Origin of the sequence: Microbacterium sp. USTB-Y, from assembly GCF_023703415.1 — a bacterium.
Taxonomy (GTDB): Bacteria; Actinomycetota; Actinomycetes; order Actinomycetales; family Microbacteriaceae; genus Microbacterium.
This window is the reverse complement of the sequence record NZ_JAGMTU010000006.1, coordinates 226,002-280,642: the sequence shown is the minus strand read 5'-3', so window position 1 is coordinate 280,642 and position 54,641 is coordinate 226,002. Positions and strand designations below refer to the sequence as shown.

Genomic DNA, 54,641 nt, shown 5'->3' with positions numbered 1-54,641 from the left:
CCCTGATTGGTTCCGTGCGCGGCGGCGCGGCGAGTCTCGGTCACTTCGTTCCCTCGCTCGACGGTCCCGAAGACTTCCCGATGAGCCACACGAGCAGCGCCTTCTGGGCGTGCAGGCGGTTCTCCGCCTCGTCCCAGACCACGCTCTGGGGGCCGTCGATGACGTCGGAGTCGACCTCGTAGCCGCGGTCCGCGGGCAGGCAGTGGATGAAGATCGCCTCGCCGTCGGCGCGCGCCATGGTGCCGGTGGTCACCTTGTATGCGCCGAGGTCGCGCAGCCGCTGCGCCTTCTCCTCCTCCTTGCCCATCGACACCCAGGTGTCGGTGACGATGACATCGGCACCCGCCGCGGCCTCGTCCGGATCCGTGACCAGAGTCAGCGAACCGCCGGTCTCGGCGGCGCGGCGATGGGCGTCGGCCACCACGTCGGCGCGGGGCGCGTAGGCCTCGGGCGACGCGACCCGCACGTGCATGCCCGCGGTGACGCCCGCCAGCACGTAGGAGTGCGCCATGTTGCTTCGTCCGTCGCCGAAGAACGAGAGCGTGAGCCCGGCGAGGTCGCCCTTGTGCTCGCGGATCGTGAGCAGGTCGGCGAGCAGCTGGCACGGGTGGAAGTCGTCGGACAGCGCGTTGATGACCGGGACGCGCGTGCCCTCGGCCATCTCCTCGAGACCCGCCTGCGCGTACGTGCGCCACACGATCGCGGCGACCTGGCGCTCCAGCACCCGAGCCGTGTCGGCCGGGGTCTCCTTGCCTCCGAGCTGGCTGTTCGCCGTCGAGATGATCAGCGGGGATCCCCCGAGGTCGGCGATGCCCACCGCGAACGAGACGCGGGTGCGGGTCGAGGACTTGTCGAAGATCACCGCGACCGTCTGCGGACCGGCGAGGGTCTTGTCGGCCCAGCGGTCCTTCTTGAGCTCGAGCGCGAGGTCGAGGATCTCGGTCTGCTCGGCCGTGGTCAGGTCGTCGTCGCGCAGCAGGTGGCGGGTCATGCGTTCGTCTCCGTGAGAGCGGTGGCCGCGACCTCCGCGAGGGCGGCGGTGAACAGGTCGGTGAACTCGGCGATCTCGGCGTCGCCGATGGTGAGCGCGGGCGCGATCCGGACCGACGAGGGGTTCGCGGCGTTCACGATGAGGCCGAGGCGCTGGGCCGCGGCGACCACCTCGCCCGCCACGGGGGCGGCGAGAGCGACGCCGATGAGCAGCCCGCGTCCGCGGACGCCGGTGACCAGCGGGGATCCGATCCCCTCGACGGCCGCGCGCACCTGGGCGCCCCGGTCGCGCGCGTTCTGCACGAGCCCCGCCTGCTCGATCTCCTCGAGCACGGCGTTGCTGACCGCGGTGGCGAGCGGGTTGCCGCCGAACGTGGAGCCGTGCGAGCCCGGGCCCAGCAGGGCCGCGGCGTCGCCGAACGCGACGAGCGCGCCGATCGGGAAGCCGCCGCCGATGCCCTTCGCCAGGGTGATCGCGTCGGGCACGACGTCCTCGTACTGGAAGGCGAACCAGTCCCCGGTGCGGCCGGCACCGGTCTGGATCTCGTCCACGATGAGCAGCGCCCCGTGCTTCGCCGTCAGCTCGCGCGCAGCGCGGAGATAGCCGTCGGGCAGCTCGAGCACGCCGGCCTCGCCCTGGATGGGCTCGACGAACAGCGCGGCGACCCGGTCGTCCAGCGCCTGCTCGAGCGCCTCGATCGTGGCGGGGATGTGCTCGACGCCGCCGGGCAGCGGCTGGAACGGATCCCGCATCGATGCCTTCGCCGTGAGGGCGAGCGCGCCGATCGTGCGGCCGTGGAACGCGTTGTCGAGCGACAGGATGCGCGGGCGCTCCGCCCCGCCGTGCAGGCGCGCGAGCTTGAACGCGGCCTCGTTGGCCTCGGTCCCGGAGTTCCCGAAGAACACCCGGCCGGCGTCACCTGTGCCGGCGAGGCGCTTGAGCCGGGCCGCGAGCTCGAGCTGCGGCGGGGTGGCGAAGTAGTTCGACACGTGGGCGAGCGTGCCCGCCTGGCGGGACACGGCCTCGACGAAGACGGGGTGCGCATGCCCGAGAGCGGTGACCGCGATGCCCGCGAGGAAGTCGAGGTAGCGTCGCCCCTCGCCGTCCCACAGGTGCGATCCCTCACCGCGGACGAGCAGCTCGTACCGCGTGCCCGCATTCAAGATCAGGTCGCGCTCGGCGCTCTCCTGCCAAGTACCTTCGGCCGGCGACGTCATCCCGCCACCACCTCCGTTCCGATTCCCTTGCTGGTGAACAGTTCGACGAGCACCGAGTGCGGCACCCGCCCGTCGATGATGGCCGCCGCATGCACGCCCGACTCCACGGCCTCCAGGCATGCGGTCATCTTCGGGATCATCCCCGACTCGAGCGACGGGAGCATGGTCTTGAGCTCCGACGTGGTCAGGTGGGAGACGAGCGAGTCGCGGTTAGGCCAGTCCGCGTAGAGTCCGGCGACGTCGGTGAGGATCACGAGCTTGACCGCGCCGAGCGCCGTCGCCAGCGCCGCCGCCGCCGCGTCCGCGTTCACGTTCAGCGACTGGCCCGGATGATCCAGATCCGGGGCGATGCTGGAGACGACGGGGACTCGTCCGGCTGCGAGATGATCGTGGACCGGCGTCGGATCCACCTGGACGACGTCGCCGACGCGACCGAGGTCGACCTCTTCGCCGTCGATGATCACACCGCGGCGACGTCCGCCGAAGAGCCCGGCGTCCTCGCCGCTCAGCCCCGTCGCGATCGGTCCGTGCGAGTTGATCTTCGAGACGAGCTGCGGGTTGACCTGGCCGGTGAGCACCATCCGGACGACGCTGATCGCCTCGGTGTTCGTGACCCGGTAGCCGCCCTTGAACTCGCTGGGGATCTCGAGCCGCTCGAGCATGTCGGAGATCTGCGGCCCCCCGCCGTGCACGACGACCGGCTGCACGCCGACGTAGCGGAGATAGGCGATGTCCTGCGCGAACGCCTCCTGCAGGTCGTCGCTGATCATCGCGTTGCCGCCGTACTTGACCACGACGATCTGATCGCGGTACCTCTTCAGCCAGGGCAGCGACTCGATCAGCGTCTGCGCCTTGATCGCGGCCTCCTCGGGCGCGGTGTCCTGAAGATCGCTCATGAGGAGTACGCGCTGTTCTCGTGCACGTAGTCGTGGGTGAGGTCGTTGGTGCGGATCGTCGCCGCGGCCTCGCCGACCTTGAGGTCGATCACGACGTGCGTCGCGCGCGGCGTCAGGTCGACCTCCTCGCGCGGCCGGTCGGGACCGCCGGCGGTGCACACCCGCACGCCGTTCATCCAGACGTCGACGTCGTAGGGATCGAACGCGGCGCGGGTCGTGCCGATCGCGGCCAGCACACGCCCCCAGTTCGGGTCGTTGCCGAAGATCGCGGCCTTGAACAGGTTGTTGCGCGCGACCGCGCGGCCCACCTCGACCGCATCCTGCTCGCTCGCGGCGTGCAGGACCTCGATCGAGATCGCGTGGCTGGCGCCTTCGGCGTCGTCCTGCAGCTTGCGGGCCAGTTCGTCGGAGACCTCGGTGAGCGCGGCCGCGAAGTCGTCCAGATCGGGCCGGATCCCGCTCGCGCCGTTGGCGAGCAGCGTCACCTGGTCGTTGGTCGACATGCAGCCGTCCGAGTCGAGCCGGTCGAAGGTGGTGCCGGTCGCACGGCGCAGCAGCGCGTGGGCCTCGGCCGCGTCGAGCACGGCGTCGGTCGTGAGCACCACGAGCATCGTCGCCAGCCCCGGCGCGAGCATGCCCGCGCCCTTCGCCATGCCGCCGATGGTCCAGCCGTCGCGGGTCACGGCGACCGTCTTCGCGACGGTGTCGGTGGTCATGATCGCCTCGGCGGCGGCCTGTCCGCCGTCGGCGCTCAGCTGCGCGACCCCGGCCTCGACCCCGGCGAGCACCTTGCCCCGGAAGACCTCGTCCCCGGTGCCGATGAGGCCGGTGGAGCAGACCACCACGTCCCCCGCGCTGACGCCCAGCAGCTCTCCGGCGCGCTCGGCGGTGAGGTGGCTGGTCTGGAACCCGAACGGTCCCGTGAAGCAGTTGGCGCCGCCGGAGTTCAGCACGACGGCCTCGACGATGCCGTCCTTCACGACCTCCTGCGACCAGATGATCGGGTTGGCCTTGGCCCGGTTGCTGGTGAACACCGCCACGCCCACCTTCCGGGGCCCGCGGTTCACCACCAGGGCCACATCGGGCTTGCCGGTGGACTTGAGGCCCGCGACGACGCCGGCCGCCTCGAATCCCTGGGGTGCGGTCACGCTCATGGGGCGACTCCGTTGATGGTGAGCGCCGTGGTCTCGGTGAGACCGAGCGCGATGTTCATGGACTGGATGGCGGCGCCTGCGGTGCCCTTGACGAGGTTGTCGACGGCGGTGACCACCACGACGCGGTTCGCGGCGCGGTCGATCGCGAGGCCGAGGAGCGCCGTATTGGCGCCGAGCACGTCGGCGGTGCGCGGGACGGATCCCTCCGGCAGCAGCTGCACGAAGGTCTCTCCGTCGTAGGCGCTCTCCCACGCCTCGCGGATCTGGGCGTCGGTGGCACCGGGCGCGATCGGCGCGGTCGAGGTGGCGAGGATCCCGCGCGCCATCGGCACGATGACGGGGGTGAAGGAGATCCGGATCCCCTCCGGATCCACGATCCCGGAGACGGTCGACGGGCCCGACGCGGCGGCGAGCGCCTGACGGATCTCGGGGATGTGCCGGTGCGTGCCGCCCACCGCGTAGGGGTTGGCGGATCCGAGGATCTCGCTGCCCAGCAGGTGCGGCTTGAGGCTCTTGCCGGCGCCGGAGGGACCGACGGCGAGCACCGTCACGATGTCGGACGGGTCGATCACGCCGGCCGCGACGCCGGGGGCGAGGCTCAGGCTCACGGTGGAGGCGTTGCAGCCGGGGGCCGCGACCCGGGTCGCGCCGCGGAGGTGCTCGCGCTGCTTCCCTCCATCGACCAGGAGCTCGGGCACGCCGTAGCTCCACGGCTCGTGGAACGCTCCGCCGTAGAAGGCGTCCCACGCGGTCTGCGACGTCAGCCGGTGGTCGGCCCCCGCGTCGATCACGAGCGGGACGTCGCCGAGCGCATCGGTGTACTGCCCCGACTGCCCGTGCGGCAGTGCGAGGAACACGATGTCGTGGCCGGCGAGGATCTCGGGCGTCGTGTCCTGCAGGGTCAGGTGAGCCAGGGAGCGCAGATGCGGCTGGTGCTCGGAGAGCTTCTGGCCGGCGTTCGAGTGCGCCGTGACGGTGCGGATCTCGACGTCGGGATGGCTCGCGAGCAGGCGAAGGATCTCGCCGCCCGCATAGCCGGATGCGCCGGAGACGGCGACGGAATACGTCATGCTTCCACCTTAACGGTCGGGTCTGCCGCGGACGCCCAAGAAGACGGCGCGCGGCAGGAGTGCGATGCGGGGCCGGAGGCGGCGACGCCGGCGCTCGACCGCGTACGACACGGGAGCGCAGGGTCGCCTAGAGTCGGCGGTCGCCCGAGCGGCGTCGACGCACCACGGTGACACCCGCCGGGGTGGTCGTGTGCGGAGCCGGAAGCATGCGGCGACCCTATCGCGGGGCCGGGCCCTCGTCCAAATCGAGGGCCCAGCCCCGCGTCATCGCACCGGAGACCGGGCGGATCCCCTCAATCGCGGAGGTCGGCTGCGGCGAAGAACGCGCGTTCGTGCTCGCTCGAGCGCACGAAGGCGACCCGCATCCGCTCGCGCGTGACCGGGTCGGCCGCGGCGGCGTGCGCGGAGACGATCCGGATCGCCTCCTCGGTGGCTTCGGCGAACCGCGGATCCGCGTACTCGTCGAGCCACTCCGCGAAGGGGTGCACGGCGTAAGGGCGCACCGGGTCCGCCTTCGCCTGCGCATGCAGCCGGGTGCCGACGTCGGCGTAGATCCAGAAGCAGGGCAGCAGAGCCGCGATGAGCACCCGGTAGTCGCCGTCGAACGCCGCACCCCGCAGATGGTCCAGGTAGGCGGTCGTCGCCGGCACGGGCTCCGCGCGGAACGTGGCCGCGCCGATCCCCTCCGGCGACAGCAGGCTGGCGTGCAGCTGCAGCTCCCCGATGACGGACTGCTCGGCGGAGTGCGCCCAGAACGCCTGCTCCGCGGAGTCCGGCGCGAGGCGCGCCGCCTCGGCGAGGGTGCGCGCATAGTCGCGCAGATACAGGGCGTCCTGCGCGAGGTACGCCCGGAACGGGGCCTCCGGCAGGCTTCCGTCGGCGAGGCGGCGCAGGAACGGCAGGTCGTCGATCGCGCGACGGATCGGGGCGATCGACGACCACCACGCTGCGGCGACCTCCTCGCGAGCGGGATGCGCCTCGAGCCCGCCGCGACGCCACAGCCCGGCGAAGTGGCTGACCGGGCCGTGACCGGATCCGACCTGCAGTCCGGCCCCGGCGGCGATCGACTCGCGGAGCCACGACCGCACCTCGGTCACCGCTTCGCGCCAGTCGCGGTCCGCGGCCCGCCGGGTCGCGAGCGCGGCGGAGAGCGAGCAGCCGGTGCCGTGCGTGCTGGCGGTGCGGATCCGGGATCCGGGGTACTCCCGCACCGGCCCGAACGGGCCGACGAGCGCGTCGGGCGCCTCGTCTCCGCCGAGATGCCCGCCCTTCACGAGCACCAGAGCGCCGGTCTCCGCAGAGAGCCGCTGCGCCTGGGCGAGCGCGCCTGCCCAGCTCGCTGCGGCGGATTCGCGCACGAGGACGGCCAGCTCCGGAAGGTTCGGCGTGATCAGGTCGGCCAGCGGCAGCAGCGCGCACAGCGCCTGCTCCGCTGCCGCATCCAGGAGCCGGTCGCCGCTCGTGGAGACCATCACGGGATCCAGCACGACGGTCGGCGGGCGATGCACGCGCAGCCAGGATCCGACCTCGGCGATCACCTCCGCGTCGGCGAGCATCCCGATCTTCACCGCGTCGACGCGCACGTCGTCGCCGAGGGCATCGAGCTGGGCGCGCAGGAACGAGGCGGGAGGCACGTGCACACCGCGGACGCCCCGGGTGTTCTGGGCGGTCAGCGCGGTGATCGCGGCCATGCCGTAGCCGCCGTTCGCGGCGATCGACTTGAGGTCGGCCTGGATCCCGGCACCCCCGGAGGGGTCGCTGCCGGCGATCGAGAGCACGCGCGCGATCCCGCCCGCGCCCCACGCGCGCAGCAGCTTGCGTGCGGCGACCCGCGGATCCGGGGCGGCGCAGAGCGCCGACACCACCGCGACCCCCGCGGCACCGCCGGCGCGGAGCGCAGCGACGTCGGCGCGCTCGATGCCGCCGATCGCGACGCAGGGCAGCGGGCTGTCGGCGGCGAACGCGGCGAACCCCGCCACGCCGAGGGGAGCCGGGTGGTCGGGCTTGGTGCTCGTCGGGTGGATGACGCCGACGCCGAGGTAGTCCACGGTGCCGGAGGGCAGCGCCCGCACGGCGTCGAGGTGCGCTGGCGTGTTCGCGGTGAGCCCGACGATCGCGTCGGGGCCGAGGAGGGAGCGCGCGGTGAGCGGCGAGGCGTCGGACTGCCCGAGGTGGATCCCGTCCACGCGGGCTCCGCGGCGACGCGCCTCCACGACCGCGTCGAGGCGGTCGTCCACGACGAGCAGCGCCCGCCCTGCGATGACCTCGGACAGCGCGCACAGCTGCTCCACGATCGACGCGTCGTCGGCGTCCTTGTCGCGCAGCTGCACGATCCGCGCCCCGCCGGAGACGGCCGCGTCGACGACCGCGGCCACGCCACGCTCCCCGCAGAGCGCCGGATCCGTGACGAGGTAGAGCGCGAGATCGTCGCGGCGGAGACGGGCAGCACGGCGGGCCGGCACCGCCTCGGGTGCGGCCTCCTGCGGCGCGGTGAGGACCTCCGCCCCGATCATGCGGCCACTCCCTGCCCCGCCTCGACGCGAGCGCGGACGGCGAGATGCTCCGGACGGACCGCCGAGAGCGCGTCGAGGAGCCGGACGGCGAAGGATCCGGGTCCGGCTGCACCCTCCGCCGCGTCCTCGGCGGCGACGGTGTAGACGAGGGTCGCCGCCGTCGCGGCGACCAGCGGGTCGTGCCCGGTCCGTCGCGCCGTACCGAGGAACGCGGCCATCACGGCGCCGAGGGCGCAGCCGCCCCCGGTGACCCGGGTGAGCAGGGCGTCGCCGTTCGCGACGCGGATCGTGCGCTCGGCGTCGACGAGGAGGTCGACCGGGCCGGAGACGGCGACCGCTCCCCCGGTCCGTCGCGCGAGGTCGCGAGCCGCGTCCGCCGCCGCCTCCGTCGCGTCGAGCGCGTCCACGCCGCGCCCGCCCTGGCTGAGGCCGGCGAGCGCGAGGATCTCGGACGCGTTGCCGCGGATGAGCGTGGGACGCAGGCCCAGCAGATCCTGCGCCAGCGCGGTCCGCACCGGGAGAGCCCCCACGGCCACCGGGTCGAGCACCCAGGGCGTGCCCGCCGTGCGCGCCCCTCCGACGGCCTCGAGGCTCGCCGACCGCTGCTCGGGCGTGGGGGTGCCGAGGTTCACCAGGAGACCGGAGGAGATCGCGGCGAACATGCCGGCTTCGCCCGTAATGTCCACCATCGCCGGCGCGGCGCCGAGGGCGAGCAGCACATTGGCGGTGAACCCGGTGACCACCGAGTTGGTGATGCAGTGCACGAGCGGGGGCTCCACCCGCAGCTCCCGCAGAAGGTCCGCGGCGGATCCCACCACGGACTCGGACGACGTTTCCAGACGCGCGCTCATCGCGACATCCCTTCGCTAGTACGACCTAGATCAGGTTCGACGGGTGTGATCTCAGCCGCGGATGCGGCACCCCGTGTCACTGCCGGTCAGTCTAGCCAGGAACGCCGCCAGGGCCTTGCGGGTCGAAGGTCCCCGGCGCGACGAGAGCGCCAGCACGACCGATCCGCGGATCCGGTCATTCAGGCGCTCTTCGCCGTGCGATCGTCAGGTCTCAGTCGCGGAGCTGGGCTCCGAACCGCTCGGTCGCCACGGCGACGCCCGCGAGCTTGGCCTCGGTCGCCTCGGCGGCGGTGAGGGTGCGGTCCTCTGCCCGGAACCGCAGCGCGAAGCTGAGGCTCTTGGATCCGGCCGGAACGCCCTCGCCGCGGTAGTCGTCGACGAGGCGGACCGACTCGAGGAGCGCACCGGAACCCTCGGAGAGCGCCGCGCTCACCTCCGCCGCGGGGATCCCCGCGTCCACCACGAGCGACACGTCCTGGGTCGCGGCGGGGTAGGTCGACAGCGAGGCCGCGACCACGCGCTCCCCCGCCCGTGCCAGGACGCCGTCGAGATCGAGCTCGAGCACCACCGCGCGTCCCGGCAGATCCGCATCCGCGGACACCTGCGGGTGCAGCTCACCGACGTAGCCGACCTCGACGCCGCGCACCCGGAGCACGCCCGTGCGTCCCGGATGGAGCGCGGCACGGGTGCCCTGCACGACCTCGATCGGGACGCCCGCCGCCTCGGCGACGACGCGCACGGCGTCGAGCGCCTCGCTGAGTCCGTACTCCTCGGCCGCTCGCCCGGGCTGGCGGGGAGTGACGTGCCCCGTGAACAGCGCCGCGAGATGGCGGGCCTGCGGCGGGATCGAGGCGTTCAGCGCCTCGAGCGTCTCGTCCGAGGGCCTGGCGCCCAGCGGCGGCACCTCCTCGGTGCCGTACACGACGCCGGGCTCGGGCAGGAACACGATGCCGGTCTCGAAGATCGCGAGATCGACGAGGCCGCGCGCGAGGTTGCGGTGCGCGATCTGCAGCAGGCCGGGAAGCAGCGAACGGCGCAGGAACGGCGCCTGCCCGTCGAGCGGGTTGGCCAGGCGCACGCCGGGGATGCTCTCCCCCGAGGCGGAGCCGTGCAGGTCGTTCTGCTCCTGCGTCGTGAACGGGAACGCCGGGGTCTCCACGAGCCCCGCGGCGGCCAGGGCGTTCGCGACGCGACGCCGACCCTGCTGCAGGTCGGTGAGTCCACGACCGGACGGCGGCGTGGGCAACACGGACGGGATCCGGTCCAGTCCGTGGATGCGCGCGACCTCCTCGGCCAGCGTCCACTTGTCGGTGAGGTCGGGCCGCCAGCTCGGCGGGATCACGGTCCAGCCGGCCCCTGAGCCCGTCAAAGCGTCGACCGGGGTCACCTCGGCGCCGATCGTCTCGAGGGCGCCGGTCACCTCGGCGTCCGTGTAGTCGACGCCGATGAGCCCCTGCACGAAGCCGGCCGGCAGCTCGATGCCCGAGACGAAGACCTCGGCGAAGAGCGCACCGCCCTCGTCGGTCAGCGTGCCGCCCGCGAGCTCGACCATGAGGTCGGCCACGCGCCGCGCCGCCGCGAACGGGATGAGCGGATCCACACCGCGCTCGAAGCGCTTGGAGGCCTCGCTCGGGAGCTTGTGGCGACGCGCCGAACGCGCGATCGTGATCGGATCGAACGTGGCAGCCTCGATCAGCACGTTGCGGGTGGTCTCGCTCATCTCCGTGGTGCCGCCGCCCATGACGCCGGCCAGGCCGATCGGCCCCGATCCGTCGGTGATGAGGAGGTCCTCGGCGCTGAGCGTGCGCTCCTGGCCGTCGAGCGTGACCATGGTCTCGCCCTCCGCGGCACGACGGATCACGATGTTCCCGTCGAGCTTGTCCAGGTCGTAGCCGTGCACGGGGTTGCCGAGCTCGAGCATCACGTAGTTCGTGATGTCGACGAGCACGCCGAGCGAGCGCATGCCCGCGAGCGTGAGGCGGGCGATCATCCACGGCGGGGTGGGACGGGACGGATCCACGTCGCGCACCACGCGCGTCACGAACTCGGTCGCCCCGGCGTTGCCGCGGATCGGCGCCGCGTCCTCGACGACGGCGGTGAAGCCCGTGCCGGGCTGGAGCTCGGCGAAGTCGCGCTCCGCGGGGTCGCGGAAGGCCGCGCCGGTCGCGTGCGCGTACTCGCGCGCGACGCCGCGGATCGAGAACGCATAGCCGCGGTCGGGGGTGACGTTGATGTCGACGGCCACGTCGTCCAGCCCCAGCAGGGCGATCGCGTCGGTTCCGACGGGCGCGTCGATGCCGAGCTCGGACAGGATGAGGATCCCGTTGTGCTCGTCGCCGAGGCCCAGCTCGCGCGCGGACGCGATCATGCCGTCCGAGACGTGCCCGTAGGTCTTGCGCGCGGCGATCGGGAACGGCCCCGGCAGCACCGCGCCCGGCAGGGTCACGACCACCTTGTCGCCCACGGCGAAGTTGTGCGCGCCGCAGACGATGCCGCGGACGCCCCCCTGGGCGTCACCGACGTCGACCTGGCACCACCGGATGGTCTTGCCGTTGGACTGGGGCTCCTCCTCGAAGGAGAGCACCTGTCCCACCACGACCGGACCCGAGATGCCGAAGCCGTGCAGCTCCTCCTCCTCGAAGCCCACCGAGACGAGCGCCGCGAAGACGTCGTCCGGCGTCGCCGAGTCGGCCACATCCACGTACTCACGCAGCCACGAAAGCGGGACGCGCATCACACCACCATCCCGAACTGCTCGCTGAAACGGACATCGCCCTCTGCCATGTCGCGCATGTCCTGCACGTCGCTGCGGAACATGAGCGCCCTCTCGACGCCCATGCCGAACGCGAAGCCGCTGTACACGTCGGGGTCGATCCCCGCCGCGCGCAGCACGTTGGGGCTGATCATGCCGCAGCCGCCCCACTCGATCCAGCGCGCGCCGCCCTTGAAGGTCGGGTGCCAGAGGTCCAGTTCGGCGGACGGCTCCGTGAAGGGGAAGAAGTTCGTGCGGAAGCGGGTCTTCGCCTCCGGGCCGAAGAGCTGGCGCGCGACGTGGTCGAGCGTGCCCTTGAGGTGGGCCATCGAGATGCCCTTGTCGACGACGAGGCCCTCGAACTGCGTGAAGACGGGAAGGTGCGTCGCGTCGAACTCGTCGGTGCGGTACACCCGCCCGGGGCAGAGCACGTAGATCGGCACCTCGCGGTCGAGCATCGAGCGCACCTGCACCGGGCTGGTGTGCGTGCGCATGACGAGGTGGCGCGAGGGCGGATCCACGTAGAACGTGTCCTGCTCCTGACGCGCCGGGTGGTCGACGTCGAAGTTCAGCGCGTCGAAGTTGAACCACTCGTGCTCGAGCTCGGGGCCTTCGGCGATCTCCCAGCCCATGCCGACGAACACGTCGCTGATCTGATCCTGCAGCAGGGTCAGCGGATGCCGGGCGCCGACGCGGCTGCGCGAGGCGACCGCGGTCATGTCGACCCGCTCGGCCTCGAGGCGCGCGGCGATCTCGGCCTCGGCCAGCTCCGCCTCCTTCGCCGCGAGGGCCTGCGTGACGCGCCCGCGGCCCTGGCCGATGAGCTTGCCGAACGCCGCCTTGTGCTCGGGCGCGACCTGGCGCATCGACGCGTTGAGGATCGCGAGCGGCGACCCCTCGGCGACGTGCGCGGCGCGTGCCGCCTTCAGCTCGGCGGTGTCTGCCGCGGATCCGATCGCGGCGAGCGCGGCCTCGACGGCGGTCTCCACCGCCTCGGGCGTGATCTCAGGGGAAGTCTGTGCGTTGTCGGACACGAGAATCGAGTCTACCGGCGCGCACCCGCAGGCTCAGACGCTCGGACCGGTGCTGGTGCCGTCGAACTTGCCCGCGCCGCGCTGCATCGCGATGACCTCCGTGACGGTGCTGCCGTCGTGGATCCGAGGATCGCCACCGCCCGCATCCGGGGTGTAGCCCTTCATCTTCGGCGAGCGCCGGGTGCGCACCTCGAGCCACTTCGCGATGCCGGAGAGGATCAGGCACATCGAGATGTAGATCACGGCGACGATGAGCCCGGCCTGCAGGAGCGGGCGGCCCGGCTGCGAGCTGAGGTACTTCGCGTAGTAGATGAGCTCGGGGTAGGTGATGATGAAGCCGAGCGCGGTGTCCTTGAGCGTCACCACGAGCTGGGCGACGATGACCGGCAGCATGGCGCGGATAGCCTGCGGCAGCAGGATGAACGCCATCACGCCGGACTTGCGCAGGCCGATCGCGTACCCGGCCTCCTTCTGGCCCCTCGGGAGCGCCTCGATGCCCGCGCGCAGCGCCTCGGCGAGCACCGAGCCGTTGTAGAGCACCAGGCCGATCACGACCGCGGCGTAGGCCGACATCCGGAACGTGGATCCGGGGATCGAGTTCACGCCGTAGAAGAAGATCATCATCATGACCAGCACCGGCACGGCGCGCAGCAGCTCGATCACCACGGTGACCGGGACCCGCACCCAGGCGTGGTCCGAGAGCCGTCCGATCGCGAGCACGAAGCCGAGCACGATGCTGCCGACGCCGGCGGCGAGGAACGCGCTCACCGTCGCCCACAGCGCCTGGGCCATGCCCTGCCACACGAGCGAGTAGGTGAAGAGGTTCCAGCGGCTCGCGTCGAACTGGCCCGTGGCCGCGAAGCGGTACACGATGAAGCCGACGGCGGCGAGGACGATCAGTACCGTCACGAGACCGAGGATGCGGTTGCGCAGCACCGCACGGGGACCGGGGACGTCGTAGAGAACGGATGCGCCGCTCATCGGACGATCCTCCACTTCTTCTCGAAGTGCCGTTGCACGAGGCTCAGCAGGAACACGAGGACGATGAACACGACGGCGACCCAGAGCAAGATCTCCATGACCGTGCCGGGCCGGTTCGCCGAATCGGCGACCGTGGCGCGGAGGGCGGCGAGCTCAGCGATGGAGAAGCCCGCGGCGACCGTGGTGTTCTTCAGCAGCGCGATGAACACGCTCATCATGGGCGGCACGACCGAGCGGAACGCCTGCGGCATGACGACCAGGGTCATCACCTGTCCGAAGGAGAGGCCGATCGCGCGCGCCGCCTCCGCCTGCCCGACGGGCACCGTGTTGATGCCGGCGCGGAGCACCTCGGCGACATAGGTGGCCGTGTAGATGCCGAGGGCGATGATGCCCAGCGGCATGAACGGGATCTCCGGGAGGTCGAGCTTCGGATATCCGAACACGAAGAAGAAGAACACCAGGGTCAGCGGGGTGTTGCGGACGAGGTTCACGTAGACGGTGCCGACGCCCCTCGCGATCGGGACTGGCGAGACGCGCATGGCGCCCACGACCGTGCCGAGCACGAGGGCCAGCGCGCCGCCGCCGAGGAAGAGCAGGACCGTATTGAGGGTCGCCTGACCCCACAGGTCGAGGTTGCCCAGGAGTGCATCCACGCCATCTCTCCTTCGAGTTCGAGGACTGGGTTCGGAGGCGTCCGCGGACGCCGGGAGGGAAGACGCGGCCGGCGGGGATCAGCCCCGCCGGCCGCCCCGGATCACTTGTCGACTGCGGGCTGAGTGACCTTCAGGCCGCTCGCCCCCAGGTTCTTCTCGAAGATCGCGGTCCAGGTGTCCCCTCCGTCGGTGAACATCGTGTTGATGAACGTCTGCAGCGCGGTGTCGCCCTTGGCGAGGCCGACTCCGTAGCGCTCGGTCGTGAAGGGCTCGCCGACGACCTTGAGCTCCTCGGGATCCTGCGCGGCGTAGCCGATGAGGATCGCCTGGTCCGTCGTGACCGCGTCGACCTGCTTGTTGATCAGCTGCTCCACGCACGCGGAGTACAGGTCGAGGCCGACCGTCTTGGTGTCGGGGAAGTTCGCCTGGATGTTCTGCAGCGGCGTGGATCCGGTCGCCGAGCACACGGTCTTGCCGGCGAGGTCCTTCTCGCTCTTGATCGTGTCCTCGCCCTTGCGGACGAGCAGGCCCTGCCCCGTGACGAAGTAGGGGCCGGCGAAGTCGATCACGGCCTTGCGCTTGTCGGTGATCGAGTAGGTGCCCACGTAGTAGTCGATGTCGCCGTTCACGATCGACTGCTCACGGTTCGCGGAGGGGATCGCCTTGAACTCGATCTTGTCCTCGCTGTAGCCGAGCGACGCGGCGATCCAGCGCGCGATGTCGACGTCGAAGCCGGTGCGCTCGCCCGTGGTCGCGTCCTTGAAGCCGAGACCCGGCTGGTCCTCCTTGACGCCGATCGTGATCTTGCCGTTCTTGGTGATCCGGTCGAACGTGGGGCTGCCCTCGAGCTTGACGTCCTTGGCGACCTCGAACAGCGGCTTGTCGCTGGTGGGGGCGACGCCCTCCCCGGTCGCGCCGGGGCTGGTCGGGCTGCCGCTGTTGCAGCCCGTGAGGGCGATCAGGGCGACGGCGGCGATGCCGATGCCGGTGAGGATCCGTGACTTTCGCATGTGCTTCTCCTTCGGTGCAGGTGCTGTGGTGCGGGGATCAGGTCAGTGGGTGAGCAGCTTGGACAGGAAGTCCTTGGCCCGGTCCGACTGCGGGTTCGTGAAGAACTCCTCGGGCTCGGCCTCCTCGAGGATCCGGCCGTCGGCCATGAACACGACGCGGTTCGCGGCCTTGCGCGCGAAGCCCATCTCGTGCGTGACGACGATCATCGTCATGCCGCTCGCGGCGAGCTCGACCATGACGTCGAGCACCTCCGTGATCATCTCCGGATCCAGGGCGCTGGTCGGCTCGTCGAAGAGCATCACCTTCGGGTGCATGGCGAGCGCCCGTGCGATCGCGACGCGCTGCTGCTGACCGCCGGAGAGCTGCGCGGGGAGCTTGGAGGCCTGCTTGGCGACCCCGACGCGCTCGAGGAGCTGCATGGCCTCCTTCTCGGCGTCCGCCTTCTTCATCCCGCGCACCTTGATGGGACCGAGGGTGACGTTCTCCAGGATCGTCAGATGCGCGAAGAGGTTGAACGACTGGAACACCATGCCGACGTCCGCGCGGAGCTGGGCGAGGCCCTTGCCCTCCGCGGGCAGCTCCTCGCCGTCGATCGTGATGGAACCGCTGGTGATCGTCTCCAGGCGGTTGATCGTGCGGCAGAGCGTGGACTTGCCGGATCCGGACGGACCGATGATCACGACCACCTCGCCCTTGTGCACGGTGAGGTCGATGTCGGTCAGCGCCTGGAATTCGCCGTAGTGCTTCTGCACGTTCTGCACGACCACGAGAGGGGCGCCGAGGGCAGCAGGGGTGACGTCGGTCATGACTGACTCTCCGATGAATCGAATGGCCGGATGGTTCGGGTTCTCGCCAGGACCCTGCGGGCCCCGACGCGATGACGTTATTGGCTCCGCGGCCCGCGGAACGCCTCGCTTGAGGATTCCTTGAGGGTTTCGTCGCTCCGGTTTCCGGGGTGTTTCCCGCCGGCGACGACGATGTTCCGGAGGAGGGGGTCGCGACCTCAGTCGTGGGTCTCGCGGTAGTAGCGCACCGCGCCGTCGTGCAGGGCGATCGGGTCCGTGAAGATCGCCTGACGACGATCGAGCAGGGCGGCGGCCGGGGCGCCCCGGGCGATCTCGCCGCGCTGCTCGAACAGCACCGCGGTCGCGTCGTGGATGAGCCCTTCGGGGGCGTCGGCACGCGTGACCAGGTAGTTGGGCACCGTCATCGTCACGGTCGACGCGTCGATGCCGTAGGCGCCGACGGGGAAGTCCGCCTGCCGGTACGCGCCCGCGTGCGCGGCGTTGACCGCGTCGACGACCGCCGGCGGGATCGACAGCAGCCGGATCGGGGTGTCCGCGGCGAGCGTGGCGATACCGGGCGTGGGCAGCCCGCCCACCCAGAAGAAGCCGTCGATCTCGCCGCGCCGCAAGGCCCCGATCGAGGCCTCCAGCCCGAGCTCCGGGTTGCGGATGCCGGCCGGATCGACGTCCGCCGCCCCGAGGATCCGCCGGGCGACGAGATCCACGCCGGAGCCGCGCGCGCCGAGCGAGACCGCGCGTCCGGCGAGGTCGCGGAGGTCGTGCACGTCCGACCCCGCCCGCACCACGATGTGCACGTACTCGTCGTACAGCCGCGCCACCGCCACGATCGGGAGCGGCTCGGAGAACGCTCCGGTGCCCGCGACGGCGTCGGCCACGGCGTCGCCCTGCGCGAAGCCGAACACGGCGGTGCCCGCGCCGATGCGCTCCAGGTTGTCGACGGATCCGTTGGTCGCCTGCGCGGTGAACGTCGCGCCGAGGTGCGCGCTCAGCGCGGCCGCGAACCGCTGCCCGTACGCGTAGTACACGCCCGTCGCTCCCCCGCCGGCGATCGCCTGCGGCCGGTCCGCCCAGCCGCGATCGGCCGGGGCGCAGGCCGCCAGTCCGAGCACGGTCAGCAGGCACAGCACCAGGGCGAGCGCCCGCGCCGCCCGGGTCCTCCCGCGCACGCGACGGCCGGCCTCCGCACTCATCGCGTCTCCGTCCCGGGCAGCATCAGCACCACGCGGAGGCCGCCGCCGTCGGCCGCCTCGACCCGCACGCCTGCATCGACGGTGGCGAGCAGATCGGTGGCGATGGCGAGGCCGAGACCCGTGCCCGGCGTGGTGCGGGTGCGATCGCTGCGCCAGAACCGGTCGGTCGCGTGCGCGAGCTCCTCCTCGGGCAGTCCAGGACCGTGGTCGCGCACCGTCAGCTCGCATCGGTCCTGGACGCGCGCCGCGGTGACCTCGATCTGCGCGCCCGCGGGCGAGAACTTCACCGCGTTGTCGATCACCGCGTCGAGCGCGCTCTCCGCGATCGTCTCATCGGTGCTGGAGAGCACGCGGCCGCCGGCCCCCGGCCCGGGGGCGAGCAGGACCAGGGCGACGCCCTTCGCCGCCGCCGCGTCCCGCCAGGACTCCACCCGGCGGCGCGCGAGGGCGACGAGGTCGATCGGATCGCGCGACGGAGCCGGATCCGCGCCGCGCGCGAACGCGAGCAGGGTGTCCAGGATCCGGGTCATGCGGCGTCCCTCCTCCCGGGTCGCCTCGACGTCGCGGTCCCAGCTGCGGTCCAGGCCGGTCGCGAGCGACTCCACCCGCAGCAGGAGCGCGCTCAGGGGGTTGCGCAGCTCGTGCGAGGCGTTGAGCGCGAACTCCTGCTGGCGCGACACCACCCGCTCGATCTCCTCCGCCATCCGGTTGAACAGCAGGATCATCCGGTGCAGTTCCGGCGGGCCCGTGTCGTCGGCGATCCGCGCCTCCATGTCGCCGCGTTCGATCGCCTCCATCGCCTCGTCCACCCGGTGCACCGGGCGCAGCACCCAGCCGGCCAGACGCACGACCACGAGCAGGCCGACTCCGATCGCGAGCACGCTCACGACGCCGAGCAGGATCCACTGCCGCACGATCTCGGAGCGCGGCGCGTCCACGCTCGCGGACATCACCACCGCGCCGATCACGTCGCTGCCGTCGAAGATGGGCTCGACGAGCGACTGCTCCGCGAACTGCCACGGCAGCAGCACCGGCTCGGGCAGGTCGCTGCGCCGCCCGGAGAGCGCGAGCTGCACCTTGTCGGCGGTCGGCTGGTCGAGCACCTCCGCGTCGGCCTGCTGCGGCGACCAGGGTCGCCCGGAGCGGTCGACGACGACCACCCGTGTTCCGTACAGCGCGCTGTAGCGGCGCAGCTCCCCGTCCAGGACCTCGGCGCTGCCCGAGAGCAGCGCCTGGCGCGCGCTCGTCACGAACGTGCCGATATCGCCGATCTGCTGGGTGTAGAAGGACTGCTGCACGCTGCGCGAGGCCGCCCATCCGTACGCGCCGCCGAGCAGCAGCAGCACCGCCGCCAGCGGCACCAGGAACACGACGAACAGACGACGACGCACGGTCAGAGGCCCGTCAGGCGGTATCCGATCCCGCGCACGGTCTCGATGAGCGCGGGACGGCCGATCTTGCGGCGGATGGAGGCGACGTGCACCTCGAGCGAACGGGCGAAGCTCTGCCAGTCGGTGTTCCACACCTCGCGGATGAGGCGCTCCCGCGGCACGGCGACGCCCGGATACCGGGCCAGCACCGCGATGACGTCGAACTCCTTGCGGGTCAGCTCCACCGGCTCGCCGTCGACCAGCACCCGGCGCGCGACGAGGTCGATGCGGACGCCGTCGATGTCGATGCCGACCTGGCCCAGCCCGCCGCCGATCGCCTGGCTGCGGCGCGTCACCGCTTCGATACGGGCGAGGAGCTCCTGCACGTCGTACGGCTTGACGAGGAAGTCGTCGGCCCCGGCCCGCAGCCCGCGGATGCGCTCGTGCACCTGGCTGCGCGCCGTGGCGATGAGGATCGGCACGCCGCTGACCGTACGGATGCGACGGCACAGCTCGATCCCGTCGATGTCGGGGAGCCCGAGGTCCAGGATGACCGCCTCGGTGTCGGTGCCGAGCATCTCGAGCGCACCGCGTCCGTCGCCGGCGCGCTCCACCGCGTAGCCGGCGCGGCCCAGGAATCCGGCGAGGGCGTCCGCCACGCGTTCGTCGTCCTCGACGATCAGGATCTTCATGAACGCCGTCCCCTCGCGTGCCCCGGCTCCGTCGACCGGATCCGCACCACGGTATCAGCCGTCCCGGCCGGGGAAGCCGGTCAGGCGCGCTGCGCGAACGCGCTCTCGTAGAGGCACACGCTCGCCGCGGTCGCGAGGTTCAACGATTCCGCGCGGCCGAAGATCGGGAGCCGCAGCGCCCGGTCCGCGAGCTCGAGCGCGTCGTCCTCGAGGCCGCGCGCCTCGTTGCCGAACAGCCACGCCGTCGGCCGGGCCAGCGCCCCCTCCGCCCGCGCCGCGAGCAGATCGTCGCCCTTCACGTCGGCGGCGACCACCTGAAGGCCCGCGGCGTGTGCGCGGGCGACGACGTCGGCGAGATCGCCCCCGACAGAGACGGGGAGATGGAACAGGGATCCCGTGGTCGAGCGCACCACCTTCGGGTTGTACAGGTCGACCGTGCGACCGGTGAGCACGACGGCGTCCGCGCCGGTGGCGTCGGCGGCGCGGATGATCGTGCCGAGGTTTCCGGGATCGCGCACCTCCTCGCAGATCGCGATGAGGCGCGGCGATGCGGCGAAGATGTCGCGGACCGATGTCGGCGTCTGCCGCGCGACGGCCACCACGCCCTGCGGGGTGACGGTGTCGGCCATCGCCGCGAGGACGAACTCGGTCACGTACTCGAGGCGCACGTCGGCCTCGGCGGCGGCATGACGCAGGTCGGTGTGCCGGTCCCATGCGGTCGGCGTCGCGAAGAGCTCCACGATCGCGTCCGGGCGGTAGGACAGCGCCTCGCGGACCGCCTGCGGCCCCTCCAGGAGGAACAGGCCGGTCTCGGTTCGGGCACTGCGCTTGGTCAGCTTGGCGACGGCGCGCACGCGCGGGGATCGGGGATTCTCCAGCACGCTCACAGTCTAGGGACACGGAAGGGGCGCCGTCCTCACGGACGACGCCCCTTCGAGCCCTTCGACGGGCTCAGGAACCGTGCTTACGCAGCCGACTTGGGCGCGTTGACGTCCGCCGGCAGAGCCTTGCGGGCCGTCTCGACGAGAGCGGCGAAGGTCGCCGGCTCGTTCACCGCGAGCTCGGCGAGCATGCGGCGGTCGACCTGGACGCCGGCGAGACCGAGGCCCTGGATGAAGCGGTTGTACGTGATGCCGTTCTGGCGGGCAGCGGCGTTGATGCGCTGGATCCACAGACGACGGAAGTCGCCCTTGCGCTTGCGACGGTCGCGGTACGCGTAGACGAGGGAGTGGGTGACCTGCTCCTTCGCCTTGCGGTACAGGCGCGAGCGCTGGCCACGGTAACCCGAGGCGCGCTCGAGGATGACGCGGCGCTTCTTCTGAGCGTTGACGGCGCGCTTGACTCTAGCCATTTTCGTGTATTCCTATCGTGCGATCGGGCGCGTCAGCGGCCGAGGAGCTTCTTGGCGACCTTGGCGTCTGCCTTCGACAGCACCTGGTCCTGGTTGAGGCGGCGGGTGCGACGGCTCGACTTCAGCTCGAGGTTGTGGCGCATGCCGGCCTGCTGCTTCTTCAGCTTGCCGCTGCCGGTGATCTTGAAGCGCTTCTTGGCACCCGAGTGGGTCTTCTGCTTCGGCATCTTCTCTTCCTTCGTATGGCGCCCAGCTGGGCGACAGGGTTCTGCCCGCATGCAGCGGGAGGTCTGTGTGGGGCTACGGGATCCGGCGGATCACTCAGCCGGTGCGGCCGGGGCGCTCGGCGCCGCGGGCGCCTTGGCGTCGCGGGCGGCCTGCTTGTTGGCCGCGCGCTGCGCGTCGCGCACCGCGTTCTGCTCGGCCTTCGCCTCGGACTTGTTCTTGAGCGGGGCGATCACCATGACCATGTTGCGTCCGTCGATGGTGGGGTTGGACTCCACCGTGCCGAACTCGGCCACGTCCTCGGCGAACTTGCGGAGGAGCCGCACGCCCTGCTCGGGACGGGACTGCTCGCGACCGCGGAACAGGATCATCGCCTTCACCTTGTCGCCGGACTTGAGGAAGCCCTCGGCGCGCTTGAGCTTGGTCGTGTAGTCGTGCGCCTCGATCTTCAGACGGAAGCGCACCTCCTTGAGGATGGTGTTCGCCTGGTTGCGGCGAGCTTCCTTCGCCTTCTGCGCAGCCTCGTACTTGAACTTGCCGTAGTCCATGATCTTGACCACGGGAGGCTTCGAGTTCGGGGCCACCTCGACGAGGTCGAGGTCGGCTTCCTGCGCAAGACGCAGCGCGGCCTCGATGCGGACGACGCCGATCTGCTCACCCGCGGGACCGACGAGGCGGACCTCGGGGACGCGGATGCGCTCATTGGTGCGGGGATCGCTGATGCGGACTCCTTAGACGATGGTTTCGGCCACCGCGATCCGGACGGATCACGGGCGAAAGCGGAATCGTCCCACCCGCCGGCACTCAGACGCCGGCGGCACCCTGACGCCTGCACAACTGTCGCTGCGCGGTGCCTCCCGAGATGACTCGGGCTACCGACGTGAATCGGCGGAGTGCTGGACCCGGTAGCCTTGAGCGGCAAGCGCGGGTGGGAAGTGAATCCTCTTTCGTGCCGGGGCCTAAGCCCCGGAGCCCGCAGAAGTCTATCAGAAGGCAAGACCTTCGGAAAGCCGGCACAGTGAGCACTCCCGCGCCCGACGGCCACGAGCACGTCTCCCCCGTCTCCACGACCGATGACGGCGCCGCGGGAGCGGCCCGCGACATCGCCGACGTCGCCGCCGTCGAGGTCATCACCACGGCCGCCGTGCACCTGCTCAGCGCCGCCGCCGTCAAGGTCGGCCTCGCCGACGACCCTGAGTCGCAGAAGGACCTGGACGAGGCCCGCAAGCTCATCAACGCGCTCGCCGGGCTCATCACCGCCGCAGCGCCGGAGATCAGTGACATGCACGCGCGCTCACTGCGCGACGGCCTGCGTTCGGTGCAGCTCGCCTTCCGCGAGGCGTCCGTCATCCCCGACCCGATCGGTCAGGGCCCGGGCGAGAAGTGGACCGGCCCGGTCACCTGACCGGGCCCGCCCTCCGGGGCGGAGCTCAGGCGCCGGCGCGCAGCCGCACCGTGAGCGAGTCGACCAGCACGGCGATCCGGTCGTCCGCGGCCCAGCGCTGGGCGAGACGCGCCAGCACCGCATCCAGCGTCTCGCGGTCCATGCCCTGCACGAGCTCGAGGGTCACCACGAGCTCGGGGCCGCGCAGCCGCGCGTCCGGGTCGCCCGCCGAGACGGCGACGTCGATCACGGCGAGCTCGCTGCCGACGCTCGCCTGCAGCCCGGCGTAGACCTCGGGCGAGAAGAAGCTCGGCTCCCAGCGCTGGCCCTGCGCGACCGCCCACACGGCGGGGCGGCGCAGCACGAACTCGGTCGCGGATCCGGGATCCAGCACGATCAGCTCGGCGTCGCCGGACGACGCAGACAGCGCGACCCGCGCGGCCTCGACCGGGATGGGGCGCGCCACGGGGTCCCATGCGCGCAGGGTGTCGACGCTCGTGAACGCCGGCTGGACCGTGCGTCCGTCCGGCGACGCGACCGTCACGAGCGACAGCTCCTGCGTCTTGTCCACGGTCAGGCCGGACGGGGCGACACCCTCCTCGCCCTTCTCCGCGACGAGGGGCACCAGCACGCGCGCGGCGCGGAACGCGTCCACGACCTCGACCTGGGAGCCCTCCCCCGCGCGGAAGCGCGTCAGCGCATCCCAGAGCGCCGGATCCGCCGACCCGTCGTCACCGGCGCGGGTGTTCTCCTGGAACGAGCGACCGGCCCAGGGCACGCCGGCGGAGTCTCCGGTCCCGGCGTGCGGGCCGTGGTCGTGGTCGCACGCCGCGGACGCGGTGTCGTCAGGATCCGGCGACATCCAGCGCCTCGGCCAGGGTGAACGCACCGGCGTACAGCGCCTTGCCGACGATCGCGCCCTCGACGCCGAGCGGCACGAGCTCGCGCAGCGCGGCGATGTCGTCGAGGTTGGCGATGCCGCCCGAGGCCACGACGGGCTTCGGGGTGCGCGCGGTGATCTCGCGGAGCAGGTCGAGGTTCGGGCCCTTGAGGGTGCCGTCCTTCGTCACGTCCGTGACCACGTAGCGGCTGCAGCCCGCGTCCTCCAGGCGGTCCAGCACCGTCCAGAGGTCGCCGCCCTCCTTGGTCCAGCCGCGCGCCGCGAGCGTCGTGCCGCGGACGTCGAGGCCGACCGCGACCGCGTCGCCGTACCGGGCGATCACGTCGGCGGCCCACTCGGGGTTCTCCAGCGCGGCCGTGCCGAGGTTGATCCGGGCGGCGCCCGACTCCATCGCGGCCTCGAGGCTCGCGTCGTCGCGGATCCCGCCGGAGAGCTCGACGTTGACACCGCGGAACTGCTTGATGACGCGACGCAGGATGGGCGCGTTGCTGCCGCGGCCGAACGCCGCGTCGAGGTCGACGAGGTGGATCCACTCGGCGCCCTGGTCGACCCACTCGGCGGCCGCGTCGAGCGGATCGCCGTAGCTGGTCTCGCTTCCGGCCTCGCCCTGGGTCAGGCGCACGGCCTGACCGCCGGCCACGTCGACGGCCGGGAGGAGGGTCAGGGAGGGGGACTGCGCGAACTCGTTCATGTCGTCCTTCGGGTCACGGTGCGCCGGCCCGCTGCAGGCTCGGCACGAGAGAAGAGAGTAGTCCGGGCGACGGTGGGGCACCAATCCCCTCCGCCGCACGGCCGCGGAGGTCAGAGCGTGGAGATCCAGTTGCCCAGAAGCCGGATCCCCGCATCGCCGGACTTCTCCGGGTGGAACTGCGTGGCCGAGAGCGGTCCGTTCTCGACAGCCGCGAGGAATCGGGATCCGTGCTCCGCCCAGGTGAGCCGCGGCTGCGGGAACGGGGGCATGACCTCCAGCTCCCAGGACTGCGCGGCGAACGAGTGCACGAAGTAGAACCGCTCGTGCTCGATGCCGCGGAACAGCACGCTGCCCTCGTCCGGCTCGACGGTGTTCCAGCCCATGTGCGGGAGCACCGGAGCATCGAGCTCCGTCACCACTCCCGGCCATTCGCCGAGCCCGTCGACCTCGGCCCCGCGCTCGACCCCGCCGGCGAACAGCACCTGCATGCCGACGCAGATCCCCAGCACCGGGCGACCGCCGGCGAGGCGACGCTCGATGATCTCATCGCCGCGGTGAGCGGCCAGGGCCTCGCGGACGGCGGCGAACGCGCCCACACCAGGGACCACGAGTCCGTCCGCCTCGAGGGCCTCCGTGCGATCGCCGGTCAGCCGGGCGTCCGCGCCGGCGCGGATGAGCGCCTTCACGGCCGAGTGCACGTTGCCGGAGCCGTAGTCGAACACCGCGACGGTGGGGCGACGCCCCTCGGCGGACGCGCTCACAGGGCGCCCTTGGTCGACGGCACACCGACCACCAGCGGGTCGAGGGCCTTCGCCTGCCGGAACGCACGCGCGAACGCCTTGAACTCGGCCTCCGCGATGTGGTGCGGGTCGCGGCCGCTGATCACGCGCACGTGCACGGTGAGGGCGGCGTTGTAGGCGATGGCCTCGAAGACGTGCCGCACGAGGGAACCCGTGAAGTGACCGCCGATGAGGTGGTGCTCGTAGCCCGCCGGCTCGCCCTCGTGCACGAGGTACGGCCGCCCGGAGATGTCGACCACGGCCTGCACGAGCGCCTCGTCCAGGGGCACGAGCGCATCGCCGTAGCGGGAGATCCCGCTCTTGTCGCCGAGGGCCTCCCGGATCGCCTGGCCGAGCACGATCGCGACGTCCTCCACCGTGTGGTGCGCGTCGATGTGGATGTCGCCCGAGGCGCGCACCGTGAGGTCGGTCAGCGAGTGCTTCGCGAACGCGGTGAGCAGGTGATCGAAGAAGGGCACCGAGGTGTCGATGTGGCTCTGACCGGTGCCGTCCAGGTTCAGCTCGAGCTCGATCGTCGACTCGGAGGTGGAGCGGGTGCGGCGGGCGGAACGAGCGGTCATGAGGCCGATCCTATCGAGGCGAGCGCGTCCAGGAACGCGGTGGTCTCGGCCTCGGTGCCGGCCGTGACGCGCAGGTGATTCGGGATCCCGACATCACGGATCAGGACCCCCTTGTCGTAGAGCGCGCGCCAGGTCGCGGCGGGGTCGGTCACGCCGCCGAACAGCACGAAGTTCGACCAGGAGCGATGCGGTGGGTATCCCAGCGCCTCGAGGGTCGCGGTGATGCGATCCCGCTGGGAGACGATCTCATCGACCATCCCCAGCATGATCGGCGCGTTGCGCAGCGCCGCGATCGCCGCCGCCTGGGTCAGCGCGCTGAGGTGGTAGGGCAGCCGCACCAGACGGAGCGCGTCGATGAACGCAGGGTCCGCGGCGAGGTAGCCGACCCGCGCCCCGGCGAAGGCGAAGGCCTTGCTCATCGTGCGCGAGACGGCCAGCCGCGGCCGCCCGTCGAGCAGGGACAGCGCGGAGGGCGAGTCCTTGGGAGCGAACTCCTGGTACGCCTCGTCCACGATGACGATGCCGCGGGCGGCGTCGTAGACGGCCTCGACCACCTCGAGCGGAAGGGGCGTCCCGGTGGGGTTGTTCGGCGCGCAGAGCAGGATCACGTCGGGGTCGTGCTCGCGCACCTGCGCGACCGCCTCGTCGACGGTGATCTCGTAGTCGGGGTGCCTCGTGCCGGCGACCCAGGTCGCACCCGTCCCCTGGGCCAGCAGGGGGTACATCGAGTATGTCGGGGCGAAGCCGAAAACCGTGCGCCCGGGACCGGCGAACGCCTGGAGGATGTGCTGGAGCACCTCGTTGGATCCGTTGCCCGCCCAGATGTTCGAGGCTTCGAGGCCGTGGCCGAGGTAGCCCGCGAACGCCTCCCGGAGCTCGGTGAACTCCCGGTCCGGGTAGCGGTTCACGTCGCGCAGCGCCACCGCGATGTCGTCGAGGATGTCGCTCGCGACGCTCTCGGGCACCGGATGGGTGTTCTCGTTCACGTTCAGCGCCACGGGCAGCGGCGCCTGCGGGGCTCCATACGGGCGGAGCCCGCGGAGGTCGTCACGAAGGGGTAAGTCGTCGAGCGAGGCAGTCACCCTGCCATGCTAGGCGGCTCGGATGTGCACCGGCGCACAGATGTCGGCGGTTGCAGAGCTCCGGCGGAGCACGGGTGCCGAGTCCGGCGCGGTGCGAGTCAGCGCTGCGTCGCGCTGTACTGCGCGGGGATCGCCAGGTGCTGACCGACCTCGATCACGCCGCCGCCGATCATGTTGAGCTGGGAGATGTCGGCCACGACGTCACGCGGATCCGCGTCGGGTGCGATCTCGCCCGCGATCGACCACAGCGTGTCCCCGGGCTGCACCGTGACCGTCGCGAACGCGCCTCCCGCGGTGTGCTCGCCCGAGGCGAGAGCCGATCCCCCGCTCAGTGCGGCGAAGGCGATCCCGGCGGCCACCGGCAGCGCGACCAGCGCCGCCAGCACGCGCCGACCGCGGGCGGTGATCCGCAGACGCGTGGCGGGGACCGGTGCGGCGAAGGTGATGCTGCTCATGGTGCTTCTCCTCTGTTGTGTGCGGGTCCGCCTCTCCCCGGATCCCGATAGCTCCTCTGTGTGAGCTTCCGGGGGTCCGGGCCTCTGGAGAGGCGAACCTACGTTCCGAAACTACTTTCGAGTTCGAACATCTGTCAAGCGTTCTTCGAAAATCGGGGATCCGAATTCATCGACACGCTCGAACAGATCTACCGATTCCGCTCCGGTCTCGGATACGGTTTCGATAACAAGACCCCATCACGGACCACCGACGTTCGAACCGCCGCCCCCGGACAGGCGGGATCGAACGGCTCCGCGAAGGCCGGACGCACACGAAGGAGATGGCATGAGCGACGGCGCGACCCCCGGCTCCGAGGCCCCGCGGACGCGGCGCCGCAAGAGCCTCAGTGCGAAGCAGATGGCGATCCTCGAGGTCATCCAGACCTCGATCGCCCGGTACGGCTACCCGCCGAGCATGCGCGAGATCGGCGACGCCGTCGGCCTCAAGTCGCTGAGCAGCGTGACGCATCAGCTCGGCCAGCTCGAGCTGAGCGGCTACCTGCGCCGCGACGCCGGCAAGACCCGCGCCATGGAGGTGCTGATCGACCTTCCGGGGACCTCCACGGAGAACCCCGCCGACACGGCGCCGTCGGTCGGCGACGCGGCCCTGGTGCCGCTCGTCGGCCGGATCGCGGCGGGTGTGCCGATCACGGCGGAGCAGCAGGTCGAGGAGATCTTCCCGCTCCCCCGCCAGCTCGTCGGGAAGGGCGACCTGTTCATGCTGAAGGTCTCCGGCGAGTCGATGATCGACGCCGCGATCTGCGACGGGGACTGGGTGGTCGTGCGCTCCCAGGGCACGGCCGAGAACGGCGAGATCGTCGCCGCGATGCTCGACGGCGAGGCCACCGTCAAGACGTTCCGCCGCCGCGACGGTCACGTGTGGCTGCTGCCGCGCAACAGCGCGTTCGAGCCCATCCTGGGCGATGACGCGACCGTTCTGGGCAAGGTCGTGGCCGTGCTGCGCGCCGTCTGATCCTCACGCGCCATCGCGCCATCGAGCCATCCGCGTCGATACCCCCTCTGCGCACCGAGGCCCCCTCTCAGATCCGGATCTGAGAGGGGGCCTCGGTGCTGCGAGGGGGCCTCGACGAGCAGAACGACCTACACGGTCAGACCGCGACCGAGACGTCCTCGCGGACGCGACGGGTGGCCTCGACGATGTTGCGCAGCGAGGCGTTGGTCTCCTCGTAGCCACGCGTCTTCAGGCCGCAGTCCGGGTTGACCCAGAGCTGACGCGTGGGGATCTCCTCGACGGCGCGACGCAGCAGCGTCTCGATCTCGGCGGTCTCCGGCACGCGCGGGGAATGGATGTCATAGACGCCCGGGCCGATGCCGTGGTCGAAGCCCGAGGCGGCGATGTCGGTGACGACCTCCATGCGGCTGCGGGCGGCCTCGATCGACGTCACGTCGGCGTCCAGAGCGCGGATCGCGTCGATGACCACGCCGAACTCCGAGTAGCAGAGGTGGGTGTGCACCTGCGTGGCGGTCTCCGCACCGGCGGTGGAGAGACGGAACGAGGCGACGGACCAGTCGAGATAGGCCGGCTGGTCGGCCTTCTTGAGCGGCAGCAGCTCGCGCAGCGCCGGCTCGTCGACCTGGATCACGCCGATGCCGGCGGCCTCGAGATCGGCGATCTCGTCGCGCAGCGCCAGCGCCACCTGGTTCGCGGTCTCCGCGAGCGGCTGGTCGTCGCGCACGAACGACCACGCCAGGATCGTGACGGGACCCGTCAGCATGCCCTTCATCGGCTTCGCGGTGAGGGACTGGGCGTACTGCGACCAGGCGACCGTGATCGGCGCGGGGCGGGAGACGTCCCCCCACAGGATCGACGGACGCGTGGCGCGGGATCCGTAGGACTGCACCCAGCCGTTCTCGGTGACGTCGAAGCCGTCGAGGTTCTCGGCGAAGTACTGCACCATGTCGTTGCGCTCGGGCTCGCCGTGCACGAGCACGTCCAGGCCCAGCTCCTCCTGGAGCTCGACGACGCGGCCGATCTCGTCGCGGAGGAAGCCGTCGTACTCGTCGGCGGTGATCTCGCCCCTGGTGAACTGCGCACGGGCGCGACGGATCTCGCCGGTCTGCGGGAAGGATCCGATCGTGGTGAGCGGCAGCGCGGGCAGGTTCAGCGCGTTCTCCTGCGCCACGACGCGGGCGTCGTAGTCCCCGCGGCTGAAGTCGCCCTCGGTGAGGCCCGCGGTCCGCGCACGCACGGCCTCGACGCGCACGCCGGGGGCGCTCAGGCGATCGGCGAGAGCGGCGGACGCGGCGTCGAGCTCGGCGGCGATCGCGTCGCGGCCCTCGGCGAGACCCGTGGCGAGGGTCGTGACCTGGGCGACCTTCTGGTCGGCGAAGGCGAGCCAGCTCACCAGCCGGGCATCGAGCTTCGTCTCGTCCTCGACGTCGTGCGGCACGTGCTGCAGCGACGTGGAGGTCGCGGCGGAGACGCCGGCCGCGCCGAGACCGCGCAGCGCCTCGAGGGTGTCGAAGGCCGCAGCGAGGTCGCCGCGCCAGATGTTGTGACCGTCGATCACGCCGCCGACGAGCACCTTGTCCGCGAGCCCGGGGACGGCAGCGGGCACGGTGCCGCGCACCAGGTCGAGGCCGATCGCCTCGATCGGGGCCGCGGCGAGGACCTCGAGGTTCGCGTCGAGCGCCGCGTACGGCGCGGCGACGAAGATCGCCGGGCGCTCGGCGAGCCCGCCGAGGACGCCGTAGGCGCGTGCGGCGGCGGCGCCGAGCTCGGCGACCGAGGCGGGCAGGGACTCGCTCACGAGGGCCGGCTCGTCGAGCTGCACCCACTCCGCACCCGCGGCCTTGAGCGCGCCGAGCAGCTCGGCGTACACCGGCAGCAGGTCGTCCAGGCGCGACAGCGGGTCGAAGCCCGCGGGCGCCTCGTCGGCCGCCTTGGCGAGGGCGAGGAAGGTGACGGGACCGACGACCACCGGACGCGTGCGGAAGCCGGCTTCCGCCGCCTCCTGCACCTGGCGCACGATGCGGTCGCTGGACAGCGAGAACACGGTGTCGGGGCCGATCTCCGGCACGAGGTAGTGGTAGTTCGTGTCGAACCACTTCGTCATCTCGAGCGGCGCGCGCTCGCCCTCGCCGCGGGCGACGGTGAAGTAGGCGGGCAGGCCAATCGTGCCGTCCTCGGAGCGGAGATCCTCGAAGCGCGCCGGGATCGCGCCGACCGTGACGGCGGCGTCGAGCACCTGGTCGTAGTACGAGAACGACTCGGGGATCGCCGAGTCGTCACGGCCCAGCCCCTGCGCGGCGAGGCGCTCCCGGGTGGTCGCGCGCAGCTCGGCGGCGGTGCGCTCGAGCTCGGCCTCGTCGATCCGCCCGGCCCAGAACGCCTCGACGGCCTTCTTGAGCTCGCGGCGACGGCCGATGCGGGGGTAGCCCAGGACGGTGCCCTCGGGGAATGCGGTCATGACGGTCCTCTCTGACGGAAGGGGGAAGGTGCGGCTCAGCGCGCGCCGACGGTCTGGAGCACGCCGGCGTTCTCGAGCACGTCGAGCACGGTGCGGTGCTGGTTGAAGGCGTACAGGTGCACGCCGGGTGCGCCGCCGTCGACGAGCTCGCGAACGAGGGCGGCCGCCTGGGCGATGCCGATCTCGGTGCGCCCCTCGGCGGTGGGCTCGACCTCGAGCGCGATGGACAGTTCGGCGGGCAGCTCCTCGCCGCTGAGCTCCAGCACGCGGCGGAGCCGGGCGGGCGAGGTGATCGGCATGATCCCGGGCAGGATCGGGATCGTCACCCCGGCGCGGCGGGCCCGCTCGACGAAGGCGAAGTAGTCGTCGGGATGGAAGAAGAGCTGCGTGATCGCGAGCGTCGCCCCCGCCGCCTGCTTGGCCAGCAGCGCGTCGATGTCCTGGTTCCGATAGGTCGAGCGCGGGTGCCCGTTCGGATAGGCGGCGACCGCGATGTTCACCTTGCGGCGCGGGGTCACCTGCACGGCGCCCGGGACGCCGGGGATGGGGCGCTCCTGGTAGGGCGCACGCTCGGCCTGCGCCCGGTCGATGAGCTGCACGAGCTGAGCCGAGCTCTCCAGGTCGCCGAGGAACGGCGCGCTCTCGTCGATCGGCGGATCCCCGCGCAGGGCGAGGAAGCTGAGGATCCCCGCGTCGAGGAACTCCCGGATCAGCCGGGAGGCCCCGGCGTACGTGCTGCCGACGCAGGTGAGGTGCGCCAGCGGCTCGACCGAGGTGTGCTCGCGGATGTAGCGCAGCACGTCGAGCGAGCGGCCCCCCACGGAGCCGCCGGCGCCGTAGGTGACGGAGATGAAGCGCGGCGTCACCGAGGCGAGCTGCTGGATGGTCTCGTGCAGCGCCTCGACCGGCGCCGGGGTACGCGGCGGATACAGCTCGAAGGAGATCGGCACGCGCGGCGCGACGACCCCGATCGGGGCGAACGGCGGCGCATCGAAGGACATCTCTCTCCTGCATCGGGGTGGTCCCCCCACGGTAGGCGGCGCCGAGGGGCGACGCATTCTGTGTTTCATCATGTGTCGCGCTCTCCGCGAACCGCGGCCGGCGGGATCCGCGCCCGCATCCGCCGCGCGCTCTTCTAGGCTCGAAGCATGAGCGCTGCACACGGTTCCTGGCCCTCCCCGCTGACCTCGGCCGACCTCGCCGCCGCGGGCGTGCGGATCGACGGCGCACGGTTCGCCGCGGACGGGATCTGGTGGAGCGAGTCGGTGCCGCAGGAGCGCGGACGCATGCGCGTGCTCCGCACCGCGCCCGACGGCACGGTGCACGAGGTGCTGCCGGCGCCGTGGGGCGCGCGCTCCCGCGTGCACGAGTACGGCGGCGGCGCGTGGACCGTGGCGGATGACGGCACGCTGTTCTTCGTCGACGGCGACGATCAGCGCGTGCGCCGGTGGGATCCGGAAGCCGTCGCACCCGTGCCGCTGACGCCCTCGGGAGCGCAGTACGGAGGACTCCGGCTGCAGCAAGGGCGTCTCTTCGCCGTGCGGGAGGACCTGCGACCCGACCCGCATGTGCGTGCCATCGTGGAGATCCCCGTCGACGGATCCGCGGCGGAGGACGACGGGGCCGTCCGCGTGATCGTCTCCCACGGCGGCTTCTACGCCCACCCCGCGCTCTCACCCGACGGATCCCGCCTCGCCTATGTGCTCTGGCCGGACACGCGCATGCCCTGGGACGCCGCCCTCGCCTGCGTCGTGGATCTCGCCTCGGGCGCCGACGGCGCGATCCCGAGCCGGGCGGCGCTGCAGCCCGAATGGGTCTCGGATGACGAGCTGCTGTTCGCCGATGATGCGACGGGCCGGTGGAATCTGCACCGGGCACGCATCGGCGCGCAGCCGGCGCCTCCGATCCCGACACCCCTCGCAACCCGCGAGGACTTCTCGCGCGCCGACGCCGACACCGGCGGCGGGCTCTGGGTGCTCGGCCAGCGCTGGTTCCGGATCCTGGACGACGGACGGATCCTCGCGGTCCGGACGAACGGCTCGGACTCGCTGGTCCTGCTGGACCGGGACGGCGCGCTCCTCCGCGAGCTGGACGTGCCGTTCGACGCCGACCTCAGCCTCGAGGATGCCCGTGGCTCCCGAGTGCTCGTCACGGGTCAGGGGCGGCGGGTCACCCCCGGTCTCTGGGAGCTCGACGTCGACGCCGGCACCGTCCGGGCGATCCGCGCCGGCGACGCGGTGGATCCGGCCTGGGTGCCGGGGGCGCGCCCGGTGACCTTCGCAGGACCGCACGGCCCCGTGCACGCGTTCGACCACGCGCCCGCGAATCCCGGCGTCCGCGCCGAGGCGGGCGCTCTGCCTCCGTACATCGTGCAGGTGCACGGCGGCCCCACCGCGCACGCGACCGGAGCGCAGGCGAGCTGGATCACCGCGTTCACCAGCCGCGGGATCGGCGTGCTCGAGGTGAACTACGGCGGGTCGACCGGGTACGGCCGGGCCTACCGCGAGCGGCTCGACGGTCAGTGGGGCGTCGTCGACGTGGACGACGTCCTCGCCGCGGCGCAGGGTCTCGCCGACGCCGGGATCGCGGACCCGGCGCGCATCGCCATCCGCGGCGGCTCCGCCGGCGGATGGACCGTGCTGTCCGCACTCGTGCGCGGCGGGGTGTTCGCCGCGGGGATCGACCGCTACGGGGTCGTCGACCTCCGCCTTCTCGCGGAGGAGACGCACGACTTCGAGCGCTACTACCTGGACGGACTGGTCGGGCCGCTGCCCGAAGCCGAGCAGACGTACATCGACCGCTCGCCGCTCACCCACGCGGACCGGATCGACGTGCCCGTGCTGATCCTGCAGGGGGCGGATGACGCCGTGGTCCCGCCGTCGCAGTCCGAGGCGATCCGCGATGCGCTCGCCGCGCGCGGCGTGCGGCACGAGTACCTGCTGTTCCCCGGAGAGGGGCACGGATTCCGGCGGGCGGAGACGATCATCGCCGCGGCGGAGGCCGAACTGCGCTTCCTCGGCGAGGTGTTCGGATTCGATCCTGCCCCGTAGCTCGGGCTCAGACGCCCGCGCGCGAAGAGGTCACTCCCCCAGGCGGTTGCGGGAGCGCATCGCGCGCTCCGCCTCGCGGGTGTCCTGACGCTCACGCAGGGTCTGCCGCTTGTCGTACTCGCGCTTGCCCTTCGCGAGGGCGATCTCGACCTTGGCGCGCCCATCCGAGAAGTACAGGCGCAGCGGGATGAGCGTGTAGCCACCGGCGGAGACCGCGTGCGAGAGCTTCGCGATCTCCTCCTTGTGCAGCAGGAGCTTGCGGATCCGCTTGGCCGAATGGTTCGTCCAGTGCCCCTGCGAGTACTCCGGGATGTGCACCGCATCGAGGAACGCCTCGTTGCCCTTGATGAACGCGTATCCGTCCGTCAGGTTGGCGCGCCCCTGGCGCAGCGACTTCACCTCGGTGCCCGTGAGCACGAGTCCCGCCTCGTACGACTTCTCGAGGTTGTAGTCGTGACGTGCGCGACGATTGGTCGCGATGACCTTCTCCCCGCGTTCCCTGGGCATGGCGATCTCCTGATTCTGCGCCGCGCGGGCGCACGGCAGCCTGTCAGCCTATCAGGCGCGGAGCCACCGGCGGATCGCGAACCCGGCGCTGAGCGCCGCAAGGATCACGCCGATGCCGATCAGCACCGGGACGACGAGGAGCGCCTCGTTGAGGCCGACCCACGTGGTGATGAACGCGACCCGCTTCGTCAGGTACTCCTGCACGCCGAAGTGGACACCCAGCAGCACCGCGGCGCTCGCGAGCACCGAACCGATCACGGCGGCGAACACGCCCTCCAGGACGAACGGCGTCTGGATGAAGCGGTTCGACGCTCCGACCAGGCGCATGATCCCGATCTCCCGCCGTCGCGCGTACGCCGACAATCGGATCGTGGTGCCGATCAGCAGCACCGCGGCGATGAGCATCAGCACGGCGATCCCGACGGCGATGTACGTCGCGACGGTGAGCGCGTTGAAGAGGGGATCCAGGTACTCGAGCTGGTCCTTCACCTCGTCCACGCCCTTGAGGCCGCTGAAGGCCTCCGCGATCACGGCCGACTGGGTCTGGTCCTTGAGGTTCACCTTGAAGACGGCGTTGACCTGATCGGGGGTGAGCACACCGGCGTAGTCCTTGCCGACGAGCTTCAGCGTCTCCTGGTAGGCCTCGTCCGCCGTCTGGAACGAGCTCTTGGCGATCAGCGGCTTCAGCGTGTCGCCGTCGAGCTCGGCCTGGACGGCCTTGATCTGATCCTCCGTCGCGACGCCGCCGACGCACCCGGGCGACGTGGAGACCGAGGAGCACATGTAGATCGCGACCTGCGCGCGGTCCTGCCAGTAGGCCCGCATCGTGCCGATCTGGGCCTGCATGAGGATCGCCGCGCCGACGAACGTGAGGGACACGAACGTCACCAGCACGACGGAGATGACCATGGAGGCGTTGCGGCGCAGGCCGGTCAGCGCCTCGCCGAGGATGAGTCCGAACCTCATGACACGGGACCCACTTCCTCGTCGTCGCCGGTATCGAGCCCGAGCCGGTCGGCGACCCCGAGTTCGGCGAGGTCCACAGGCGGGACGACGATCGGCGGCGAAGCCGGCGGCGCGTCGTCGGCCGTCGAGGCCGTCGGTCGCGGATTCCTCGGCGCATCGGCGGGCGCGGGGGCGGCCACCGGTTCGGCGATCGCGGCCTCGGTCTCCCGGTGCACCTCCCGCACGGTCTGCAGGGCGGCGGTCGCCGCCGCACCACGGATCGCCTCGGGCTCCAGACGCGGCACGTTGGAGGTGTCGCCGTAGCCGCCGCCGACCTCGTCGCGCACCATCTCGCCGTCGCGCAGCTCGATCACGCGGCGCTGCATCTGATCGACGAACGCCGCCTCGTGCGTGGCCATGACCACCGTGGTGCCGCCGGCATTGATGCGCGCGAGCAGCTGCATGATGTCGACGGACGTGCCGGGGTCGAGGTTGCCGGTCGGCTCGTCGGCGAGCACGATCTGCGGGCGGTTGACGATGGCCCGCGCGATCGCCACGCGCTGCTGCTCACCACCGGAGAGCTCGTGCGGCAGGCGCTTCTCCTTGCCGCTCAAGCCCACGAGCGCGAGGGCCTCGGGCACCGCCTGCTGGATGAAGCCCCGCGAGGCGCCGGTCACCTGCAGGGTGAACGCGACGTTCTGGTACACGGTCTTCGACGGCAGCAGACGGAAGTCCTGGAAGACCGACCCGATGCTGCGACGGAAGTAGGGGACCTTGCGGTTCGCGATGGATTTGAGGTCGCGCCCGAGCACGGCGACGCGGCCGGAGGTCGGTGACTCCTCGCGGAGGATCAGCTGCAGACAGGAGCTCTTCCCGGATCCCGACGCGCCGACGAGGAAGACGAACTCGCCTCGCTGCACCTCGAAATCGACCCCGGAGAGCGCGGGACGCTTGGTGCCGCGATAGCGCTTGGTGACGTTCTCGAATCGGATCATGGCGTGTCGAGCCTAAGCGGGCGTGGCCCGCAGCCCGCGAGCGACACCCCCGCGCGGCGGGTTGGCGGCGCCGAGTCGGCGGGATGCCGGTCCGGCGAGTTTGCTGTCCCGGATGATTCTGGGAAGACTCTGTGCGAGTGTTATTGGAACGCTGAGGATATCGCCGATGGGGCGCGATCCTCGCCAACGGGAGGGGCTCCATGGAAACGCCGGCAGGCTGGTACGACGACGGATCCGGAAGGCAGCGCTGGTGGGACGGCCGGCAGTGGACCGACCAGTACGCCGGCCCGCAGCAGCCATCGACCCCTCCGGTCGTTCCGGGCTCCCCCGCCCCCTCAATGGACGCGCCGCAGATGGCCGCACCCCAGATGGCCGTGCCCGGGACGGCCGTCCCCGCGATGGCCGTACCCGCGCCCGGGACCAAGCGCGTCGGGGTGCTCGGCTGGATCGCGCTGGGAGTCACCGCCGTCGGCGCGATCGTCTCCTGGATTCCGCCGATCATGCTCTTCGGCTGGATCCTGCTGGGTATCGGATTCGTGCTCTCGATCGTCTCGCTGTTCCTCCGGGGCGCGAAGTGGCCGGGAATCGTGGGGATCGCGCTCTCGATCGTCGCGGGCATCGTCTCCGGCATCGTGCTGTTCACGGTCTTCCTCGGCTACGCGAGCACGCATCCGGACGAGTTCGACGGATCCGCTCCGGCGGCATCCGATGCGGCGACGGATCCGGGCACCACGACCACCGATGCCGCGGACAGGCCCTCTGCTCAGGAGGTCGCCGACGGGTTCCTCGTCATCATGGACGCGGCGGGCGCCGGCGGCCAGTACACCGACGATGAGGCGCTGTGTATCGGACAGCATCTCGTCGACTCGGAGGTCTCGACCGAGAGTCTCATCAACGTGGCGGACGGACGCGACATCCAGTCCGACGAGACCGAGCGGCAGCTGGTCGTTCAGACGACCATGGAGGCGGTCACGGCCTGCAAGACGGCGCCGTGATCCGCGGCGCCGCGCCGGGCGCTCAGAGCCGGATGTAGATCGGCGGGCCCGAACTCGCCCACGGCGCGTGGTGCTCGACGTAGCGCCCCCAGTCGGGCGAGTCGATGATGCCCCCGGCGCCGTCCCAGATGCCGATGTGTCGCCCCGGCCACCAGACCAGATCCCCCGCCCGCGCCTCGTCGGCGGAGATCACGGTGCCGAGCGCGGCCTGGTTGTCGGCGCCGCGGGGAAGACTGATCCCGAAGTGGCCGAACACGTACTGGACCAGTCCGTCGCAGCCGAAGGAGTCGCTCGGGTCGGCGCCCCAGCCGTAGGGGACCACGCCGACGAAGGTCTCGGCGTAGGCGACGACGGCCTCACCGGAGAACGACTGCGGCGCGGCGGATGCCGATGCGGCCGTCGCCGAGGACGCGGGCGCCTCGGAGGCAGCGGGTGCGGCGGGCGGCGCCGGCGGCGTGTAGACCTCGAACGCGGCGCGGGAGAGGGTCTGCTCCTGAGCGGCGGACGCGACCGTGTAACTCTGCGGATCCACGACGAGCGACACCGCGCTGCGCCCGGCGGACGGGTCCGCGGGAGGGAAGGCGAACGCCGCCGTCGCCGCGGCAGGAAGGATCAGCGCTGCGATGGCGCAGCCGGCCGCCGTCTTCCGGGTCAGAGTCATCGGGATTCTCCGTGTCACCGTCATCGGGAGACCACCCTACGGGGATTCCCGTGCTCCGTCACCTGGGAAGGCGCTGAGCAACCGGGAGTCCGACGGCAATCAGTCGTCTTCGTCCTTGCGCTTGCGCCAGCGGATCCCGGCCGAGATGAAGCCGTCCAGGTCGCCGTCGAAGACCGTCGCAGGGTTGCCGGACTCGTGTCCGGTGCGCAGATCCTTGACGAGCTGCTGGCCGTAGAGGAAGTAGGAGCGCATCTGGTCGCCCCAGCTCGCCGTGATGTTGCCCGCGAGCTCCTTCTTCTTGGCGGCCTCCTCCTCCTTCTGCAGCAGCAGCAGGCGGGTCTGCAGCACGCGCATGGCGGCGGCGCGGTTCTGGATCTGCGACTTCTCGTTCTGCATCGACACGACGATGCCGGTCGGCAGGTGCGTGATGCGCACCGCGGAGTCGGTCGTGTTGACCGACTGGCCGCCGGGACCCGAGGAGCGGAACACGTCGACGCGGATGTCGCCCTCGGGGATGTCGACCTCGGTCGCCTCCTCCATGAGCGGGATGACCTCGACGGCGGCGAACGACGTCTGGCGCTTGTCGGCGGATCCGAACGGGCTGATCCGGGCGAGGCGGTGGGTGCCCGCCTCCACAGAGAGGGTGCCGAAGGCGTAGGGCGCATCGACCTCGAAGGTCGTGGACTTGATGCCCGCGCCCTCGGCGTAGGAGGTGTCCATGACCTTGACCGGGAATTTGTGGCGCTCGGCGTAGCGCAGGTACATGCGCAGCAGCATCTCGGCGAAGTCGGTGGCGTCGTCGCCGCCCGCACCCGAGCGGATCGTGATGATCGCGGCGCGCTCGTCGTACTCGCCGTCCAGCAGGGTCTGCACCTCGAGCTGGTTCACCGTGTCGGTGAGGGAGGCGAGCTCGGCGCGCGCCTCGGCGGCGGAGTCCTCGTCCTCCATCTCGTTGGCGAGCTCGACCAGCACCTCGAGGTCGTCGAGACGCTGCTCCACCTCGGTGACGCGCTTGAGGTCCGCCTGGCGGTGGCTGAGGGCGCTCGTCACCTTCTGCGCCTTCTCGGGGTCGTCCCAGAGGTCGGGCGCGCCCGCTTCCTCGCTGAGGCGTTCGATGTCGGCGCGGAGTCCCTCGACGTCGGCGACCTCGCGGATGTCGCCGAAGGTCTGACGGAGGGCCGCGATTTCGGCGGAGAGATCAAGTTCGAGCATGGCACCTCAGAGTATCGCGCGCAGCGATGCCCTGACGAACCCTCGGGCCAGATCGTCGTCGCCCGCGGGTGCGCGACCCGGCATCCGCGCACGGGTCTACCGTGGAGTCGTGGCGGAACGGGCGATCTCTGTGCTGTGGAAGTTCGGCCCGATGGTGTACCTGCCCACGCTCCTCTTCTCGCTCGGCGAGGGCGCGGTCGTGCCGCTCATCCCCGTGATCGCGGCGAGCCGGGGGGCGACCCTCGCGTCGGCCGGCCTCATCGCCTCGGCGCTCGTGGTGGGACAGCTGTGCGGCAACATCCCCGCGGGCTGGCTGGTGTCGCGGGTCGGCGAGCGGTACACGATGGTGATCGCCGGTGCCCTCTCCCTCATCGGCGTGGTCGCGGGAGCGCTCGCGCCGAGCCTCGTCGTGTTCACGGTCGCCGTGTTCGTGGTCGGCATGTCGGCGGCGGCGTTCGGACTGGCCCGGCACGCGTTCATGACGACCCGTGTTCCGGTCGAGTTCCGCGCCCGCGCGCTGTCGCTGCTGGGCGGCTCCTTCCGTGCCGGCATGTTCGTGGGGCCCTTCATCGCCGCGGCGCTGCTGGCTCTGTTCCACACCGAGAACGCCGCCCTGTGGTTCTTCGTCGTGCTGCTGGTCGCGCTGATCCTGCTCGTGCTGTTCGGGCCGGATCCGGAGGCGCAGGCCGCGGCCGCCGATCGCGATCCCGGCGATGTCGAGGACACCGGTGAGGCGGTGAGCGGATCGATCCCCACGATCGAGCGCGCAGGCGTCTTCCGCACGATGTGGCGCAACCGCGGGGTGCTGGGGCGCCTGGGCCTCGCCGCGGCGAGCCTCTCGGCCGTGCGCTCCGCCCGCCAGGTGGTGCTGCCGCTGTGGGGCGTCTCGATCGGGCTGGACGCCTCGTCGATCGCGCTCGTGGTCGGCGTCTCCGGCGCGATCGACTTCGCCCTGTTCTACGCGAGCGGTCAGGTCATGGACCGCTTCGGCCGCCTCTGGGCCGCGCTGCCGGCGATGGTGCTGATGGGCGCCGGCTTCCTCGTGCTCTCCCTCACGCACGACGCGAGCACGAACGTGCTCTGGTTCGGCATGATCGCCGCGGTGCTCGGCGTCGGCAACGGGCTCTCCAGCGGAATACTGCTCACGCTCGGAGCCGACGTCGCCCCGCAGTCCGAGCCCGCCGCGTTCCTCGGCTCCTGGCGCACGCTCACCGACGCCGGCGGCGCGATCGCTCCCCTGCTGTTCTCGGGGATCGCGGCGATCAGCTCGCTCGCGATCGGAGCAGCCGCCATGGGCGCGATCGGGATCATCGGCGCCGTCGGGTTCCTGCGGTTCATCCCCCGCTTCGTCCCGCGGCGGACCCTGCCCTAGCGCCCCGCAGCGGGCGCTCCGACACCGGCTCTTCGCTACCGTGGATCGAGGAGGTGTCCGATGACACGCAGGAGAAGCCCCCGCCCGATCCGCGACGCGGCTGCCGAGGCACGAGAGCAGGTGCGCGCCCTGGACGCGGCTGTCTTCTCCGCGGTCGCGACGACGCCCAGCCCGGTCCTGGACCGCTGGATGCCTCGGCTCACGAACGCCGCCGACCACTCCCTGCTGTGGCTCGGGATCGCGGGGGGCCTCTACCTGACCGGACGCAGCCGCGCGCGGCGCGCCGGCCTGCGCGGGGTCGTGACCCTCGGGGCGACGAGCCTCATCGCGAACCAGCTCGCCAAGCGCCTGCATCATCGCGAGCGTCCGATCCAGACGCTCGTCCCGCTCGGCCGGCTGTCCCGCAGGACGCCGCTTTCCTCCTCGTTCCCCAGCGGACATGCGGCGAGCGCGGCGGCCTTCGCGGCCGGGGTCAGCGCCGAGCTTCCGGCGGCGGGCGTGCCGCTCCAGGTGCTCGCGGGACTCGTGGGCTTCTCCCGGGTCGCCACCGGAGCGCACTACCCTTCGGATGTCGCCGCGGGTCTCGTCCTGGGCAGCACGGTCGCGGCCATCGGTCGCCGGCTCGTGCCGCCCGTGCCGACGCCGGCCGTGTCCGCCCCTCGCGAGCTCGACCAGCTGCAGCCCCGCCCCCGTGGCAAGGGCGTCACGCTGGTCGTCAACCCGGCGTCCCACAGCGGGCGCGGCGCGGATCTCACGCGCGTCCTGCGGCGGGCGCTGCCCGACATGGGGATCGTCGAGCTGCACGAGTCCGACGACGTCGCGGCGGTGATGCGCCGAGCGGCCGCCGGAGCGGACGTGCTCGCGGTCGCCGGCGGCGACGGCACCGTGGCCGCCGCCGCGCAGGCCGCGATCGAGAGGGATCTCCCGCTCGCGGTGTTCCCCGGCGGAACCTTCAATCACTTCGCCCGCACGATCGGCGCCGACCGGGTGAAGGACACGGTGCGCGCGATCCGGCGCGGCACGGCGACGAAGGTCGATGTCGGCTACCTCAACGACCAGATCTTCCTCAACACGGCCAGCGTCGGCGCCTACACCGATTTCGTGCGCATCCGCGAGGGGAGGGAGAAGAGGATCGGCAAGCCGCTCGCGGCGCTCGTCGCCGGGTGGCGAACGATGCGCAAGGACCGCGCGGTCTCCGTGACGGTCGACGGAAGGACCCGGGAATCGAGTCTCCTGTTCATCGGGAACGGCCAGTACCAGCCGCACGGCTTCGCCCCCACCGTGCGCGAAGACCTTCAGGACGGCCTGATCGATCTGCGGATCCTCGACGTGTCCGGCCGCTGGTCGCGCTTCGTCGTCCTGCTCGCGACACTCACCGGACAGCTGGCCCGGGTGAAGCAATACCACGAGGTGTCCGCTCCGGAGTTCGAGATCGGCCTCCCCGGCGGACCCGAGCGCATCGCGCGCGACGGCGAGGTGGGCGAGGCGAGCGATCACCTGCGTGTGCGCGCGGCGCGTCGTGCGCTGACGGTCTATCGGGCGCATCGCAGCTGAGCGCGACGACGAAGCGGTCGCGCCTCTTGCGAGCCGCCATCGGGCTCACTCGAGCGAGGTGCGGCTCGTCCCCGTGGAGCGGATCGAGACCACCGCCGGCACGAGGTCGCTGAGCAGCGGCGGCGACCACGTGGCCTTCACCGTCACGCGGGCGGAGAGCCCGTCCGGACTGCTCGCGGAGACGAGTTCCGTGCCGTCGTCGAGCACCGCGATCACCGCGGCCGCCTGCTCCGCGACGTCCGCATCATCGAGCCGTGCACGGATCCCCGCCCCGTCCACCTGCAGCCGGAAGCCGTCCGCTCCGGCGAGCGCCGCCGCATCCGCCACGGAGTCGAGGCGCTTCTGCGCGATGTAGAGATCCGTGGCGCACACGCATACCCAGATCAGGGCGATCGCGAGCACCAGGTATCCGAGGATGAGGGGCACCGTGCTCCCCCGCTCATCGGCGAGCAGGTTCCGTCGGCGAGCGCCCTGCGCCCGTCCCTGGAACGTCTCCGATCCGCGCACCACGCTCATCCGCCTGTCCACGTGCGCGAGACCTTGTACGCCGATGAAGCCTGCACCGGCACGGCGCCGATCCGGTCCCTGCCGGACATCGGCGGCAGGAACGGCAGTGCGACCTTCGCGGTGACCGTGACCACGACGGTCGCACCGGCGGACGGGCATTCCGCGCCGCGCGGCGCGCATCGGATGTCGACCTCGACGGTGTCCGGATCCATCTCGTACTCCGCGATCGCAGACCGCACGGCGGCGTCGGCGCGAGCGGTCGCATCCGCCCCGTCCGTCGCCGCGCTCATGGTCCGGGCCATATGCCTCGCGGCGGACTCGACTCCGAGCATCTCCTCCTGGATCGCACCGAGGGCGATCACGAGGTACAGGAGCGGAACCAGCAGGATCACGCCCAGTCCGATGAACTCCACGGCTGCGGATCCTGTCTCGCTGGAGTGCCGCAGCCGACGTCTCTCCGACAGCGGGGACGACATCTCACCCGGCTGCGGCGAACGACTCCACGGGAGCACGGCCGGTCACCTCCAGTGCCGACGGCACCCCGAGCAGGCCGATGACCGGCAGCGTGGTGCGCACCGTCACCTCCATCGTGGGCACACCCAGCGCCGTCGTCTCACGCACGCTGACGTCCCGGGCGTCGTCGGCGCCGAGGGCACGGGCGATGACCGCCTCGGTGCGCTGAGCTCCTTCACCGGGTTCCGTGTCGGCGAGGGCCGCGATATGCGCGCCCTCGACGGCCGCATCGTGCACGACGTTGCGCACGTAGACCGCGAGCGCGAGCTGCAGCACGGCGAGGGTGAGCAGCGTCAGCAACGCACCCACCAGCACGAACTCGACCGGCCCGGAACCGCGATCGTCACCGGGAGCACCGCTCCCTCGCATCACACCGTTCATGTCGGATCAGAGCCCGCTCACGCGCGCGATCGCCTGCTCGAACAGGTTGGTGAGCGCGGGCCCCGCCACGGCCCAGATCAAGACGACGAGCCCCGCGGTCATCAAGGTGATCAGCACCCAGCCGGGGACGTCACCCCGTTCCGGGTCCTCGGACGGATCGAGAGACGACGGGTCCGGACGGGCGGGCGACGCGGGCGCACGTTCAGCGAGCATGTGAGGTTCCTTTCAGGGAGGCGCTCGGACCGGATCAGCCGATGCCGAGCCGCAGGATGAAGACGCCGGGGAACACGGCGAAGAGGACGCTGAGGGGAAGGATCAGGAAGACCAGCGGCAGGAGCATCAGGATCTCCTTGCGGCCGGCCTGCTCGATCAGGCCGCGTTTGGTCTCCTCCCGCGCGTCCGAGGCCTGTGCCTGGAGCACGGCAGCCAGCGGGGCGCCGCGTTCCAGGGCGGCGACGATCTGATCGACGGCACGGGTCAGTGGCCGGATCTGGAGCCGATGCGCGCCGTCACCGAGGGCGTCCGCGAGCGAGGATCCCGTATTCGCGGCGAGTGTGACGCCGCGCAGCTCGGCGCTGAGCTCACCCGACCCGGCCGCGCCCACGCGGCGCAGCGCGTCGGGCAGGCCCTCTCCGGCGGACAGGCAGAGCGCGAGGAACTCGAGCACGGTCGGCAGCTCCTCGACGAGACGGGACACTCGCGCTCTCGCCCGGGCGCCGAGCAGCGCGTCGCAGGTCACACCGCCGGTCACCGCCGACAGCAGCGGAAGCAGCGCGACCGGTGCCGACAGCCGTCCGATCAGAGCGAGGAGGACGGTCGCGGCGGCCCCCGCGGCCAGCCCGGTCAGCACCCACATCAGCTGTCGGCTGCGGAAGGCGCCCGACCCGCCGCTCAGCCCGGCCTGCGCCATCCGCAGGGTCACCCCGGCGTCTCCCCCGCCGAACAGTCCCAGGGCGCCCTTGAGCCGGGTCGACCACGACCCGCCCGCGGGCATCCGCCACGGCAGCCGGGGGGTCGGCTCGGCGAGGTCGACGATGTCCCGCAGGTGCGGCGCGATCCGCGCACCCAGATCCGCCCAGCGCCACCGCGGGAAGGCCGCGAGGACGAGGAGGACGCCGGCGGCGAACGCGCCACCGAACAGCACGGCGATGGCCAGCCCCGAGATCGCGCTCACCGGAACCACCTCCGCTGCTCGGGCAGCCGACCGATCCGCAGCATGATCCGGAACGCGACGAACGACACCACGGCACCGCCCAGGATCAGGGCGATCCCCTCGGGGGTGGCATAGGCCCGCGAGCCTTCGGGCCGCAGCAGGAGCAGCACCAGGATCACCCAGGGAGCGATCGCCCCCAGTACCGCGGCCCCGCGGATCCACGACTGCCGCGCCTCCACCTCGGCGCGCAGTGCCGCCTCCGCCCGCACAGAACCCGACAGCGCGCGCAGCACGGTGCTGAGCTCGGTTCCGCCGACCTCGCGGGCCATCCGCAGCGTCTCGATGATCCTGTCCCCGACCGGATCCGCGAGCGCGTCCTTGAGTTTCGCGGCGGCATCATCGAAACGCCCCGTGCCGTGCAGATCGCGCGCGAACGCCGCGAAGGCCGGACGCAGCGGCCCCGGCGCCGCCCGCTCCAGCGCCGCCACGGCATCCGGCAGCGGCATGCCCACACGGATCGAGGCGATGAGCAGGTCGCACACGTCGGGCCAGAGACCGCGTCGCATCCGGAGCAGGCGCTGACGGCGCGAACGCAGGAACACCACCGGTGCCGCAGCGCCCGCCACGCTCAGTACGAGCACGAAGGCGACGGCGCCGGTCATCAGCCACGCGACCGCACCCGAGACGAGGCCGCCGGAGAGCACCACGAGCGCGAACACCCGCACGTCGGCGCGGAATCCCGCCTCGCGCAGCAGCCGCGTCGGCACCCCGGCGCGCGGCAGCCGCACCCGCCCCGCGCCGGCCGGCCACAGCCACGGGCTGGCTGCGAGAACGACACCGGCTGCGAGCAGCGCACCCAGCAGCAGAGTCATGCGACGGCCTCGTCGACGCGGGTACCCGCGGTGACGGCTCGGTAGCCGATGCGACCGTCGGGTTCGACGGCGGTCGGGGCGATGACCTCGACCACCCGGCGCCTCCCGTCGGACTCCCGCCGGCAGTGCACGACGAGGTCGACGGACGCGGCGAGCGCGGGCGCGATGAAGGCCCGATCGATGTTGCGTCCGGCGAGCAGCGGCAGCATGCTCAGCTTCTCCAGCGCGTCCGCGGCCGAGTTCGCGTGCACGGTCGCCGCGCCGGGAACGCCCGTGTTCAGGGCGAGCACGAGGTCGAGCGCCTCCGCGTCGCGCACCTCGCCGACGACGAGCCGATCCGGCCGCATCCGCAGCGCCTCCTTCACCAGGCGCCGCAGGGTGATCTCACCGGCGCCCTCCAGGCTCGCCTGCCGCCCCTGGAGGGCGACGAGGTCGGGTGCTCGCACGCCGAGCTCGAACGTCTCCTCGACCGTGATCACGCGCTGGTGCCCGCACTCCGCGACGAGCGCGGCCAGCAGTGTCGTCTTCCCGGCATGGGTCGGACCCGAGACGATCACGCTGCGACCGCCCCGCATCGCCTCGGCGAGCAGTGCGGCCGTCGCCGGGGGCAGCATCCCCTGCGCGACGAGGGACTCCAGGCTCCGATAGCGCGGCACGAACTTCCGGATGTTCACCGCCCAGCCGTCGCGGACCACAAACCCTCGCATGTTGCAGTGAATGCAACTGTTCACACTTGCAAACGACGTCTATTCCCCTGAGGAGGTGCGGAACCGCCCTGACCATAACAGCGAGATCTAGCGAATACTGTGATCTGAGTTGACAAGGTGATGCACTGTCCCATACTTTGTTGCATCTAATGCAAGATTTTGGGGCCTCTCCAGCGGCGCTTCGACTGATCACTTCATCCTCGAACGTCGCACTGGCGAACCCGGAAGCGCAGGTCTTCAGCGCGATGATTGATGGTTGGCGGAACCAGCAGCTGTCGCGCGGGCTCCGTGAGCAGACGATCCGGAATCGGACGGCGACGGTGACGCGGTTCCGTGATTTCGTGGACAAACCGCCGTGGAGGTGGACGGTCGCGGATGTGGATGAGTTCACTGCTGAGTCTGGCGGTCGCACCCGGACGCTGTCGACGATGCGCGCCAACCATGGGTCTATCCGTGGGTTCTGTGACTACCTCACGAACCCGTTGTACGACTGGATGGAGATCTGCGATCGCGAGTTTGGGGAGGTCCCCTCGCAGGTGTGCTTGCCGTGGAACACGGTGGCGCACCGGTTCGAGTTCGAAGGCGATGGGAAGCGTCGCCCGTTCACGTACGACGAGATCGAGAGCCTGTTTGACACGGCCGACGCCCGCGTCGAGCTGCTCGTGAACTCCGGGCGAAAGGGTGCTCTCGGCGCGTTGCGGGATGCCCAGTTGCTGAAGACGGTCTACGCGTTTGGTCTACGCCGCACCGAGGCGGTGATGCTCGATACCGTCGACTTGCACCACAACGCCAAGATGCGCCAGTGGGGGCCCTACGGCGCGGTCCACGTGCGATGGGCGAAGGCCGCGGGCGGTGGCGCGCCACGACGTCGCACGGTGCTGCTGGTGCCGGAATTCGACTGGTGGGTCCCCGGCATGCAGCAATGGCTCGAGCAGGCAAGGGAGCGCTTCGCGCCCGGAGACGACCTCAACGCGCTCTGGGTGACCGAGCGGCGTACGCGGCTGTCCGCTGGGTATCTCGACCGGAGGTTCGCGGAGGTGCGGGACGAGGCCGGCCTGTCGAAGGATCTGACGCTGCACAGCCTCCGACATTCCTATGTCACTCACCTTCTGGAATTCGGGTATACCGATCGATTCGTCCAAGAGCAGGTCGGGCACATGCATGCCTCGACGACCTCGATCTACGCCTCCGTCAGCTCGGACTACAAGAACCGTGTGCTCGCCGAAGCGCTGAAGGCCCTCATCGAAGGAGAAGCTGATGAACGTTGAACTCGACACAGGCTGGAATCTGCGCAGCGTGATGGCCTCGCGCGGGATCTTCCAGACCTCCAAGCTGAAGCCCCTGCTCGAAGAGCGCGGCATCGACCTGTCCCGGGAGCAGGTCTATCGGCTGGTGACTCAGCCGCCACAGCGGGTGCGTCTCGACGTGTTGGCGGCGTTGTGCGATGCGCTGGAGTGCTCGCTCGACGATCTCGTGACGATCACTCGCCGGGAGGTCACGGCCCCGGTGGCGGTGGGCGAGGAGGCGACACGGGGGTCGATCGGTGATCTCCGTCCTGTTCGCGCGGCGATTCGTCGGCCGCGTACGAAGTAGCCGCGGTGGCCAAGCCTCCGCAGCTGCCGCGAGTCGCGGAAGTCGTCGCTCTCGTCCGCCCTCTCATTCCCGAAATCTCTCCCGAGCGACTCGCTGAGATCGTGCATTCGGTCGCGCCAGCACCCCTCACGCAGCGGCTTCTTGAGCTCGCGCTGATCAAGCAGCCCGGAGTCCTGGAGGGGCAGCATGCGAACGTCCCGGTGACCGTTCAGGATCTGGCCCGTGTGTTGGTCGAAGAAGGGGCAAGCCGGGTGGTGCTGCCGACGTGCGAGTCCTGCGGACGTGCGGTGAGAATGCCCCACAAGACGCCGAGCGGTGGTCGGCACTGTTCCCGATGCGAGCGGAACGCCCGGTCCGTCTCGTGCGCGTCCTGTGGCCGGGTCCGGCCCGTGCAGCGCACGATCGACGGACAGCGCTTCTGCCGTGACTGTTGGCGAGCCGACCCTCGATCGTTCGGCGACTGCTCGCGATGCGGTCAGCATGCGACCATCATCGTCCGCCGCCCGCAACTCGTCTGTCTGGCCTGTTACACCGCGCCGGTCAAGACCTGTGGTCTCTGCGGAGAACCTGGTCGCGTTGCTTCGCACCTTGACGGACGACGAGTATGCGCGCGCTGCTACTACGCGATGCGCAGACCACAACCTTGTCCCGAGTGCACGCGCAGGGTGTTCCTGACGGGCTTCATGAACGGTCAGAAGGTCTGCGCTGATTGCGCGGGCGCTCCGATCACGATGGCCTGTCCCGGATGCGGCTCGATTGAGGAGATTCGCAAACATCACCTCTGCGTCGAGTGCCGCCGGCCAGTCGCGATCCAACAGCTTCTCGCCGACGATGCGGGAGAGATCCGCGCGGACCTCCACCCCCTTGCTGACTATCTGCTCACGCACCATGGCAAAGCGGCGTCGCTTGAACGCTGGCTACACAAGAGCAAGTGCGCGATGGTGCTCCGCGAGCTCGCGGACGGGACCCTGCCACTCACCGCCGAGGCGATCATCACCCGAGCCCGCTCGGGACAGTCGGTCGCGTTCCTCCTCTCACTGCTGGTCCGTTCCGGCGTGCTGCCGGAGCTTGACGTCGAGAGCACGCGTTTCGACCACTGGCTCAACGGCTGGCTCGATGACATCGAGGATCCTGAAGACCGGCTGATACTGCGCCGCTACTGCACCTGGGAGCTCCTCCGTTCCGCTCGGACCCTGCGCAGCGCGTCCAGCCCTGCTTCCGGCTTCCTGAGGCAACGGGCTGCGCTGAAGTACTGCGCCGCGTTCCTTCGAGAGATCCGGTCGCAGCAGGAGACGTTGGCGACCTTCCCGCAGCGCCGACTTGACGCGTATCTGACCGATTCGCCGAGCCAACGCGACGCGCTGGCACCATTCACTCGCTGGCTGCGAAAGCACCGGCTGAGCACCGTTCGGGTCGAGTTCCGATCCCATCGTCTCGAAGGCCGAGACTACGCCTCCGACCACCGATGGCAAATGGCCCGCAGGTTCCTCTCCGCTGCCGACATGGACCCGAAGACCCGAGCCGCGGGCCTCCTCGTGCTGCTCTACGGGATCCAGCTGACCCGCATCGTCACGATCACACGGGCACAGGTCGATACGAACTCGCGGCCCGTAACGCTCACCGTCGGGGCCGAGCCGATCGAACTCCCTGAAATCCTCGGGAATGCGATGGTCAACCTCGTCGCCGCATCCGCGAGGCATCCCGAGGGATGGCTCTTCCCCGGTCGGAACCCTGGCAAACACCTCACCCCAGGCCCGCTGAGCCGCCGTCTTCGCGCCGAAGGCCTGCTCACCGGAAGCGCCCGCACAACAGCGCTCATCGAGCTCACCCGGCAAATGCATCCCCGGATCGTCTCGGATCTCCTCGGCATCACGACCGCGTCCGCTGCCGCATGGTCGCGTCTCGCCGGCGGTGAGTGGTCCGACTATCCGGCACTCCGTTCCACCCATGCCTGACCGAGCATCACACCTCGGAGCCTTGGCCCGATATCGCTACACGCAGCTGGTCGACGGTTGGCGACCCGGCGAGCCCCGCTGGGGTGCGGAACACCCTGCAGGCGAGCCCGACAGTGGCGTGCTCGTCAGCGAAGGGGTCCACACCGTCGACGAGCACGGTCGGGGACCCGTGGAACCCAAGTCGCACCGCGTCCTCAGCGGTCTCGACTCGCTGATGCGTGATCCGGACATCTGATCGGCCATCGACGACCTGAGCGAGCCGCTGGTCGAGCGCCTCCCAGTTGGGGCAGCCGTCGAAGTATTGCAGGGTGATCTCCATGGTTGGTCCTCTCAGTTCTCGGCGCTGCGGAGCATCAGGAGCGCTCCGGCGATCGCGGCGATGACGATGACGATGTCGGCGACGTTCCCGATGAACCAGTTGCCGTAGGCGAGGAAGTCCACGACGTGCCCCTGCGCGAATCCTGGTTGGCGGAAAAGCCGGTCGCCGGCGTGCGAGGCTGCGGCCCCGCCGAGCGCACCGATCACGATCGCCCATCCGGGGCGTCGGACTCGGAAGGCGAACACGATCGCGGTGACCGTGGCCGCGACGGCGATGAGAGCGAACACCCAGGTGGAGCCCTCGCCGAAGGAGAATGCCGCGCCGGGGTTGTAGGCGAGTTGCAGGCCGAGCAGGTCGCCGATCAGCGGGATGCGCTCGTGCTCCGACAGAGTGGCCTCGGCCCATGCCTTCGTCCCCTGATCGATGAAGACGACGACCACGGCGATCAGGAGTGCCCAGGCAGTGAGCCGCCAGCGCCCCCTCTGCGGCCGCTGTTCCGATGCCGACTCAACGTCTGCGTTCGTGTCCGGAGTCATGCGAGGACCTCGAAGAGACGGACGATGACGCCGGACTCGATCAGGATGAACAGGCCCAGGCCGATGAACACGACCGGGACGAGCCAGTGCTCGACGCGCTCGAGCGTCTCGGTGACCGCCTTGTGCGTGCCGATCAGGCGTCCGGCGGCACACCAGACGGCGACGAGGATCAGGAACACGACGATCATGATCACGACGTCGCCGGGAGTGCTGGTGCGGAAGATCGGCGTGTAGAGGGAGATGTTGTCCGCCCCGTTGGCGATCGTGATCCCCGCGACGCCCCACAGGCCTACTGCGCTGATCTTGTCGTCGTCGTCATCATCATCGTCGCCGTTGCGGCGCAGGCCGCGCACTAGGGTCCAGATGCCGATGCCGAGCGGGATGAGACCGAGGAAGCCCACCCATTCGTCCGGGACGATCGTGAGACCGAGCGCGGCGATCACGCTGATCACGACGAGGGTGATGAACCCGAGATACTGGCCAGCAATGATCTGCCACGGCCGTGGCTTCCCCCGGCTGGAGGCAAGGAACAGCACCGTGAGCACGACGATGTCGTCGATGTTGGTCGCAGCGAACAGGCCGATCGCTGAGCCGATGGTCGCGAGCATCAGCTCGCCAACCGTGGTGTGCGGGTGCGTGCGGCGCGCAGGCCGTTGAGGATCACGATGACCTCCGCGACCTCGTGGACCAGGACGACAGCCGCAAGTCCCAGCACACCGAACAGCGCCAGCGGGAGCAGTGCGGTGATGATCAGCAGCGACAGGATGATGTTCTGGTTGATGATCCGCCGGCCCCGCCGGGCGTGGTCGAACGCCCGCGGGATGAGACGCAGGTCATGGCCGGTGAAGGCCACGTCCGCGGACTCGATCGCTGCATCGGAGCCGGTCGCCCCCATCGCGATGCCGATGTCCGCGGACGCCAGGGCCGGGGCGTCGTTGATGCCGTCGCCGATCATCGCGACCGATCCCGCCTTCGACAACTCGCCGATCGCGGCCGCCTTGTCCTCGGGACGCAGCTCCGCGCGCACGTCACCGATCCCCGCCTGCGCAGCCAGCGCACGAGCAGTGCGGGCGTTGTCCCCGGTGAGCATCGTCACGCCGATACCCTGATCCGCGAGCGTGCGGACGACTTCGGGGACTTCGGGGCGCAGCTCGTCGCGGACACCGATCGCGGCGACCGCCACTCCACCGCGGTGGACGATCACGACGGTCATGCCCTGTTCCTCAAGAAGCGCGACCCGGTCGCCGAGCTCGCCGGCGTCGAGCCAGCGGGGGCTGCCGACGGTGATCGTCACGCCGTCGACGGTGCCTTCGATGCCGTGTCCGGCCTGCTCGGTCACGTCCGCGGCCGCGGGAACGCCCGGGGCGGCGGCGGTGATCGCGGAGGCGAGGGGGTGCGTGCTGTGCTGCTCCAGCGCCGCCGCCCAGGCCAGTGCCTGCGTCTCGGTCACGCCGTCCGCGGTGAGGACGGCGGTGACCGCGGGCTCGTTGCGGGTGAGGGTGCCGGTCTTGTCGACCGCGACGTGCCGGACCGTTCCGAAGCGCTCGAACACCGCGCCGGATTTGATGATCACGCCGAACTTGCTCGCCGCGCCGATCGCGGCGACGACCGTCAGCGGCACAGAGATCGCCAGCGCGCACGGAGAGGCGGCGACCAGCACGACGAGCGCGCGGGTGATCCATACCTCCGGGTCGCCCAGCAGCGACCCGATGATCGCGACGAGGGCGGCGAGGATCAGCACACCCGGGACCAGCGGCCGCGCGATCCGGTCGGCGAGACGCGCCCGCTCGCCCTTCTCGGTCTGCGCCTGCTCCACCAGCTCGACGATCGTGGTGAGCGAGTTGTCGGTGCCCGCCGCGGTCGTCTCGACCTCCAGCGCGCCGGCGCTGTTGATCGCGCCGGCCGACACCGCAGCGCCGGGCTCGACCTCAACCGGGATCGACTCTCCGGTGATCGCCGAGGTGTCCAGGCTGGAACGCCCCGCCCGGACGATCCCGTCGGTCGCGATCCGCTCACCCGGACGGACCACCATGACCTGGCCGACCGTCAGCTCTTTCGCCTGAACCTGCACGGACACCCCGTCGCGCAGCACTGTCGCCGTCTCCGGCACGAGCTTCAGCAGCGCCCGCAGTCCGCCACGGGCGCGGTCCATCGCCTTGTCCTCGAGGGCCTCTGCGATTGAGTACAGGAACGCCAGCGCCGCGGCCTCTTCGACGTAGCCGAGGATGACCGCGCCGATCGCGCTGATCGTCATCAGCAGCCCGATGCCGAGTTTGCCCTTGAACAGCTTGCGAATCGCGCCGGGCGTGAACGTCGACGCGCCCAGCAACAGGCCGGCCCAGAACAGCATGAGCGCCGGGATCTCGAGAACGGACCACTCGAAGACCAGACCTGTCAGGAACGCGACACCGGAGAAGACCGGCACCATGATCCCGCGGTCCTTCCACCAGGGCCGCTCCACCTCTTCGGGCTCATCCGCCGCAACGGCAGGCTCGTGCTCGCAGCCACACGCCGCACTCACGCGTCCGCCCCTGTACCGCAGCAGCCCGGCACCGTGCACGCTGAGTCCACGCAAGGTGCGTGCTCATCTACAGCCAGCGTCACATCCACGAGCACGACGAGCGCAGCAGCAAGATGCGGGTCAGCGATCTCGTAGCGAGTCTGGCGGCCCTCAGGCTCAGCGACCACGATCCCGCAGTCTCGCAGACAAGTGAGGTGGTTCGACACGTTCGAGCGAGTTAGGTCGAGCTCACGTGAGAGCACCGCCGGGTAGCTCGGTCCCCCGAGCAACGTCATCAGGATCCGAGAGCGCGTCGGGTCTGCCATGGCCCGGCCAAGCCGGTTCATGACGTCGAGACGCGAAGAAATAGTCAGCATGCACTGAACTATACAGCACCGGCTGATCAATCAGCGCTCCACCAACAAGCGGCACAGCTACCGATTGCTCGTGAATACGCGACTCAGCAACAATCGGTGCTACCAGTATCCGCGATCGCGACGTGCAGACGGGATCCGTCGGGGAGGGATGCGTCGACGAACGGCTGCCCGATGTCCACACGGCGCCCCGCGGTGTGCAGCATCCGTTCGACCACGTCGCGCAGCTGCGCCTCGCTCACGTCGATCGGCACGCGTTCGCTGCGCCCCGCGCGCGCGACGAACACCTGCGACGGGCCGTTCAGCCAGATCTCCTCGACCGTGTCGTCGTCGAGCAGCGGCTGCAGGGGCCCGTACCCCGCGACTCCCGCCAGGACATCGCGCACGCAGGCGTCCTCGTCATCGATCGTCGCCGTGCCGCGGGCGAGGGCCTGATCGTTGTGCCGGCGCACTTCGAACTGGGCGATCCGGCGCGCCTCGCCGGGGTGGAGGGACGGGTCCGTGCGCTCGGCGCGCAGGCGTGCACGCACCCTCTCGGTGACGGCGGCGGTGGTGAGGCTCACCCCCGCATCGTGGCAGGATCCGCGGATCCGCCTCGGAAGTTATCCACAGGCCTCCGCGGACGGAGGCTCAGCCGGCGCGGGCGACGTCGTGCAGCGCGTCGACCATCGGCAGCAGCTCCGGCTGCTCGGCGGCATCCGCGAGGACGCGCTCCAGGGTCTCGTCGTGCACGGGACGGGCGCGCTCGTACAGCTCCTGCCCGCTCGGAGTGAGCTCGGTGTAGATCCCCCGACGATCGTCGAGGCACAGGATCCGGGTCAGCAGCCCGCGATCCTCGAGACGGTTCACCAGGCGCGTGGTCGCGCTCGGGCTGAGGGCGGCGGCGCGGGCGAGCTGCTGCATGCGCATATGCCAGCCGTCCTGGCGGCTCAGCGCCTCCAGCACCGTGTACTCGACCACGGAGAGCCCCGCCTCCGCGGACAGGGCGCGCTCCAGCTCCGCCTCGATCATGGCGTGCAGAGCGGCCATCGTGCGCCACCCGCGAGCACGGATCTCGACGGCGTCATCGGCGATGCCCATGGATCCTCCAAAGTAGTTGCTTGCGCATTTTATTTGCGCGTGCAAGTATTGTCATCACCGACGCAAAAGACCGCGTCTGCAACTATCTCAACTGTACCAGGAGTCCTCCCATGCCTCTCGGCCTGATCGCCCTCGCCCTCGGCGCCTTCGGAATCGGCCTCACCGAGTTCGTCATCATGGGCCTGCTGCCCGAGGTGGCCGCCGACTTCGGCGTCACCGAGGCCGCCGCCGGCTGGCTCATCTCCGGCTACGCGCTGAGCGTCGTCGTCGGTGCGCTGTTCCTCACCGCCGCCACCACGCGCCTCCCCCGCAAGCCCGTGCTGCTCGGCCTCATCGTGCTCTTCATCATCGGCAACGCGCTCACCGCCCTCGCGCCCGGCTACGGCCTCGCCATGGTGGGCCGCATCATCGCCGCCCTCACGCACGGCGCGTTCTTCGGCATCGGATCCGTGCTCGCCGCCTCGCTCGTCCCGGCCGCGAAGAAGGCCGGTGCGATCGCGATCATGTTCACGGGCCTCACCGCGGCCAACGTGCTCGGCGTGCCCTTCGGGACGTTCCTCGGCCAGCAGCTGGGCTGGCGCGCCACGTTCTGGGCGATCGCCGTCATCGGGGTCGTGGCCTTCGCCGGGATCGCACTGCTCGTCCCCGCCACCCACGACATCCCGCCGACCCGCCTGCGCGATGAGCTCGGCGCCTTCCGGTCAGGGCAGGTGTGGCTGTCGCTCATCGTCACCGTGCTCGCATACGGAGGCATGTTCGG

At 70.9% G+C, this 54,641-nt stretch carries 58 protein-coding genes and 1 riboswitch (2 of these 59 cut by a window edge); of the genes, 10 read left to right on the top strand and 48 right to left on the bottom strand.

Annotated elements, in window-relative coordinates:
- The 21 genes from argH to infC form a co-directional block, all read right to left on the bottom strand.
- A protein-coding gene (gene argH, locus J8G10_RS16265) for an argininosuccinate lyase (protein ID WP_251447248.1) crosses the window boundary here: on the bottom strand, positions 1 to 44 show its beginning. Its footprint begins 1,396 nt before the window's first position; 44 of the gene's 1,440 nt are visible here — the first part of the coding sequence; it begins with the start codon at positions 42 to 44; its stop codon lies beyond the left edge, outside the window.
- Positions 41 to 991, bottom strand: a complete 951-nt coding sequence (gene argF / locus J8G10_RS16260) for an ornithine carbamoyltransferase (protein WP_251447245.1) — start codon at positions 989 to 991, stop codon at positions 41 to 43. Before argF ends, argH begins: the two co-directional genes overlap by 4 nt.
- Positions 988 to 2,208: an acetylornithine transaminase gene (locus J8G10_RS16255; protein WP_251447241.1), complete on the bottom strand. Its 1,221-nt coding sequence runs from the start codon at positions 2,206 to 2,208 to the stop codon at positions 988 to 990. Before J8G10_RS16255 ends, argF begins: the two co-directional genes overlap by 4 nt.
- Complete coding sequence (gene argB, locus J8G10_RS16250) at positions 2,205 to 3,104, bottom strand: acetylglutamate kinase (protein ID WP_251447238.1); 900 nt, start codon at positions 3,102 to 3,104, stop codon at positions 2,205 to 2,207. The genes J8G10_RS16255 and argB overlap by 4 nt, the downstream gene beginning before the upstream one ends.
- Positions 3,101 to 4,258: a bifunctional glutamate N-acetyltransferase/amino-acid acetyltransferase ArgJ gene (argJ, locus tag J8G10_RS16245; RefSeq protein WP_251447235.1), complete on the bottom strand. Its 1,158-nt coding sequence runs from the start codon at positions 4,256 to 4,258 to the stop codon at positions 3,101 to 3,103. The genes argB and argJ overlap by 4 nt, the downstream gene beginning before the upstream one ends.
- Positions 4,255 to 5,328 carry an N-acetyl-gamma-glutamyl-phosphate reductase gene (gene argC, locus J8G10_RS16240; protein WP_251447233.1) on the bottom strand — a complete coding sequence of 358 codons (1,074 nt, stop codon included), beginning with the start codon at positions 5,326 to 5,328 and terminating at the stop codon, positions 4,255 to 4,257. The genes argJ and argC overlap by 4 nt, the downstream gene beginning before the upstream one ends.
- 293 nt (positions 5,329 to 5,621) lie before the next feature.
- The gene (locus tag J8G10_RS16235; protein ID WP_251447231.1) at positions 5,622 to 7,841 is read right to left on the bottom strand and encodes a bifunctional hydroxymethylpyrimidine kinase/phosphomethylpyrimidine kinase; all 2,220 of its coding nucleotides are present in this window, start codon (positions 7,839 to 7,841) and stop codon (positions 5,622 to 5,624) included.
- On the bottom strand, positions 7,838 to 8,692 hold the full coding sequence (gene thiM, locus J8G10_RS16230; RefSeq protein ID WP_251447229.1) for a hydroxyethylthiazole kinase: 855 nt from the start codon (positions 8,690 to 8,692) through the stop codon (positions 7,838 to 7,840). The genes J8G10_RS16235 and thiM overlap by 4 nt, the downstream gene beginning before the upstream one ends.
- Positions 8,683 to 8,776: riboswitch (TPP riboswitch) on the bottom strand. It overlaps the preceding gene by 10 nt.
- Positions 8,777 to 8,903: 127 nt before the next feature.
- The gene (pheT, locus tag J8G10_RS16225) at positions 8,904 to 11,426 is read right to left on the bottom strand and encodes a phenylalanine--tRNA ligase subunit beta (RefSeq protein WP_251447227.1); all 2,523 of its coding nucleotides are present in this window, start codon (positions 11,424 to 11,426) and stop codon (positions 8,904 to 8,906) included.
- The gene (gene pheS / locus J8G10_RS16220; RefSeq protein ID WP_374208789.1) at positions 11,426 to 12,484 is read right to left on the bottom strand and encodes a phenylalanine--tRNA ligase subunit alpha; all 1,059 of its coding nucleotides are present in this window, start codon (positions 12,482 to 12,484) and stop codon (positions 11,426 to 11,428) included. The genes pheT and pheS overlap by 1 nt, the downstream gene beginning before the upstream one ends.
- Positions 12,485 to 12,511: 27 nt before the next feature.
- Positions 12,512 to 13,459, bottom strand: coding sequence for an amino acid ABC transporter permease (locus tag J8G10_RS16215; RefSeq protein ID WP_251447223.1), 948 nt, complete (start codon positions 13,457 to 13,459; stop codon positions 12,512 to 12,514).
- Positions 13,456 to 14,112, bottom strand: coding sequence for an amino acid ABC transporter permease (locus tag J8G10_RS16210; RefSeq protein WP_251447221.1), 657 nt, complete (start codon positions 14,110 to 14,112; stop codon positions 13,456 to 13,458). Before J8G10_RS16210 ends, J8G10_RS16215 begins: the two co-directional genes overlap by 4 nt.
- A gap of 101 nt (positions 14,113 to 14,213) precedes the next feature.
- Positions 14,214 to 15,122 (bottom strand): glutamate ABC transporter substrate-binding protein, encoded by a 909-nt coding sequence (locus tag J8G10_RS16205; RefSeq protein WP_251447219.1) that lies wholly within the window; start codon positions 15,120 to 15,122, stop codon positions 14,214 to 14,216.
- A gap of 42 nt (positions 15,123 to 15,164) precedes the next feature.
- A complete protein-coding gene (locus J8G10_RS16200; RefSeq protein ID WP_251447217.1) occupies positions 15,165 to 15,929 on the bottom strand; it encodes an amino acid ABC transporter ATP-binding protein in 765 nt (254 codons plus the stop codon).
- Between the two features lie 197 nt (positions 15,930 to 16,126).
- Positions 16,127 to 17,119, bottom strand: coding sequence for a TAXI family TRAP transporter solute-binding subunit (locus tag J8G10_RS16195; protein WP_251447215.1), 993 nt, complete (start codon positions 17,117 to 17,119; stop codon positions 16,127 to 16,129).
- A complete protein-coding gene (locus J8G10_RS16190; RefSeq protein WP_251447213.1) occupies positions 17,116 to 18,510 on the bottom strand; it encodes a HAMP domain-containing sensor histidine kinase in 1,395 nt (464 codons plus the stop codon). The genes J8G10_RS16195 and J8G10_RS16190 overlap by 4 nt, the downstream gene beginning before the upstream one ends.
- 2 nt (positions 18,511 to 18,512) lie before the next feature.
- A complete protein-coding gene (locus tag J8G10_RS16185; RefSeq protein WP_251447211.1) occupies positions 18,513 to 19,181 on the bottom strand; it encodes a response regulator transcription factor in 669 nt (222 codons plus the stop codon).
- Between the two features lie 80 nt (positions 19,182 to 19,261).
- Positions 19,262 to 20,062: an RNA methyltransferase gene (locus tag J8G10_RS16180; RefSeq protein ID WP_251447209.1), complete on the bottom strand. Its 801-nt coding sequence runs from the start codon at positions 20,060 to 20,062 to the stop codon at positions 19,262 to 19,264.
- A gap of 83 nt (positions 20,063 to 20,145) precedes the next feature.
- Positions 20,146 to 20,532 carry a 50S ribosomal protein L20 gene (gene rplT / locus J8G10_RS16175; RefSeq protein WP_045249837.1) on the bottom strand — a complete coding sequence of 129 codons (387 nt, stop codon included), beginning with the start codon at positions 20,530 to 20,532 and terminating at the stop codon, positions 20,146 to 20,148.
- Between the two features lie 32 nt (positions 20,533 to 20,564).
- The gene (gene rpmI / locus J8G10_RS16170) at positions 20,565 to 20,759 is read right to left on the bottom strand and encodes a 50S ribosomal protein L35 (RefSeq protein ID WP_182253581.1); all 195 of its coding nucleotides are present in this window, start codon (positions 20,757 to 20,759) and stop codon (positions 20,565 to 20,567) included.
- Between the two features lie 90 nt (positions 20,760 to 20,849).
- Positions 20,850 to 21,452 (bottom strand): translation initiation factor IF-3, encoded by a 603-nt coding sequence (gene infC / locus J8G10_RS16165; protein WP_374208788.1) that lies wholly within the window; start codon positions 21,450 to 21,452, stop codon positions 20,850 to 20,852.
- 323 nt (positions 21,453 to 21,775) lie between these two features.
- On the opposite strand from infC, the gene J8G10_RS16160 reads away from it, so the two are divergent.
- Complete coding sequence (locus tag J8G10_RS16160) at positions 21,776 to 22,162, top strand: DUF1844 domain-containing protein (RefSeq protein WP_251447207.1); 387 nt, start codon at positions 21,776 to 21,778, stop codon at positions 22,160 to 22,162.
- Positions 22,163 to 22,187: 25 nt separating this feature from the next.
- On the opposite strand, the gene J8G10_RS16155 is transcribed toward J8G10_RS16160, so the two are convergent.
- The 6 genes from J8G10_RS16155 to J8G10_RS16130 all read right to left on the bottom strand — a co-directional run bounded on the left by J8G10_RS16155 (position 22,188) and on the right by J8G10_RS16130 (position 26,630).
- Positions 22,188 to 23,003, bottom strand: coding sequence for an SseB family protein (locus J8G10_RS16155; protein ID WP_251447205.1), 816 nt, complete (start codon positions 23,001 to 23,003; stop codon positions 22,188 to 22,190).
- Positions 22,987 to 23,733, bottom strand: coding sequence for a bifunctional 1-(5-phosphoribosyl)-5-((5-phosphoribosylamino)methylideneamino)imidazole-4-carboxamide isomerase/phosphoribosylanthranilate isomerase PriA (gene priA, locus J8G10_RS16150; RefSeq protein ID WP_251447203.1), 747 nt, complete (start codon positions 23,731 to 23,733; stop codon positions 22,987 to 22,989). The genes J8G10_RS16155 and priA overlap by 17 nt, the downstream gene beginning before the upstream one ends.
- Before the next feature lie 110 nt (positions 23,734 to 23,843).
- Entirely contained in the window at positions 23,844 to 24,494 is a 651-nt protein-coding gene (gene hisH / locus J8G10_RS16145) for an imidazole glycerol phosphate synthase subunit HisH (RefSeq protein WP_251447201.1), read from the bottom strand.
- Complete coding sequence (gene hisB, locus J8G10_RS16140) at positions 24,491 to 25,093, bottom strand: imidazoleglycerol-phosphate dehydratase HisB (RefSeq protein WP_251447199.1); 603 nt, start codon at positions 25,091 to 25,093, stop codon at positions 24,491 to 24,493. The genes hisH and hisB overlap by 4 nt, the downstream gene beginning before the upstream one ends.
- Complete coding sequence (locus tag J8G10_RS16135; RefSeq protein ID WP_251447197.1) at positions 25,090 to 26,175, bottom strand: histidinol-phosphate transaminase; 1,086 nt, start codon at positions 26,173 to 26,175, stop codon at positions 25,090 to 25,092. Before J8G10_RS16135 ends, hisB begins: the two co-directional genes overlap by 4 nt.
- Before the next feature lie 98 nt (positions 26,176 to 26,273).
- Entirely contained in the window at positions 26,274 to 26,630 is a 357-nt protein-coding gene (locus tag J8G10_RS16130; RefSeq protein ID WP_251447195.1) for a LysM peptidoglycan-binding domain-containing protein, read from the bottom strand.
- Positions 26,631 to 26,955: 325 nt separating this feature from the next.
- Here J8G10_RS16130 and lexA point away from each other — a divergent pair, with 325 nt between their 5' ends.
- The gene (gene lexA, locus J8G10_RS16125) at positions 26,956 to 27,642 is read left to right on the top strand and encodes a transcriptional repressor LexA (RefSeq protein WP_251447192.1); all 687 of its coding nucleotides are present in this window, start codon (positions 26,956 to 26,958) and stop codon (positions 27,640 to 27,642) included.
- Between the two features lie 136 nt (positions 27,643 to 27,778).
- Here lexA and metE read toward each other — a convergent pair whose 3' ends face one another.
- Together metE and J8G10_RS16115 are read right to left on the bottom strand one after the other, a co-directional pair.
- Entirely contained in the window at positions 27,779 to 30,100 is a 2,322-nt protein-coding gene (gene metE / locus J8G10_RS16120) for a 5-methyltetrahydropteroyltriglutamate--homocysteine S-methyltransferase (protein ID WP_251447190.1), read from the bottom strand.
- A 35-nt stretch (positions 30,101 to 30,135) separates the two neighbouring features.
- Positions 30,136 to 31,101 carry a methylenetetrahydrofolate reductase gene (locus J8G10_RS16115; protein WP_251447188.1) on the bottom strand — a complete coding sequence of 322 codons (966 nt, stop codon included), beginning with the start codon at positions 31,099 to 31,101 and terminating at the stop codon, positions 30,136 to 30,138.
- Positions 31,102 to 31,248: 147 nt separating this feature from the next.
- Here J8G10_RS16115 and J8G10_RS16110 point away from each other — a divergent pair, with 147 nt between their 5' ends.
- Positions 31,249 to 33,150: a prolyl oligopeptidase family serine peptidase gene (locus J8G10_RS16110; RefSeq protein WP_251447186.1), complete on the top strand. Its 1,902-nt coding sequence runs from the start codon at positions 31,249 to 31,251 to the stop codon at positions 33,148 to 33,150.
- A gap of 30 nt (positions 33,151 to 33,180) precedes the next feature.
- Here the strand turns inward: J8G10_RS16110 and smpB are convergent, their stop codons facing one another.
- Genes smpB through ftsE form a run of 3 tightly spaced genes read right to left on the bottom strand, consistent with a single transcriptional unit; the run spans position 33,181 to position 35,597 of the window.
- A complete protein-coding gene (smpB, locus tag J8G10_RS16105) occupies positions 33,181 to 33,657 on the bottom strand; it encodes an SsrA-binding protein SmpB (RefSeq protein WP_251447183.1) in 477 nt (158 codons plus the stop codon).
- A 51-nt stretch (positions 33,658 to 33,708) separates the two neighbouring features.
- Complete coding sequence (gene ftsX, locus J8G10_RS16100; protein WP_251447181.1) at positions 33,709 to 34,623, bottom strand: permease-like cell division protein FtsX; 915 nt, start codon at positions 34,621 to 34,623, stop codon at positions 33,709 to 33,711.
- Complete coding sequence (gene ftsE, locus J8G10_RS16095) at positions 34,620 to 35,597, bottom strand: cell division ATP-binding protein FtsE (RefSeq protein WP_251447178.1); 978 nt, start codon at positions 35,595 to 35,597, stop codon at positions 34,620 to 34,622. Before ftsE ends, ftsX begins: the two co-directional genes overlap by 4 nt.
- 200 nt (positions 35,598 to 35,797) lie before the next feature.
- Between ftsE and J8G10_RS16090 the strand changes: the two genes are divergently transcribed.
- On the top strand, positions 35,798 to 36,592 hold the full coding sequence (locus J8G10_RS16090; protein ID WP_251447175.1) for a DUF2510 domain-containing protein: 795 nt from the start codon (positions 35,798 to 35,800) through the stop codon (positions 36,590 to 36,592).
- A 22-nt stretch (positions 36,593 to 36,614) separates the two neighbouring features.
- Here the strand turns inward: J8G10_RS16090 and J8G10_RS16085 are convergent, their stop codons facing one another.
- The gene (locus J8G10_RS16085) at positions 36,615 to 37,253 is read right to left on the bottom strand and encodes a C40 family peptidase (RefSeq protein WP_251447172.1); all 639 of its coding nucleotides are present in this window, start codon (positions 37,251 to 37,253) and stop codon (positions 36,615 to 36,617) included.
- Between the two features lie 99 nt (positions 37,254 to 37,352).
- Positions 37,353 to 38,465 (bottom strand): peptide chain release factor 2, encoded by a 1,113-nt coding sequence (gene prfB, locus J8G10_RS16080; protein ID WP_251447169.1) that lies wholly within the window; start codon positions 38,463 to 38,465, stop codon positions 37,353 to 37,355.
- Positions 38,466 to 38,616: 151 nt separating this feature from the next.
- On the opposite strand from prfB, the gene J8G10_RS16075 reads away from it, so the two are divergent.
- Together J8G10_RS16075 and J8G10_RS16070 are read left to right on the top strand one after the other, a co-directional pair.
- A complete protein-coding gene (locus tag J8G10_RS16075) occupies positions 38,617 to 39,837 on the top strand; it encodes an MFS transporter (protein WP_251447285.1) in 1,221 nt (406 codons plus the stop codon).
- A 60-nt stretch (positions 39,838 to 39,897) separates the two neighbouring features.
- A complete protein-coding gene (locus J8G10_RS16070) occupies positions 39,898 to 41,391 on the top strand; it encodes a bifunctional phosphatase PAP2/diacylglycerol kinase family protein (RefSeq protein WP_251447165.1) in 1,494 nt (497 codons plus the stop codon).
- 45 nt (positions 41,392 to 41,436) lie between these two features.
- Here J8G10_RS16070 and J8G10_RS16065 read toward each other — a convergent pair whose 3' ends face one another.
- From J8G10_RS16065 to J8G10_RS16035, 7 genes are all read right to left on the bottom strand, one after another.
- Entirely contained in the window at positions 41,437 to 41,907 is a 471-nt protein-coding gene (locus J8G10_RS16065) for a pilus assembly protein TadG-related protein (RefSeq protein ID WP_251447163.1), read from the bottom strand.
- Positions 41,904 to 42,311, bottom strand: coding sequence for a TadE family protein (locus tag J8G10_RS16060; RefSeq protein WP_251447161.1), 408 nt, complete (start codon positions 42,309 to 42,311; stop codon positions 41,904 to 41,906). The genes J8G10_RS16065 and J8G10_RS16060 overlap by 4 nt, the downstream gene beginning before the upstream one ends.
- 64 nt (positions 42,312 to 42,375) lie before the next feature.
- Entirely contained in the window at positions 42,376 to 42,792 is a 417-nt protein-coding gene (locus J8G10_RS16055) for a TadE/TadG family type IV pilus assembly protein (protein WP_251447159.1), read from the bottom strand.
- 6 nt (positions 42,793 to 42,798) lie between these two features.
- A complete protein-coding gene (locus J8G10_RS16050; RefSeq protein WP_251447157.1) occupies positions 42,799 to 43,005 on the bottom strand; it encodes a hypothetical protein in 207 nt (68 codons plus the stop codon).
- Between the two features lie 34 nt (positions 43,006 to 43,039).
- Positions 43,040 to 43,966, bottom strand: a complete 927-nt coding sequence (locus tag J8G10_RS16045; RefSeq protein ID WP_251447155.1) for a type II secretion system F family protein — start codon at positions 43,964 to 43,966, stop codon at positions 43,040 to 43,042.
- Entirely contained in the window at positions 43,963 to 44,817 is an 855-nt protein-coding gene (locus J8G10_RS16040; RefSeq protein ID WP_251447153.1) for a type II secretion system F family protein, read from the bottom strand. Before J8G10_RS16040 ends, J8G10_RS16045 begins: the two co-directional genes overlap by 4 nt.
- Positions 44,814 to 45,524 carry a CpaF/VirB11 family protein gene (locus J8G10_RS16035; RefSeq protein ID WP_308220720.1) on the bottom strand — a complete coding sequence of 237 codons (711 nt, stop codon included), beginning with the start codon at positions 45,522 to 45,524 and terminating at the stop codon, positions 44,814 to 44,816. Before J8G10_RS16035 ends, J8G10_RS16040 begins: the two co-directional genes overlap by 4 nt.
- Positions 45,525 to 45,673: 149 nt before the next feature.
- On the opposite strand from J8G10_RS16035, the gene J8G10_RS16030 reads away from it, so the two are divergent.
- From J8G10_RS16030 to J8G10_RS16020, 3 genes are all read left to right on the top strand, one after another.
- Entirely contained in the window at positions 45,674 to 46,792 is a 1,119-nt protein-coding gene (locus J8G10_RS16030; protein ID WP_251447152.1) for a tyrosine-type recombinase/integrase, read from the top strand.
- On the top strand, positions 46,782 to 47,117 hold the full coding sequence (locus tag J8G10_RS16025) for a helix-turn-helix transcriptional regulator (protein ID WP_251447150.1): 336 nt from the start codon (positions 46,782 to 46,784) through the stop codon (positions 47,115 to 47,117). Before J8G10_RS16030 ends, J8G10_RS16025 begins: the two co-directional genes overlap by 11 nt.
- Before the next feature lie 683 nt (positions 47,118 to 47,800).
- Positions 47,801 to 49,072 carry a hypothetical protein gene (locus tag J8G10_RS16020; protein WP_251447148.1) on the top strand — a complete coding sequence of 424 codons (1,272 nt, stop codon included), beginning with the start codon at positions 47,801 to 47,803 and terminating at the stop codon, positions 49,070 to 49,072.
- A gap of 7 nt (positions 49,073 to 49,079) precedes the next feature.
- Here the strand turns inward: J8G10_RS16020 and J8G10_RS16015 are convergent, their stop codons facing one another.
- From J8G10_RS16015 to J8G10_RS15985, 7 genes are all read right to left on the bottom strand, one after another.
- A complete protein-coding gene (locus J8G10_RS16015) occupies positions 49,080 to 49,391 on the bottom strand; it encodes a thioredoxin family protein (RefSeq protein WP_147039248.1) in 312 nt (103 codons plus the stop codon).
- 11 nt (positions 49,392 to 49,402) lie between these two features.
- Positions 49,403 to 49,927, bottom strand: coding sequence for a signal peptidase II (locus J8G10_RS16010; protein ID WP_046748004.1), 525 nt, complete (start codon positions 49,925 to 49,927; stop codon positions 49,403 to 49,405).
- On the bottom strand, positions 49,924 to 50,535 hold the full coding sequence (locus J8G10_RS16005) for a cadmium resistance transporter (RefSeq protein ID WP_147039250.1): 612 nt from the start codon (positions 50,533 to 50,535) through the stop codon (positions 49,924 to 49,926). The genes J8G10_RS16010 and J8G10_RS16005 overlap by 4 nt, the downstream gene beginning before the upstream one ends.
- Positions 50,535 to 52,448 carry a cation-translocating P-type ATPase gene (locus J8G10_RS16000; RefSeq protein ID WP_147039251.1) on the bottom strand — a complete coding sequence of 638 codons (1,914 nt, stop codon included), beginning with the start codon at positions 52,446 to 52,448 and terminating at the stop codon, positions 50,535 to 50,537. Before J8G10_RS16000 ends, J8G10_RS16005 begins: the two co-directional genes overlap by 1 nt.
- Positions 52,445 to 52,804 carry a helix-turn-helix transcriptional regulator gene (locus J8G10_RS15995; protein ID WP_251447145.1) on the bottom strand — a complete coding sequence of 120 codons (360 nt, stop codon included), beginning with the start codon at positions 52,802 to 52,804 and terminating at the stop codon, positions 52,445 to 52,447. Before J8G10_RS15995 ends, J8G10_RS16000 begins: the two co-directional genes overlap by 4 nt.
- An 83-nt stretch (positions 52,805 to 52,887) precedes the next feature.
- Positions 52,888 to 53,364, bottom strand: coding sequence for a hypothetical protein (locus J8G10_RS15990; RefSeq protein ID WP_251447143.1), 477 nt, complete (start codon positions 53,362 to 53,364; stop codon positions 52,888 to 52,890).
- A 67-nt stretch (positions 53,365 to 53,431) separates the two neighbouring features.
- Positions 53,432 to 53,881, bottom strand: a complete 450-nt coding sequence (locus tag J8G10_RS15985) for a MarR family winged helix-turn-helix transcriptional regulator (RefSeq protein WP_251447140.1) — start codon at positions 53,879 to 53,881, stop codon at positions 53,432 to 53,434.
- 110 nt (positions 53,882 to 53,991) lie between these two features.
- On the opposite strand from J8G10_RS15985, the gene J8G10_RS15980 reads away from it, so the two are divergent.
- Positions 53,992 to 54,641 carry the 5' portion of an MFS transporter gene (locus J8G10_RS15980; protein WP_251447136.1) on the top strand. The gene runs 565 nt beyond the window's last position, so 650 of the gene's 1,215 nt are visible here — the first part of the coding sequence; it begins with the start codon at positions 53,992 to 53,994; its stop codon lies beyond the right edge, outside the window.

What these genes read in the sequence shown, in the direction of transcription:
- J8G10_RS16115 (WP_251447188.1), bottom strand. Translation starts at nt 31,101, where the DNA reads ATGTCCTTCGATGCGCCGCCGTTCGCCCCGATCGGGGTCGTCGCGCCG.
- J8G10_RS16055 (WP_251447159.1), bottom strand. Translation starts at nt 42,792, where the DNA reads ATGAACGGTGTGATGCGAGGGAGCGGTGCTCCCGGTGACGATCGCGGT.
- J8G10_RS16040 (WP_251447153.1), bottom strand. Translation starts at nt 44,817, where the DNA reads ATGACTCTGCTGCTGGGTGCGCTGCTCGCAGCCGGTGTCGTTCTCGCA.
- J8G10_RS15985 (WP_251447140.1), bottom strand. Translation starts at nt 53,881, where the DNA reads ATGGGCATCGCCGATGACGCCGTCGAGATCCGTGCTCGCGGGTGGCGC.
- hisB (WP_251447199.1), bottom strand. Translation starts at nt 25,093, where the DNA reads ATGACCGCTCGTTCCGCCCGCCGCACCCGCTCCACCTCCGAGTCGACG.
- metE (WP_251447190.1), bottom strand. Translation starts at nt 30,100, where the DNA reads ATGACCGCATTCCCCGAGGGCACCGTCCTGGGCTACCCCCGCATCGGC.
- lexA (WP_251447192.1), top strand. Translation starts at nt 26,956, where the DNA reads ATGAGCGACGGCGCGACCCCCGGCTCCGAGGCCCCGCGGACGCGGCGC.
- J8G10_RS16030 (WP_251447152.1), top strand. Translation starts at nt 45,674, where the DNA reads ATGCAAGATTTTGGGGCCTCTCCAGCGGCGCTTCGACTGATCACTTCA.
- J8G10_RS16075 (WP_251447285.1), top strand. Translation starts at nt 38,617, where the DNA reads ATGGTGTACCTGCCCACGCTCCTCTTCTCGCTCGGCGAGGGCGCGGTC.
- J8G10_RS16015 (WP_147039248.1), bottom strand. Translation starts at nt 49,391, where the DNA reads ATGGAGATCACCCTGCAATACTTCGACGGCTGCCCCAACTGGGAGGCG.
- argC (WP_251447233.1), bottom strand. Translation starts at nt 5,328, where the DNA reads ATGACGTATTCCGTCGCCGTCTCCGGCGCATCCGGCTATGCGGGCGGC.
- priA (WP_251447203.1), bottom strand. Translation starts at nt 23,733, where the DNA reads ATGAACGAGTTCGCGCAGTCCCCCTCCCTGACCCTCCTCCCGGCCGTC.
- J8G10_RS16155 (WP_251447205.1), bottom strand. Translation starts at nt 23,003, where the DNA reads ATGTCGCCGGATCCTGACGACACCGCGTCCGCGGCGTGCGACCACGAC.
- J8G10_RS15995 (WP_251447145.1), bottom strand. Translation starts at nt 52,804, where the DNA reads ATGCTGACTATTTCTTCGCGTCTCGACGTCATGAACCGGCTTGGCCGG.
- J8G10_RS16205 (WP_251447219.1), bottom strand. Translation starts at nt 15,122, where the DNA reads ATGCGAAAGTCACGGATCCTCACCGGCATCGGCATCGCCGCCGTCGCC.
- J8G10_RS16090 (WP_251447175.1), top strand. Translation starts at nt 35,798, where the DNA reads ATGGAAACGCCGGCAGGCTGGTACGACGACGGATCCGGAAGGCAGCGC.
- J8G10_RS16215 (WP_251447223.1), bottom strand. Translation starts at nt 13,459, where the DNA reads ATGAGCGGCGCATCCGTTCTCTACGACGTCCCCGGTCCCCGTGCGGTG.
- J8G10_RS16020 (WP_251447148.1), top strand. Translation starts at nt 47,801, where the DNA reads ATGAACGGTCAGAAGGTCTGCGCTGATTGCGCGGGCGCTCCGATCACG.
- prfB (WP_251447169.1), bottom strand. Translation starts at nt 38,465, where the DNA reads ATGCTCGAACTTGATCTCTCCGCCGAAATCGCGGCCCTCCGTCAGACC.
- thiM (WP_251447229.1), bottom strand. Translation starts at nt 8,692, where the DNA reads ATGAGCGCGCGTCTGGAAACGTCGTCCGAGTCCGTGGTGGGATCCGCC.
- pheT (WP_251447227.1), bottom strand. Translation starts at nt 11,426, where the DNA reads ATGCGCGTCCCGCTTTCGTGGCTGCGTGAGTACGTGGATGTGGCCGAC.
- J8G10_RS16070 (WP_251447165.1), top strand. Translation starts at nt 39,898, where the DNA reads ATGACACGCAGGAGAAGCCCCCGCCCGATCCGCGACGCGGCTGCCGAG.
- J8G10_RS16025 (WP_251447150.1), top strand. Translation starts at nt 46,782, where the DNA reads ATGAACGTTGAACTCGACACAGGCTGGAATCTGCGCAGCGTGATGGCC.
- ftsX (WP_251447181.1), bottom strand. Translation starts at nt 34,623, where the DNA reads ATGAGGTTCGGACTCATCCTCGGCGAGGCGCTGACCGGCCTGCGCCGC.
- J8G10_RS16130 (WP_251447195.1), bottom strand. Translation starts at nt 26,630, where the DNA reads ATGAGCAGCATCACCTTCGCCGCACCGGTCCCCGCCACGCGTCTGCGG.
- J8G10_RS16235 (WP_251447231.1), bottom strand. Translation starts at nt 7,841, where the DNA reads ATGATCGGGGCGGAGGTCCTCACCGCGCCGCAGGAGGCCGCACCCGAG.
- J8G10_RS16195 (WP_251447215.1), bottom strand. Translation starts at nt 17,119, where the DNA reads ATGAGTGCGGAGGCCGGCCGTCGCGTGCGCGGGAGGACCCGGGCGGCG.
- argJ (WP_251447235.1), bottom strand. Translation starts at nt 4,258, where the DNA reads ATGAGCGTGACCGCACCCCAGGGATTCGAGGCGGCCGGCGTCGTCGCG.
- J8G10_RS16085 (WP_251447172.1), bottom strand. Translation starts at nt 37,253, where the DNA reads ATGACTCTGACCCGGAAGACGGCGGCCGGCTGCGCCATCGCAGCGCTG.
- rpmI (WP_182253581.1), bottom strand. Translation starts at nt 20,759, where the DNA reads ATGCCGAAGCAGAAGACCCACTCGGGTGCCAAGAAGCGCTTCAAGATC.
- J8G10_RS16255 (WP_251447241.1), bottom strand. Translation starts at nt 2,208, where the DNA reads ATGACGTCGCCGGCCGAAGGTACTTGGCAGGAGAGCGCCGAGCGCGAC.
- J8G10_RS16005 (WP_147039250.1), bottom strand. Translation starts at nt 50,535, where the DNA reads ATGCTCGCGACCATCGGCTCAGCGATCGGCCTGTTCGCTGCGACCAAC.
- J8G10_RS16200 (WP_251447217.1), bottom strand. Translation starts at nt 15,929, where the DNA reads ATGACCGACGTCACCCCTGCTGCCCTCGGCGCCCCTCTCGTGGTCGTG.
- ftsE (WP_251447178.1), bottom strand. Translation starts at nt 35,597, where the DNA reads ATGATCCGATTCGAGAACGTCACCAAGCGCTATCGCGGCACCAAGCGT.
- J8G10_RS16050 (WP_251447157.1), bottom strand. Translation starts at nt 43,005, where the DNA reads ATGCTCGCTGAACGTGCGCCCGCGTCGCCCGCCCGTCCGGACCCGTCG.
- argB (WP_251447238.1), bottom strand. Translation starts at nt 3,104, where the DNA reads ATGAGCGATCTTCAGGACACCGCGCCCGAGGAGGCCGCGATCAAGGCG.
- J8G10_RS16185 (WP_251447211.1), bottom strand. Translation starts at nt 19,181, where the DNA reads ATGAAGATCCTGATCGTCGAGGACGACGAACGCGTGGCGGACGCCCTC.
- argF (WP_251447245.1), bottom strand. Translation starts at nt 991, where the DNA reads ATGACCCGCCACCTGCTGCGCGACGACGACCTGACCACGGCCGAGCAG.
- J8G10_RS16110 (WP_251447186.1), top strand. Translation starts at nt 31,249, where the DNA reads ATGAGCGCTGCACACGGTTCCTGGCCCTCCCCGCTGACCTCGGCCGAC.
- J8G10_RS16065 (WP_251447163.1), bottom strand. Translation starts at nt 41,907, where the DNA reads ATGAGCGTGGTGCGCGGATCGGAGACGTTCCAGGGACGGGCGCAGGGC.
- rplT (WP_045249837.1), bottom strand. Translation starts at nt 20,532, where the DNA reads ATGGCTAGAGTCAAGCGCGCCGTCAACGCTCAGAAGAAGCGCCGCGTC.
- J8G10_RS16035 (WP_308220720.1), bottom strand. Translation starts at nt 45,524, where the DNA reads ATGCGAGGGTTTGTGGTCCGCGACGGCTGGGCGGTGAACATCCGGAAG.
- J8G10_RS16010 (WP_046748004.1), bottom strand. Translation starts at nt 49,927, where the DNA reads ATGACTCCGGACACGAACGCAGACGTTGAGTCGGCATCGGAACAGCGG.
- smpB (WP_251447183.1), bottom strand. Translation starts at nt 33,657, where the DNA reads ATGCCCAGGGAACGCGGGGAGAAGGTCATCGCGACCAATCGTCGCGCA.